At 72.1% G+C, this 55,117-nt stretch carries 58 protein-coding genes (1 of these 58 cut by a window edge); 20 read left to right on the top strand and 38 right to left on the bottom strand.

Going from position 1 to position 55,117, the window contains the following annotated elements:
- A protein-coding gene (locus ACGGAQ_RS30620) for an ABC transporter ATP-binding protein (RefSeq protein WP_393055196.1) crosses the window boundary here: on the top strand, window positions 1–79 show its end. Its footprint begins 1,352 nt before the window's first position; only the last 79 of its 1,431 coding nucleotides appear in the window; the start codon falls outside the window, past its left edge; the stop codon is at window positions 77–79.
- Window positions 76–876, top strand: coding sequence for an energy-coupling factor transporter transmembrane component T family protein (locus ACGGAQ_RS30615; protein WP_393055194.1), 801 nt, complete (start codon window positions 76–78; stop codon window positions 874–876). Before ACGGAQ_RS30620 ends, ACGGAQ_RS30615 begins: the two co-directional genes overlap by 4 nt.
- Window positions 877–1,003: 127 nt before the next feature.
- Here ACGGAQ_RS30615 and ACGGAQ_RS30610 read toward each other — a convergent pair whose 3' ends face one another.
- The gene (locus ACGGAQ_RS30610) at window positions 1,004–1,339 is read right to left on the bottom strand and encodes a hypothetical protein (protein WP_393055192.1); all 336 of its coding nucleotides are present in this window, start codon (window positions 1,337–1,339) and stop codon (window positions 1,004–1,006) included.
- 291 nt (window positions 1,340–1,630) lie between these two features.
- Between ACGGAQ_RS30610 and ACGGAQ_RS30605 the strand changes: the two genes are divergently transcribed.
- Together ACGGAQ_RS30605 and gndA are read left to right on the top strand one after the other, a co-directional pair.
- Window positions 1,631–1,927 carry an MTH1187 family thiamine-binding protein gene (locus tag ACGGAQ_RS30605; protein WP_354854679.1) on the top strand — a complete coding sequence of 99 codons (297 nt, stop codon included), beginning with the start codon at window positions 1,631–1,633 and terminating at the stop codon, window positions 1,925–1,927.
- A gap of 145 nt (window positions 1,928–2,072) precedes the next feature.
- Window positions 2,073–3,515: an NADP-dependent phosphogluconate dehydrogenase gene (gene gndA, locus ACGGAQ_RS30600; protein WP_393055190.1), complete on the top strand. Its 1,443-nt coding sequence runs from the start codon at window positions 2,073–2,075 to the stop codon at window positions 3,513–3,515.
- Between the two features lie 130 nt (window positions 3,516–3,645).
- Here the strand turns inward: gndA and ACGGAQ_RS30595 are convergent, their stop codons facing one another.
- The 5 genes from ACGGAQ_RS30595 to recO all read right to left on the bottom strand — a co-directional run bounded on the left by ACGGAQ_RS30595 (window position 3,646) and on the right by recO (window position 6,756).
- Window positions 3,646–4,407, bottom strand: a complete 762-nt coding sequence (locus tag ACGGAQ_RS30595; protein ID WP_355067066.1) for a pirin family protein — start codon at window positions 4,405–4,407, stop codon at window positions 3,646–3,648.
- Window positions 4,404–4,604 carry a thioredoxin reductase gene (locus ACGGAQ_RS30590; protein WP_354854685.1) on the bottom strand — a complete coding sequence of 67 codons (201 nt, stop codon included), beginning with the start codon at window positions 4,602–4,604 and terminating at the stop codon, window positions 4,404–4,406. The genes ACGGAQ_RS30595 and ACGGAQ_RS30590 overlap by 4 nt, the downstream gene beginning before the upstream one ends.
- 213 nt (window positions 4,605–4,817) lie before the next feature.
- The gene (locus tag ACGGAQ_RS30585; protein ID WP_121655421.1) at window positions 4,818–5,003 is read right to left on the bottom strand and encodes a hypothetical protein; all 186 of its coding nucleotides are present in this window, start codon (window positions 5,001–5,003) and stop codon (window positions 4,818–4,820) included.
- 68 nt (window positions 5,004–5,071) lie between these two features.
- Window positions 5,072–5,872 carry an isoprenyl transferase gene (locus tag ACGGAQ_RS30580; protein WP_354862036.1) on the bottom strand — a complete coding sequence of 267 codons (801 nt, stop codon included), beginning with the start codon at window positions 5,870–5,872 and terminating at the stop codon, window positions 5,072–5,074.
- Window positions 5,873–5,880: 8 nt separating this feature from the next.
- Window positions 5,881–6,756, bottom strand: a complete 876-nt coding sequence (gene recO / locus ACGGAQ_RS30575) for a DNA repair protein RecO (RefSeq protein ID WP_355067065.1) — start codon at window positions 6,754–6,756, stop codon at window positions 5,881–5,883.
- Between the two features lie 102 nt (window positions 6,757–6,858).
- Here recO and ACGGAQ_RS30570 point away from each other — a divergent pair, with 102 nt between their 5' ends.
- The gene (locus tag ACGGAQ_RS30570) at window positions 6,859–7,665 is read left to right on the top strand and encodes a DUF4097 domain-containing protein (protein ID WP_393055188.1); all 807 of its coding nucleotides are present in this window, start codon (window positions 6,859–6,861) and stop codon (window positions 7,663–7,665) included.
- Here ACGGAQ_RS30570 and ACGGAQ_RS30565 read toward each other — a convergent pair.
- The 8 genes from ACGGAQ_RS30565 to ACGGAQ_RS30530 form a co-directional block, all read right to left on the bottom strand.
- Window positions 7,652–8,788, bottom strand: coding sequence for an acyltransferase (locus ACGGAQ_RS30565; protein ID WP_393055186.1), 1,137 nt, complete (start codon window positions 8,786–8,788; stop codon window positions 7,652–7,654). The two genes, ACGGAQ_RS30570 and ACGGAQ_RS30565, sit on opposite strands and share 14 nt — an antisense overlap.
- Before the next feature lie 160 nt (window positions 8,789–8,948).
- Window positions 8,949–9,854, bottom strand: a complete 906-nt coding sequence (gene era, locus ACGGAQ_RS30560; RefSeq protein ID WP_354862025.1) for a GTPase Era — start codon at window positions 9,852–9,854, stop codon at window positions 8,949–8,951.
- On the bottom strand, window positions 9,851–10,237 hold the full coding sequence (locus ACGGAQ_RS30555) for a cytidine deaminase (RefSeq protein WP_234587216.1): 387 nt from the start codon (window positions 10,235–10,237) through the stop codon (window positions 9,851–9,853). Before ACGGAQ_RS30555 ends, era begins: the two co-directional genes overlap by 4 nt.
- Window positions 10,230–11,654 carry a hemolysin family protein gene (locus ACGGAQ_RS30550; protein WP_363689364.1) on the bottom strand — a complete coding sequence of 475 codons (1,425 nt, stop codon included), beginning with the start codon at window positions 11,652–11,654 and terminating at the stop codon, window positions 10,230–10,232. Before ACGGAQ_RS30550 ends, ACGGAQ_RS30555 begins: the two co-directional genes overlap by 8 nt.
- Window positions 11,630–12,103 (bottom strand): rRNA maturation RNase YbeY, encoded by a 474-nt coding sequence (ybeY, locus tag ACGGAQ_RS30545; RefSeq protein WP_393055184.1) that lies wholly within the window; start codon window positions 12,101–12,103, stop codon window positions 11,630–11,632. Before ybeY ends, ACGGAQ_RS30550 begins: the two co-directional genes overlap by 25 nt.
- Before the next feature lie 15 nt (window positions 12,104–12,118).
- Window positions 12,119–13,177 (bottom strand): PhoH family protein, encoded by a 1,059-nt coding sequence (locus tag ACGGAQ_RS30540; RefSeq protein WP_354862027.1) that lies wholly within the window; start codon window positions 13,175–13,177, stop codon window positions 12,119–12,121.
- A 131-nt stretch (window positions 13,178–13,308) separates the two neighbouring features.
- Window positions 13,309–14,694 (bottom strand): serine hydrolase domain-containing protein, encoded by a 1,386-nt coding sequence (locus tag ACGGAQ_RS30535; RefSeq protein WP_393055182.1) that lies wholly within the window; start codon window positions 14,692–14,694, stop codon window positions 13,309–13,311.
- A complete protein-coding gene (locus tag ACGGAQ_RS30530) occupies window positions 14,691–15,050 on the bottom strand; it encodes a histidine triad nucleotide-binding protein (protein ID WP_393055180.1) in 360 nt (119 codons plus the stop codon). The genes ACGGAQ_RS30535 and ACGGAQ_RS30530 overlap by 4 nt, the downstream gene beginning before the upstream one ends.
- A gap of 47 nt (window positions 15,051–15,097) precedes the next feature.
- On the opposite strand from ACGGAQ_RS30530, the gene ACGGAQ_RS30525 reads away from it, so the two are divergent.
- A complete protein-coding gene (locus ACGGAQ_RS30525) occupies window positions 15,098–15,859 on the top strand; it encodes an SDR family NAD(P)-dependent oxidoreductase (RefSeq protein ID WP_393055178.1) in 762 nt (253 codons plus the stop codon).
- A gap of 225 nt (window positions 15,860–16,084) precedes the next feature.
- On the opposite strand, the gene ACGGAQ_RS30520 is transcribed toward ACGGAQ_RS30525, so the two are convergent.
- From ACGGAQ_RS30520 to hrcA, 3 genes are all read right to left on the bottom strand, one after another.
- Window positions 16,085–16,819, bottom strand: a complete 735-nt coding sequence (locus tag ACGGAQ_RS30520) for a 16S rRNA (uracil(1498)-N(3))-methyltransferase (RefSeq protein ID WP_393055176.1) — start codon at window positions 16,817–16,819, stop codon at window positions 16,085–16,087.
- A 1-nt stretch (window position 16,820) separates the two neighbouring features.
- A complete protein-coding gene (gene dnaJ / locus ACGGAQ_RS30515; protein ID WP_172899204.1) occupies window positions 16,821–17,966 on the bottom strand; it encodes a molecular chaperone DnaJ in 1,146 nt (381 codons plus the stop codon).
- 73 nt (window positions 17,967–18,039) lie between these two features.
- On the bottom strand, window positions 18,040–19,062 hold the full coding sequence (gene hrcA, locus ACGGAQ_RS30510; protein WP_354862040.1) for a heat-inducible transcriptional repressor HrcA: 1,023 nt from the start codon (window positions 19,060–19,062) through the stop codon (window positions 18,040–18,042).
- A gap of 225 nt (window positions 19,063–19,287) precedes the next feature.
- Between hrcA and ACGGAQ_RS30505 the strand changes: the two genes are divergently transcribed.
- On the top strand, window positions 19,288–19,926 hold the full coding sequence (locus ACGGAQ_RS30505; RefSeq protein ID WP_393055174.1) for a DUF4870 domain-containing protein: 639 nt from the start codon (window positions 19,288–19,290) through the stop codon (window positions 19,924–19,926).
- A gap of 112 nt (window positions 19,927–20,038) precedes the next feature.
- Here the strand turns inward: ACGGAQ_RS30505 and hemW are convergent, their stop codons facing one another.
- Entirely contained in the window at window positions 20,039–21,262 is a 1,224-nt protein-coding gene (hemW, locus tag ACGGAQ_RS30500; RefSeq protein WP_393055226.1) for a radical SAM family heme chaperone HemW, read from the bottom strand.
- A gap of 19 nt (window positions 21,263–21,281) precedes the next feature.
- Between hemW and ACGGAQ_RS30495 the strand changes: the two genes are divergently transcribed.
- Complete coding sequence (locus ACGGAQ_RS30495; protein WP_393055172.1) at window positions 21,282–22,091, top strand: enoyl-CoA hydratase-related protein; 810 nt, start codon at window positions 21,282–21,284, stop codon at window positions 22,089–22,091.
- Between the two features lie 179 nt (window positions 22,092–22,270).
- Here ACGGAQ_RS30495 and ACGGAQ_RS30490 read toward each other — a convergent pair whose 3' ends face one another.
- The gene (locus tag ACGGAQ_RS30490) at window positions 22,271–23,035 is read right to left on the bottom strand and encodes an SDR family NAD(P)-dependent oxidoreductase (RefSeq protein ID WP_393055170.1); all 765 of its coding nucleotides are present in this window, start codon (window positions 23,033–23,035) and stop codon (window positions 22,271–22,273) included.
- A gap of 274 nt (window positions 23,036–23,309) precedes the next feature.
- On the opposite strand from ACGGAQ_RS30490, the gene ACGGAQ_RS30485 reads away from it, so the two are divergent.
- The 3 genes from ACGGAQ_RS30485 (at window position 23,310) to ACGGAQ_RS30475 (ending at window position 26,651) form a co-directional block, all read left to right on the top strand.
- Window positions 23,310–24,164 carry a hypothetical protein gene (locus ACGGAQ_RS30485; RefSeq protein WP_393055168.1) on the top strand — a complete coding sequence of 285 codons (855 nt, stop codon included), beginning with the start codon at window positions 23,310–23,312 and terminating at the stop codon, window positions 24,162–24,164.
- A 220-nt stretch (window positions 24,165–24,384) separates the two neighbouring features.
- A complete protein-coding gene (locus ACGGAQ_RS30480; protein ID WP_393055166.1) occupies window positions 24,385–25,287 on the top strand; it encodes a phytanoyl-CoA dioxygenase family protein in 903 nt (300 codons plus the stop codon).
- A 161-nt stretch (window positions 25,288–25,448) separates the two neighbouring features.
- Window positions 25,449–26,651 carry a low temperature requirement protein A gene (locus ACGGAQ_RS30475; RefSeq protein WP_393055164.1) on the top strand — a complete coding sequence of 401 codons (1,203 nt, stop codon included), beginning with the start codon at window positions 25,449–25,451 and terminating at the stop codon, window positions 26,649–26,651.
- Window positions 26,652–26,678: 27 nt separating this feature from the next.
- Here the strand turns inward: ACGGAQ_RS30475 and ACGGAQ_RS30470 are convergent, their stop codons facing one another.
- Both ACGGAQ_RS30470 and ACGGAQ_RS30465 read right to left on the bottom strand, forming a co-directional pair.
- Window positions 26,679–27,875: a low temperature requirement protein A gene (locus ACGGAQ_RS30470; protein WP_393055162.1), complete on the bottom strand. Its 1,197-nt coding sequence runs from the start codon at window positions 27,873–27,875 to the stop codon at window positions 26,679–26,681.
- Window positions 27,876–27,972: 97 nt separating this feature from the next.
- On the bottom strand, window positions 27,973–28,614 hold the full coding sequence (locus ACGGAQ_RS30465; RefSeq protein WP_393055160.1) for an MOSC domain-containing protein: 642 nt from the start codon (window positions 28,612–28,614) through the stop codon (window positions 27,973–27,975).
- 72 nt (window positions 28,615–28,686) lie between these two features.
- On the opposite strand from ACGGAQ_RS30465, the gene ACGGAQ_RS30460 reads away from it, so the two are divergent.
- The 3 genes from ACGGAQ_RS30460 to ACGGAQ_RS30450 are packed head-to-tail and all read left to right on the top strand — an operon-like array spanning window position 28,687 to window position 31,070.
- Complete coding sequence (locus ACGGAQ_RS30460; protein ID WP_393055158.1) at window positions 28,687–29,484, top strand: ABC transporter ATP-binding protein; 798 nt, start codon at window positions 28,687–28,689, stop codon at window positions 29,482–29,484.
- The gene (locus tag ACGGAQ_RS30455; RefSeq protein ID WP_393055156.1) at window positions 29,481–30,242 is read left to right on the top strand and encodes an ABC transporter permease; all 762 of its coding nucleotides are present in this window, start codon (window positions 29,481–29,483) and stop codon (window positions 30,240–30,242) included. Before ACGGAQ_RS30460 ends, ACGGAQ_RS30455 begins: the two co-directional genes overlap by 4 nt.
- Window positions 30,243–30,287: 45 nt before the next feature.
- Window positions 30,288–31,070, top strand: a complete 783-nt coding sequence (locus tag ACGGAQ_RS30450; RefSeq protein WP_393055154.1) for a MerR family transcriptional regulator — start codon at window positions 30,288–30,290, stop codon at window positions 31,068–31,070.
- 23 nt (window positions 31,071–31,093) lie between these two features.
- On the opposite strand, the gene ACGGAQ_RS30445 is transcribed toward ACGGAQ_RS30450, so the two are convergent.
- The 7 genes from ACGGAQ_RS30445 to ACGGAQ_RS30415 all read right to left on the bottom strand — a co-directional run bounded on the left by ACGGAQ_RS30445 (window position 31,094) and on the right by ACGGAQ_RS30415 (window position 38,259).
- Window positions 31,094–31,924 carry a carbohydrate ABC transporter permease gene (locus ACGGAQ_RS30445; protein ID WP_355135333.1) on the bottom strand — a complete coding sequence of 277 codons (831 nt, stop codon included), beginning with the start codon at window positions 31,922–31,924 and terminating at the stop codon, window positions 31,094–31,096.
- Complete coding sequence (locus tag ACGGAQ_RS30440) at window positions 31,921–32,907, bottom strand: carbohydrate ABC transporter permease (RefSeq protein ID WP_393055152.1); 987 nt, start codon at window positions 32,905–32,907, stop codon at window positions 31,921–31,923. The genes ACGGAQ_RS30445 and ACGGAQ_RS30440 overlap by 4 nt, the downstream gene beginning before the upstream one ends.
- Window positions 32,904–34,190: a sugar ABC transporter substrate-binding protein gene (locus tag ACGGAQ_RS30435; protein WP_393055150.1), complete on the bottom strand. Its 1,287-nt coding sequence runs from the start codon at window positions 34,188–34,190 to the stop codon at window positions 32,904–32,906. The genes ACGGAQ_RS30440 and ACGGAQ_RS30435 overlap by 4 nt, the downstream gene beginning before the upstream one ends.
- Before the next feature lie 223 nt (window positions 34,191–34,413).
- A complete protein-coding gene (locus ACGGAQ_RS30430; protein ID WP_007463995.1) occupies window positions 34,414–34,698 on the bottom strand; it encodes a GlsB/YeaQ/YmgE family stress response membrane protein in 285 nt (94 codons plus the stop codon).
- A 395-nt stretch (window positions 34,699–35,093) separates the two neighbouring features.
- Window positions 35,094–35,378, bottom strand: coding sequence for a GlsB/YeaQ/YmgE family stress response membrane protein (locus ACGGAQ_RS30425; RefSeq protein WP_393055148.1), 285 nt, complete (start codon window positions 35,376–35,378; stop codon window positions 35,094–35,096).
- A 352-nt stretch (window positions 35,379–35,730) separates the two neighbouring features.
- A complete protein-coding gene (gene lepA / locus ACGGAQ_RS30420; protein ID WP_393055146.1) occupies window positions 35,731–37,605 on the bottom strand; it encodes a translation elongation factor 4 in 1,875 nt (624 codons plus the stop codon).
- A 117-nt stretch (window positions 37,606–37,722) separates the two neighbouring features.
- On the bottom strand, window positions 37,723–38,259 hold the full coding sequence (locus ACGGAQ_RS30415; RefSeq protein ID WP_354857963.1) for a DUF4240 domain-containing protein: 537 nt from the start codon (window positions 38,257–38,259) through the stop codon (window positions 37,723–37,725).
- Between ACGGAQ_RS30415 and ACGGAQ_RS30410 the strand changes: the two genes are divergently transcribed.
- On the top strand, window positions 38,258–39,307 hold the full coding sequence (locus ACGGAQ_RS30410; protein WP_393055144.1) for a phosphotransferase: 1,050 nt from the start codon (window positions 38,258–38,260) through the stop codon (window positions 39,305–39,307). The genes ACGGAQ_RS30415 and ACGGAQ_RS30410 overlap by 2 nt on opposite strands.
- A gap of 184 nt (window positions 39,308–39,491) precedes the next feature.
- Window positions 39,492–39,758 carry a 30S ribosomal protein S20 gene (gene rpsT, locus ACGGAQ_RS30405; protein ID WP_007464006.1) on the top strand — a complete coding sequence of 89 codons (267 nt, stop codon included), beginning with the start codon at window positions 39,492–39,494 and terminating at the stop codon, window positions 39,756–39,758.
- A gap of 125 nt (window positions 39,759–39,883) precedes the next feature.
- Here rpsT and ACGGAQ_RS30400 read toward each other — a convergent pair whose 3' ends face one another.
- The 4 genes from ACGGAQ_RS30400 to ACGGAQ_RS30385 form a co-directional block, all read right to left on the bottom strand.
- A complete protein-coding gene (locus ACGGAQ_RS30400; RefSeq protein ID WP_393055142.1) occupies window positions 39,884–40,297 on the bottom strand; it encodes a hypothetical protein in 414 nt (137 codons plus the stop codon).
- Window positions 40,294–41,274: a DNA polymerase III subunit delta gene (gene holA / locus ACGGAQ_RS30395; RefSeq protein ID WP_393055224.1), complete on the bottom strand. Its 981-nt coding sequence runs from the start codon at window positions 41,272–41,274 to the stop codon at window positions 40,294–40,296. Before holA ends, ACGGAQ_RS30400 begins: the two co-directional genes overlap by 4 nt.
- 178 nt (window positions 41,275–41,452) lie before the next feature.
- Window positions 41,453–43,861 (bottom strand): ComEC/Rec2 family competence protein, encoded by a 2,409-nt coding sequence (locus ACGGAQ_RS30390; protein WP_393055140.1) that lies wholly within the window; start codon window positions 43,859–43,861, stop codon window positions 41,453–41,455.
- Complete coding sequence (locus tag ACGGAQ_RS30385) at window positions 43,858–44,661, bottom strand: helix-hairpin-helix domain-containing protein (RefSeq protein WP_393055138.1); 804 nt, start codon at window positions 44,659–44,661, stop codon at window positions 43,858–43,860. Before ACGGAQ_RS30385 ends, ACGGAQ_RS30390 begins: the two co-directional genes overlap by 4 nt.
- A 219-nt stretch (window positions 44,662–44,880) precedes the next feature.
- On the opposite strand from ACGGAQ_RS30385, the gene ACGGAQ_RS30380 reads away from it, so the two are divergent.
- Window positions 44,881–46,356: an arabinofuranosidase catalytic domain-containing protein gene (locus ACGGAQ_RS30380; RefSeq protein WP_393055136.1), complete on the top strand. Its 1,476-nt coding sequence runs from the start codon at window positions 44,881–44,883 to the stop codon at window positions 46,354–46,356.
- 66 nt (window positions 46,357–46,422) lie between these two features.
- On the opposite strand, the gene ACGGAQ_RS30375 is transcribed toward ACGGAQ_RS30380, so the two are convergent.
- The 5 genes from ACGGAQ_RS30375 to nadD form a co-directional block, all read right to left on the bottom strand.
- Window positions 46,423–47,196 (bottom strand): SDR family NAD(P)-dependent oxidoreductase, encoded by a 774-nt coding sequence (locus ACGGAQ_RS30375; RefSeq protein ID WP_393055134.1) that lies wholly within the window; start codon window positions 47,194–47,196, stop codon window positions 46,423–46,425.
- Window positions 47,197–47,200: 4 nt separating this feature from the next.
- Window positions 47,201–48,055, bottom strand: coding sequence for a DegV family protein (locus ACGGAQ_RS30370; protein WP_393055132.1), 855 nt, complete (start codon window positions 48,053–48,055; stop codon window positions 47,201–47,203).
- Window positions 48,056–48,127: 72 nt separating this feature from the next.
- Entirely contained in the window at window positions 48,128–48,757 is a 630-nt protein-coding gene (locus ACGGAQ_RS30365) for a histidine phosphatase family protein (protein ID WP_393055130.1), read from the bottom strand.
- Window positions 48,754–49,161 (bottom strand): ribosome silencing factor, encoded by a 408-nt coding sequence (gene rsfS, locus ACGGAQ_RS30360; protein ID WP_354857937.1) that lies wholly within the window; start codon window positions 49,159–49,161, stop codon window positions 48,754–48,756. The genes ACGGAQ_RS30365 and rsfS overlap by 4 nt, the downstream gene beginning before the upstream one ends.
- 110 nt (window positions 49,162–49,271) lie before the next feature.
- The gene (gene nadD / locus ACGGAQ_RS30355) at window positions 49,272–49,868 is read right to left on the bottom strand and encodes a nicotinate-nucleotide adenylyltransferase (RefSeq protein WP_203178711.1); all 597 of its coding nucleotides are present in this window, start codon (window positions 49,866–49,868) and stop codon (window positions 49,272–49,274) included.
- Window positions 49,869–49,991: 123 nt separating this feature from the next.
- Between nadD and ACGGAQ_RS30350 the strand changes: the two genes are divergently transcribed.
- Both ACGGAQ_RS30350 and ACGGAQ_RS30345 read left to right on the top strand, forming a co-directional pair.
- Entirely contained in the window at window positions 49,992–50,651 is a 660-nt protein-coding gene (locus ACGGAQ_RS30350) for a PadR family transcriptional regulator (RefSeq protein WP_393055127.1), read from the top strand.
- A 159-nt stretch (window positions 50,652–50,810) separates the two neighbouring features.
- Window positions 50,811–52,025, top strand: coding sequence for an FAD-dependent monooxygenase (locus tag ACGGAQ_RS30345; RefSeq protein ID WP_393055125.1), 1,215 nt, complete (start codon window positions 50,811–50,813; stop codon window positions 52,023–52,025).
- A gap of 92 nt (window positions 52,026–52,117) precedes the next feature.
- Here ACGGAQ_RS30345 and pepN read toward each other — a convergent pair whose 3' ends face one another.
- On the bottom strand, window positions 52,118–54,634 hold the full coding sequence (pepN, locus tag ACGGAQ_RS30340) for an aminopeptidase N (RefSeq protein WP_393055123.1): 2,517 nt from the start codon (window positions 54,632–54,634) through the stop codon (window positions 52,118–52,120).
- 68 nt (window positions 54,635–54,702) lie between these two features.
- Here pepN and ACGGAQ_RS30335 point away from each other — a divergent pair, with 68 nt between their 5' ends.
- Window positions 54,703–54,921: a DUF397 domain-containing protein gene (locus tag ACGGAQ_RS30335; RefSeq protein ID WP_007464035.1), complete on the top strand. Its 219-nt coding sequence runs from the start codon at window positions 54,703–54,705 to the stop codon at window positions 54,919–54,921.
- Window positions 54,922–55,117 lie beyond the last annotated feature (196 nt).

The raw sequence follows: 55,117 nt of genomic DNA, 5'->3' as shown, positions 1-55,117 counted from the left end.
CACCCACGACCTCGACTTCGTCGCCGCGCTCGCCGACCGCACGGTCACCCTCCAGCGGGCACCGGACGGCGCCCGGTGATCAGCATCGAGCCGGTGGCCGCTCCCGGTGCCCCGCTGGCCCGGCGCAACCCGGTGGCGAAGGTGGCCGCCGCGCTGATCTTCTCGTTCGTCCTGCTGGCGACGCTCGACCCGGTGGCGCCGGGAATCGCCATCGCGGTCGAACTGGCCGTCCTGCCGCTGTTCGGCGTCCGCTACCGGGTGCTGGCCCGGCGGGCCCTGCCCCTGCTGCTCAGCGCCACCGGCATCCTGGTCACCCTGGTGCTCTTCGCCGCCGACCAGTCCGGCCGGGTCCTGCTGGACGCCGGACCGGTGCTGGTGAGCACCGGCGTGCTGCGCACCGCTCTCGGCCTGGTGCTGCGGGTCTTCGCGGTGGCCCTGCCCGGCGTGATCGTCTTCGCCACCACCGACCCGACCGACCTGGCGGACGCCCTGATCCAGAATGCGAAGGCGCCGGCGCGGTTCGCCGTCGGGTCGCTGGCCGCGTTCCGGCTGGTGCCGCTGCTCGGTCAGGAATGGCAGATGATCAGCATGGCCCGGCGGGCCCGCGGCGTCGACGCCGGACGCAATCCGGTGGCGAAGCTGCGGCTGTTCACGTCCACGGCGTTCGCGCTGCTGGTCGGGGCGATCCGCCGGGGCACCCGGCTGGCCGTCGCCATGGACGCGCGCGGCTTCGACGGCGACACACCCCGTACCGTCGCCCGACGCCAGCGCTTCGGCCTCGCCGACGCTCTGCTGATCGCCGGGGCGGCCGCGCTGGCCGGAGCAGCCCTGACCACAAGCGTGCTCCTCGGCACCTTCCGCCCGCTGATCGGCTGAGCGGGCCGCGCGGCCCGCTCAGCCAGTCGACACGATCCGCACCACATCGGTGATGTGGTGGCCTCCTGCGCTGCGCAGACCACCACATCACCGACCTTGGTGCCACCGCCGCGACGGGTCGGGTCGGTCAGCTCCGGCGGAAGGCGTACCGGCGGGGCTGGCCGGCCCGTTGGCTGCGGCCGCCGCCCGAGCGGTTACCGCCGGCCTGCGGTGGCCCGGCCGTCGGTGCCGTCGGCCGCCCGGCGGTCTGCGGCAGATCGTCCACCGTCGGCGCGTCGACCGCCGCCGGCACGTCGACAGCCAGCGCCGGCTCGACCAACGCCGCCGGCAGCGCCGGCTCGATCGGTTCGACCGGGAGGTCGGGGCGGGTGGGTGGGAGCGGGCCGTGGCCGGCCGCCGGGTCGGTGCCCAGCGGCGTCGGCGCGGGCGTACGGGTCTTCTTCGGATTGCGCCTGGCGGGCATCCGGGCCTCCTTCGGTGCCGACCTTCCCGGCGGTCCCGCGCTCCGGCGGTCGGTCGGATCGGCTGGTGACCGTGGCAACGCGACGGTCGAGTGGGAAGGGACTGCTCACCGGGGATCGGGCCGGGTCAACACCGCCGAGCGGTGGACAAAGGCGCGCGACGCCCGGGAGCGCACGGACCGCGATCGCGGGGCGGCGGGCCGGCTCGGGAAGTGGGGCGTCAGTTGCGCATGCCCGAACCCTAACCACCGCCCGATGAGACACGCACCCGATTTTCCTGGCACGATCGGCGCATGCTGATCGCGTTCTCGATCACCCCGCTCGGTGCCGGCGACTCCGTGGGTGACCTGGTTGCCGAGGCGGTACGGGTGGTCCGCGAGTCCGGGTTGCCCAACCGGACCGATGCCATGTTCACCACCGTCGAAGGTGAGTGGGACGAGGTGATGGCGGTGGTGAAGCGGGCGGTCGACGTGGTGGCCGCGCAGGCGCCCCGGGTGAGCGTCGTCCTGAAGGCCGACGTCCGGCCCGGCGTCACCGACGCGCTCACCGCGAAGGTGGCGCGTGTGGAGGATCGACTGGCCCAGGGCTGAGCGTGGCTGCCGGTCGGGGTGTGGACGCCCCGGGCGAACGGGCCGCGACCAGGCGGTGACCCGCCGTGGGACGACTCGCCCACGATGCCGCGCGCCGCGATACGGTCGCAGCAGGATAGTTCGACGGCGAGAGGTGGCGGCACGAATGGCTGAGCAGGCGACGGCGCAGATCGGCGTGACCGGGCTGGCGGTGATGGGCCGGAACCTGGCCCGCAACCTGGCCCGCAACGGCTTTACCGTGGCGGTGCACAACCGGTCGCCGGAGCGCACCCGCAGCCTCGTCGCCGAGCACGGCGACGAGGGCACCTTCGTGCCCGGTGAGTCGATGGCCGACTTCGTGGCGTCGCTGGAACGGCCTCGCGCGGTGATCGTGATGGTCAAGGCCGGTGCGCCCACCGACGCCGTGATCGACGAGCTGGTGCCGCTGCTGGAGGAGGGCGACATCATCGTCGACTGCGGCAACGCCCACTTCGCCGACACCCGTCGCCGGGAGGAGTCGCTGCGCGCGCAGGGGCTGCACTTCAGCGGCACCGGCGTGTCCGGTGGTGAGGAGGGCGCGCTGCTCGGGCCGAGCATCATGCCGGGCGGTTCCGCCGAGTCGTACGCCAAGCTCGGGCCGATGTTCGAGAAGATCGCCGCCCACGTGGACGGCGTGCCGTGCTGCATGCACGTCGGGCCGGACGGCGCCGGGCACTTCGTCAAGATGGTGCACAACGGCATCGAGTACGCCGACATGCAGCTCATCGCCGAGGCGTACGACCTGCTCCGGTCCGGCCTGAACGCGACGCCGGCGGAGATCGCGGAGATCTTCCGCGACTGGAACAGCGGCGAGCTGGAGTCCTTCCTCATCGAGATCACCGCGGACGTGCTCGCGCACACCGACGCGGCGACCGGCCGCGCGTTCGTCGACGTCGTGCAGGACCGGGCCGAGCAGAAGGGCACCGGCCGGTGGACCGTGCAGAGCGCCCTCGACCTGGGCGTCCCGATCACCGGGATCGCCGAGGCGACGTTCGCCCGCTCGCTGTCCGGGCACGTCGACCAGCGCGAGGCCGCCCGCCGGGCGTTCCCGGACGCCGGTGAGAAGTGGCAGGTCGCCGACCGGGACGCGTTCATCGAGGACGTGCGCCGGGCACTGCTCGCTTCCAAGATCGTCGCGTACGCGCAGGGCTTCGACCAGATCCGGGCCGGCAGCCAGGAGTTCAACTGGGGCATCGACCTCGGTGGCACGGCGACCATCTGGCGGGGTGGCTGCATCATCCGCGCCCGCTTCCTGAACCGCATCCGCGAGGCGTACGACGAGCAGCCCGACCTGCCGACGCTGCTCGTGGCGCCGTACTTCGCCGAGGCGGTCGCGGCCGGCGTGCCGAGCTGGCGGCGGGTCGTGGCCGACGCGGCCCGGGCGGGGGTGCCGACGCCGGCGTTCTCGTCGTCGCTGGCGTACTTCGACGCGCTGCGCGCCGAGCGGCTGCCCGCCGCGCTGATCCAGGGCCTACGGGACAACTTCGGCGCGCACACGTACCAGCGCGTCGACCGCGAGGGCTCGTTCCACACCACCTGGGCCGGCGAGAAGACCGAGTCCCCGGCGTAGCCGCAACCGCGCCGCGCCCCGCACGATCGCGCTCGATCCATGATGTAGTGGCCTTCCGACGTCGGGAGGCCACTACATCCATGTTCGAGCGTGATCATGGGACCCGACGGCAGGTGCGCGCGGGCACCCGTCAGGCGACCGTGGCGTGCATCTCCCAGACGAGGATCTCGGCCGGCTCGTCGGCGGTCACCCGCCGGCCGCCGGTCATGGTGAGCCGGGCGGCGTCGCCGGTGCCGAGCGGGCCGCTGTCCTCCAGGGTCACCGTGCCGTTCGGCACGTACAGGTGCACGAAGGGCGCGTCCGGGAGGGTGACCTCGTCGCCGGGGCCGAGTCGGGCGGCGTGCAGGGTCGCGTACCGGTTGCGGATCCGAATCGCGGACGCGCCGTCGTAGCGGTCCATCCCGGACGCGATCGGCACCAGGCCGCCGCGCAGCAACTCGTCCTCGATCTCCAGCTGCTCGTAGCCGGGGTCGACGCCCTGCTCGTCGGGGAGCACCCACATCTGCACGAAGTGCACGGGGTCGCTGTGCGGCTCCTGGTTGTTGAGCCGCCAGGCGTCGTTCTTCTCCGAGTGCAGGATGCCGGTGCCGGCGCTCATCCGCTGCGCCAGGCCCGGGTAGATCACCCCGGAGTGGCCGGTGGAGTCCTGGTGCACGAGTGAGCCGCGCAGCACCCAGGTGACGATCTCCATGTCCTCGTGCGGGTGGGTCTCGAAGCCGGCGCCGGGCCGGACCACGTCGTCGTTGTTCACCAGCAGCAACCCGTGGTGGGTGTTGGCCGGGTCGTAGTGCCGGGAGAACGAGAAGGAGTGCTTGGAGTCCAACCAGGAGATCCGGGTGGCGAACCGGTCCTCGGCCCGACGCAGGTCGACCGACGGCGCGGGTGCGGTCACCAGGCACGCTGCCCGGCGTCGGGGGTCGACGGCGCCCAGGTCAGGGCCGGTTCACCGGTGACCAACTCGGCGATCTCACCGGTGCGCAGCTGCGGCGTGTGACCGAACTCCGCGCAGTGCTGCTCGGCGATCTCGGCGCAGATCTCGGCGACCTGTTCGCAGATCGGGTCGCCCAGATCCGCCGCGTTCAACGCCATGATCATCTTGTACCGGAGATCCCGCATATCTCCCCCAACCGCCATCATCCCGCCACCTTCGGACCCTACCCGGCTCCCATCCCCCACCACCTGCGAACGGTCGCAGGCCCCACGCCGACCAGTGCCGCCGCGCCACCAGCGCCCGAGCGGGTGGGCGGCGGACATGAAACGGCGCCGCCCGCGTTGGTGCGGGCGGCGCCGGAGAGTCGGGAACTACCAGAACCGGCGGCGCTTGGCCTTCTGCGGGCGGATCAGATCCGCGCCCCTGGTCAGCAGCCGGGTCGCCCCGGAGGGACCACGCCGGGCCTCCAGGGTGTGGCTGAGCCGGCGGGCGCCGGCCGCGGCCAGCGGCACCGCGATCGCCATCACCGCCCACTGGGCAATGCGCTTCTGGATCATGTGGGTTCACCTCCGTCAGTGGCTTCTGACGTTCCTGATACCCAGCGTGACGGGTGGGTAAGCCTCGTTCAGACCGTCGGGGCCACCGGGTTGGGCAGCGCCCCGCCGAACCGCCGGTCCCGCTGGGCGTACAGCTCGCACGCGTACCAGAGGTGGCGGCGGTCGAAGTCCGGCCAGAGCGTGTCCAGGAAGACCAACTCGGCGTACGCGGTCTGCCAGAGCAGGAAGTTGGAGATCCGCTCCTCGCCGGAGGGCCGCAGGAACAGGTCCACCTCCGGGATCTCCGGGTGGTACAGGTATTTCGCGACGGTCTTCTCGGTGACCTTCGACGGGTCCAGTCGACCGGCCGCCACGTCCCGGGCGATCGCCGCGGCGGCGTCGCCGATCTCGGCCTGCCCGCCGTAGTTCACACAGAACTGCAGGGTCAGCGTCGAGTTGCCCCGGGACATCTCCTCGGCGGTCTGCAACTCGGAGATGACGCTCTTCCACAACCGCCCCGGCCGCCCCGACCAGACCACCCGGACGCCGAGGTCGACCAGCTGGTCGCGGCGTCGACGGATCACGTCCCGGTTGAACCCCATCAGGAACCGGACCTCGTCGGGCGAGCGCCGCCAGTTCTCGGTGGAGAACGCGTACGCCGACAGGTAGGGGATGCCCATCTCGATCGCGCCCTCGATGGTGTCGAAGAGGCTGTGCTCCCCCGCCTCGTGGCCCTTGGTGCGGGGCAACCCGCGCTCCTTGGCCCACCTGCCGTTGCCGTCCATCACGACTGCCACGTGCTTCGGCACCGCCTCGCTCGGCAGCGCCGGCGGCCGGGCACCGGACGGGTGCGGCGTCGGTGGCGTCGGCTCCCGCCGGCCGGACCTCATCGATCGGATCACTCGGCTCTCTCCCTGCTCGTGCCGTCCGCACCGGCCTCGACGTCACCGCGCGGCCGGAGCATCGCAGCCCCACCGCCGCCCGGCGGCGGGACCGTGCCGGCGACCGAGGGGCCCCGGTCGACCAGCGGCAGCGAGCGTAGCGCGCGTTCCAGATGCCACTGGAGGTGCGCCGCGACCAGCCCGCTGCACTCCCGGCGTACACCGGTCTCGGTGGCATCGGCGACCACCCAGTCGCCGGTGGTCAGCGCGGACATCAGGTCGATGGTGGCCGGCGCGGGATGGGCCGCGCCGGGCGGCCGGCAGTCCGGGCAGACCGCGCCGCCGGCCGGCACGGAGAACGCGCGGTGCCGCCCGGGGGTGCCGCAGACCGCGCAGGCGATCAGCGCCGGCGCCCAGCCCGCGAGAGCCATCCCGCGCAGCAGGTACGCGTCCAGCACCAGCGTGGTCGCGTGTTCGCCCCGGGACAGCGCCTTCAGCGCCCCCACGGTGAGCTGGAACAGCCGCAGCGACGGCTCCCGCTCGACCGGGGTCAGCCGCTCGGCGGTCTCGGCGATCGCGCTGGCCGCCGTGTAGCGGGGATAGTCCCCGAGGAACCGCTTGCCGTACAGCTCGATGCCCTCGACCTGGCTGACCGTGTGCAGCGAGCTGCCGTGGTTGCCCTTGGGGTCGCCGGCGAGTTGGAGGTCGACGTGACCGAACGGCTCCAGCCGCGCGCCGAACTTGCTCATCGTGCGCCGGACACCCCGGGCGACCGCCCGCAGCCGGCCGTGCCGGCGGGTGAGCAGCGTGATGATCCGGTCGGACTCGCCGAGCTTCTGCACGCGCAGCACCACCGCGTCGTCGCGGTAGAGCTGTCGGCGGTACCCGGCCATCGGACCATTCTCCCTCGGGGTGTGAAATCAGGGTCGGTTCGGGGTGGACGCGCGGACGAACCCCGATGCGCCCGGCTCGTCACCGGCCGTAGCGTGCTCGACATGGCACTGCACGAGACCCCCGCCGCCCGTCGTCGCCGCGCCGCCGCGCCCGTCGCGTTGGGCCTGGCCACCGCCCTCATCCTGCTCGCCGGGTGCGACAACCTGTCCTTCCGCCGGCTCGACTACGACAACACCGAGGCGGTGAAGATCAGCACCATCCGGGTGCAGGGGGGCTCCGGAGACGTGATCGTCCGAGGCGACGGCACGGCGGGCGAGGCACGGATCAAGCGGGTCGTGCGCTACCAGGGCGGCGAACCCAAGGCCCGGTACGAGATCAAGGACAGCGAGCTGGTGCTGGACACCGACTGCGGCGACCGGTGCAGCGTCTCGTACGAGGTGACCGTCCCCGGGGGCGTGACCGTGCAGGGCGAGAGCGGCTCGGGCGACGTCGAGCTGACCAAGGTCGGCGCGGTGAAGCTGCGGCTGGGCTCGGGCGACGTGCGGATCAGCGACGTCGCCGGGGCGATCGACGTGGAGACCGGCTCCGGCAACATCGAGCTGAGCGAGGCCCGTTCGGCCGTACGACTGCGCGCCGGCTCCGGCGACATCACGGCTCGCCGCGTGGGCGGAACGACGGACGCCGAGGCCGGCTCCGGCAACGTCGTCGTCGAACTGGAGACCGCCGCCTCGGCGCGTCTACACGCCTCCAGCGGGGACGTCTCGCTGGTGGTGCCGGCCGGCAGTTACCGGGTCCGCTCCAACACCGGCTCCGGCGACGCCCGGATCACCGTCGCCGACGACCCGGCCGCCTCCCTGGTGCTCGACGGCTCGGCCGGCAGCGGCGACGTGTCGATCAGCCAGCGTTGATCTCGACGGTCGCCGCCGCACCGGACACCCGCTGCGCCGGTACGGCCGCCCGTCCGACGGCCTCGCCGACGTCGCGACGACCCGCCGGGCCACTGTCGGAGGGGGCCGGCGGGCCGGTCGGGCGCGACGGGCCGGCGGGAATCAGCTCCGGGCGGCGGCGGGCGGCGACGTCCTCGACCCAGCCGACGGCCAGGGTGACCAGACCGACAAGCGCGAAGACCAGCAGCACCCGGACAGCCAGCCCCACCGGGTCCTGGTGCGACCAGCCGACCACGTCGACAAGCGGGGTGAGCGCCACCACGAACGGCATGTGCCAGAGATAGATGGTGAGCGCCCGCCGGTTGAACACGGTCACCACCCGGTCGGCCAGCCGGCTGCGTTCCAGCCAGGCCACCCCGGCCGGCGCCCGACCCAGCACGACCAGGATGAACGCGGCCGACCAGAGCGCGTTGCCCAGGTGGTTGTCGTTGAGGTCGTACCCGCGCGGGCCGGGATGCGTGACGATCCAGGCCCCGCCGACGACCGCGAGGCCCAGCGACAGCGGGTACAGCACCCGGCCGGTGAGTCGACGCAGCATCCCGGCGTGGTGGGCGAAGCCGAGCAGCCACGCGCCGAAGTACAGGCCGAACTCGCGCACCACCGGCGGCGCCGGGTAGATCCCCACCTCGATCGTCACCAGCACCACGTACGGGGCGAGCAGGGTGGGCAGCGGGGCTCGCCGGAACAGCCAGAGCGCGACCGGCGAGGCGAGCACGAACCACAGGTAGTCCCGCAGGTACCAGATGATGCTCAGCGCCAGGGCGCCCCAGTTGTTCGCCGGCGGGTCGGTGATCGGGAACAGCCACAGCAGCACCCGGGGCGACAGCGACATCCCGGTGAGCAGCATGGCCGGCACGAAGACCGCAGCCAGCACCCACAGCGACGGCAACAGCCGGCGCAACCGGCGACCGACCGCCACCGGGCCGGACCGGGCGAGTGAGGCGGCCATCAGCGAGCCGGCCAGCGCGAACATCACCGACATGGCCGGGAAGACGAGGGTGAGGGTCGCCGAGCCGGTGACGTGGTAGACGACCACCCGGACAATGGCGAGGAAACGGAGCAGATCGAGGTATCTGTTGCGCATCAGCCTGCATCTGGATCGGGGACGCGGTGCTTCCCCCTACCCTTCGCGGCCCGCGCGCCAAACGACGCCGACCCCGGCCGATCGTGAAGCTGCCCATGAGGCCGACCGGAAACGATCAGGCCGGTCCGTACCCGCCGTCAGCAGGCCGGCCGGATGACGCTCAGAAGCCCAGCTTGCGCAACTGCCTCGGGTCGCGCTGCCAGTCCTTCGCGACCCGCACGTGCAGGTCGAGATAGACCCGGCTGCCCAGCAGCTCCTCGATCTGCCGGCGGGCGTTCGTGCCGACCTCCTTGAGCCGGCTCGCCTTGTGACCGAGGACGATGGCCTTCTGGCTGGGCCTTTCCACGTACAGGTCGGCGTAGATCTTCATGACCTGACCCTCGGGGATCATCTCCTCGACCACCACGGCGATGGAGTGTGGCAGCTCGTCGCGGACGCCCTCCAGGGCCGCCTCCCGGATCAGCTCCGCGACCATCACCTGCTCCGGGTCGTCGGTCAGCATGTCGTCCGGGTAGAGCTGGGGCGACGGCGGCAGGTATTTGGTCATCACGTCGACGAGCGTGTCCACCTGGTGCCCGGAGACGGCGCTCACCGGCACGATCTCGGCGAACTCGCCCAGCTCGCTGACCGCGAGCAGCTGCTCGGCCAGCCGGCGCTTGTCCACCAGGTCGGTCTTGGTGACCACCGCCAGCACGGTCGCCTTCAGCTCGGCCAGCTCGCCGGTGATGAACCGGTCGCCGCGCCCCACCGGCTCGTCCGCCGGGATGCACAGGCCGATCACGTCGACCTCGGTCCAGGTCGAGCGGACCAGGTCGTTGAGGCGCTCACCGAGCAGCGTACGGGGGCGGTGCAGACCCGGCGTGTCCACCAGAACCAGCTGCGACTCCGGACGGTGCAGTACCGCCCGGATGACGTGCCGGGTGGTCTGCGGCTTGTTCGAGGTGATCGCGATCTTGGTGCCGACGATGGCGTTCGTCAGGGTGGACTTGCCGGCGTTGGGCCGGCCCACGAAGCAGCCGAACCCGGCCCGGTACGGACGCGGCTCCGGATCCCGGACGGGGCTCACTGGGTCACCGTGCCGAGCACGGTGCCGTCCGGGGCGGCCACGTGGATCGGCGCGTCCACGGCGAGGTCGCGTACCGCGGCGTGCCCGGCGCCGTCCAGCGTCGACGCCTCGGTCACCACCACCGCCGCCTCCAACCGGCCCGCACCAGCGGCCACGGCGGAGGCCACCGCCAACTGCAGGGCCGTGAGGGTCAGCGAGGGCAGCGCGACGCTGGCCGCCGCGTACGTCCGGCCGTCGGAGTCCCGGACCGCAGCCCCCTCCACGGCACCGACCCGCCCGCGGGCGCCCCGGGCCAGGACGACGAGCTTGCCGTCCTCGGCGCTCAGCGGGCCCGGCGCGGTGGGGGTGGGCCGGGCGGCGGGCGCGGCGGGTGTCTCAGGCATCGGCGGCTTGCCTCTCCTCGTCTCGGTAATGATCCGGGTCGTCCCCGGGGCCGGCATGGTCGCCGCGCCCGGTGCTGTCCTGCTCGTCGCCCGACTCCACCCTGCTGACCAGGACGGTGTCGATCCGGTTGCGCCGGCCCGTGGTGCCCTCGGCGACCAGCCGGAGGCCGGCCACCTCGGCCTGCGCTCCGGGGATCGGCACCCGTCCCAGCGACTGGGCGAGCAGGCCACCGACCGTCTCCACCTCGTCGGTGGGCAGATCGGCGCCGAACATCTCGCCCAGGTTCTCCACCGGCAGGCGGGCGGTCACCCGCACCGAGGAGTCCGCGAGGCGTTCGACCGGCGGGCGTTCGACATCGTACTCGTCGGTGATCTCACCGACGATCTCCTCCAGGATGTCCTCGATGGTGACCAGACCACCGGTGCCGCCGTACTCGTCGACCACGATGACCAGGTGGTTGCGGGCCGCCTGCATCTCCGACAGCAGATCGTCGACCGGCTTGGACTCCGGGACGAAGGTGGCCGGGCGCATCAGCTCGGCCACCGGCAACTGCTCGGCGTCCGGGTCGCCGCCCCGCGACCGCCGGATCAGGTCCTTGAGGTAGAGCACCCCGAGCACGTCGTCGACGCTCTCCCCGATCACCGGGATGCGGGAGAAACCCGACCGCAGGAAGAGCACCAACGCCTGGGCGAGGGTCTTGCCCTCCTCGATCCACACCATCTCGGTACGCGGCACCATCACCTCGCGGGCGATGGTGTCGCCGAGCGCGAACACCGAATGGATCATCTGACGCTCGCCGTGCTCCACGACACCGCGCTGCTCGGCCAGGTCGACCAGCTCACGCAGCTCCACCTGGCTGGCGAACGGCCCCTCGCGGAAGCCGCGCCCCGGGGTGACCGCGTTGCCGATCAGGATGAGCAGCGACGCGAGGGGGTTGAGCGCGCGGCCCAGCCAGCGGACCAACGGCGCGACGGCCCGGCCCACCGCGTACGCGTGCTGCCGGCCGATGGTGCGCGGCGCCACACCGACCACCACGAAGCTGACCACGGTCATCGCGCCGGCGGTGACCAGCGCGGCACGCCAGCCGGCGCCGAAGCTGTCCACCGCGACCAACGCCACAAGCGTGGTGGCGGTCAGCTCGGCGAGCAGCCGCAGCAACAGCAGCAGATTGAGGTGCCGGACGACGTCCGAGGCCACGACCTGGAGGGTCCGGGCGCCGCGTACACCGTCCCGGGCCAGCTCGGCGGCCCTGGCCGGCGAGACCGCGGCGAGCGCCGCCTCGGTCATGGCGATCACACCGGCCAGCACCACCAGGCCCGCCGCGAAGACGATCAGTTGCAGGTCGGGAAGGCCGGCCGTGGGGCCGACCGCGAGTAACGGAGGAGTGGACATCACTGGGTGCGGGTCGACCGCCAGCTCGCCAGCAGTCGCGCCTGCAGAGCGAACATCTCGCGCTCCTCCTCCGGCTCGGCGTGGTCGTAGCCGAGCAGATGCAGCACCCCGTGCACGGTGAGCAGGTGCAGCTCGTCGGCTGAGGCGTGCCCGGCGGTCGCCGCCTGCTTGGCCGCGACCTCGGGGCAGAGCACGATGTCACCGAGCAGGGCCGGCTCGCCGCCGGCGGGGGCGCTCTCGCCCGGACCGTGGTCGACGCTTCCCTCGTCCATCGGGAAGGCGAGCACGTCGGTCGGGCCGTCCCCACCCATCCAGCGGTGGTTCAGCTCGGTCATGTAGTCGATGTCGACCAGCAGCACGGAGAGCTCGGCGAGGGGGTTGACCCCCATCTCGTCGAGGGCGTACCGGGCGACGGCGAGCACGGCGTCGGTGTCGACCTCGACACCGGACTCGTTGGCGATCTCGATGGACAACTGCTTTCCTCTGCTTTAGCGGCGGCGGCCGGACCGGCCGCCCTGGGCGGGTCGCCCGGGAACGGCGTGGACGCCCTGCGCCTGCTGGGTCTCCCGCTCGGCGTCCCAGCGGGCGTACGCGTCGACGATTTCCCCGACCAGCCGGTGGCGAACCACGTCGGAGCTGGACAACTGGGAGAAGTGCACGTCGTCGACGTTCTCCAGGATCTCCCGGACCACCCGCAGGCCGCTGCTCGTCCCGCCGGGAAGGTCCACCTGGGTGATGTCACCCGTCACGACGATCTTGGAGTTGAAGCCGAGGCGGGTGAGGAACATCTTCATCTGCTCGGGCGTCGTGTTCTGCGCCTCGTCCAGGATGATGAACGCGTCATTCAACGTCCTGCCCCGCATGTACGCCAGGGGCGCGACCTCGATCGTCCCGGCGGCCATCAGCTTCGGGATCGACTCCGGGTCGAGCATGTCGTGCAGCGCGTCGTAGAGCGGGCGCAGGTACGGGTCGATCTTCTCGTTGAGCGTGCCGGGCAGGAAGCCCAGCCGCTCCCCCGCCTCGACCGCCGGTCGGGTCAGGATGATGCGGTTGACCTGCTTGGCCTGGAGCGCCTGGACGGCCTTCGCCATCGCCAGGTAGGTCTTGCCGGTGCCGGCCGGGCCGATGCCGAAGACGATGGTGTTCGAGTCGATCGCGTCGACGTACCGCTTCTGCCCGAGCGTCTTGGGGCGGATGGTGCGCCCGCGACGGGAGAGGATGTCGAGGGTCAGGACCTCGGCGGGCCGCTCGGCGCTGCCCTGCTCGAGCATGCCGACGGTACGCCGGACGGCGTCAGTGGTCAGGGTCTCGCCTTTCTCGATGAGTTCGAGCAGCTCACTGAAGACCCGCTCGGCGAGGGCGTTGTCCGCGGGGGCGCCGGTGATCGTGATCTCGTTGCCTCGGACGTGCACGTCACTGGCGACCGAACGTTCGACGAGTCGCAGGATCTCGTCGCCCGCGCCGAGCAGATTGACCATGATCTTGGAGTCGGGCACGGTGATCCTGGTCTGCACCCGGGGCGGGCCGGGAGGTGGGGTGCCGGTCATAGGTCGGGCCGAAGGGCCCTGCGCACCTGCTCTCGATCTCGGCGCCGGCCCTGCTGGCACGGCGTGCGGACGTTACACCCATCGTATCGGGTCAACGCGGGCCGCATCGCACCCATTTCCGCTGGCCGCGATCAACTCCCGGCCCGGAAGTCGTACCCGTCGAAGGTCTCCTGGTGGCGGGTGAACCGGTAGGTCGCCCAGTGCATCCGGACCACCGTCTGAGCCTCGTCGCGGGTCAGCCGCAGCAGCTCGCCGACCTCCCGGCCGGAGACCGTCCGGAACACGTCCGGCCGGTCCGGCAGCGGCGCGAAGACCGCCGGCGGGCGGCCCGCCGCGTCCCCGGCCCCGCGCGCCCGCAGGGCGCCGTCGTGCCAGGAGAAGATGTACTCGAAACCCTCGCCCCACCAGCGGCCGAGCACCCCCCGCAGGGCCGCCGGAGCGGGTGCGCCGGGCGTCCACGGCTCGATGTCGGCGGGATCACGCTTGACCGCCTCGGTGAGCAGCCGGTGCGGCAGTTCGAGCAACTCGGCCGCCGTGCCGGACGAGCCGAGCACCGCGGCGCCCATCGCGCCGGCCGTCCCGTCACCACCCCGCCGGCCGTACACGCCGGCCAGGAAGCCGGGCATCGCCCCGTCGTGCCCCACGTGCACCACCCGCTCGCCCTGCGGGACGAGGATCAGGCCGAGCCCGAAGCCGGCGCCCCAGAGCGTCTCGTCGGTCGTGGTCAACGGCCAGCGCATCTCGTCCAGGGTGCCCGGGGCGAGCACCGCGCTGGCCGGGTCGAGCGCCGCCGGGTCGGCGAGGAACGCCGCCCAGCGGGCCATGTCGGTAGCGGTGCTCCAGAGCTGGGCGGCCGGGCCCACCGCGCCGAAGTCGGTCGGCGGCTCCGGGTGCGCCTCGTCTGAGTACGCGTCGACCAGGTAGCCGGTGGCAGCCGAGGGCCGAGGGGTCACGGTCGTATCGGTCAGCCCCAGCGGCGTCAGCACCCGCTCGGCGAGCACCTCCGCCCAGCTGCCCCCGCGCAGCCGGCCGACCAGCAGGCCGAGCACGGCGAGGCCCAGGTTGGAGTAATGGAAACGCCGGCCGGTGGGCAACACCCGCTCGGCGCGGTCCAGCCCGGCCACCAGCTGCTCGGCGTCCGGCGCGTTCAGGGTGTCCCAGACGTCACCGAACGGCTCGCGTTGCAGGCCGCCGGTGTGCGACAGCAGCCGGCGCACGGTCAGCTCGCCGTGTGCGGGAAGGTCCAGGTGCCGGCCCACCGGGTCGTCCAGGTCCAGCAGCCCGTCGTCGCGGCACTGGAGGGTGAGCACCGCCGTGAAGGTCTTGGTGACCGAGCCGATCCGGAACTGGGTGCCCGGACCCAACGGGCTGTCGGTGCCGGTGCCCCCGACGGTGCAGCTCCACAGCGGTCGGTCGGCGCGGTGCAGCGCCGCCGACACCGCCGGCACCCGGGCGTCGGCCTGCACCCGGCGGACCAGTCGGCCCAACCGGTCGTGCGCGTCCGGGCCGGACGTCACGCCAGGTCCCGGGCGAGCATCGGGCCGAGCGGCGCGCCACCGAGCAGGTGCGCGTGCGCGTGGAAGACCTCCTGCCCGCCGTACGCCCCGGTGTTGAACATCAGCCGGAACCCGTCGCCGAGCAGCCCCTCGTCCTCGGCCACCGCAGCGGCCGTGGCGAGCACCGCACCGGCCAGCGCCGGGTCACCCTCGGCGAGCGTGGCGACGTCGGCGTAGTGCTCCTTCGGAATGACCAGGACGTGCACCGGGGCCTTCGGGTCGATGTCGCGGAAGGCGAGCGTGGTGTCGGTCTCCCGGACCACGGTGGCCGGGATCTCCCCGGCGACGATGCGGCAGAACAGGCAGTCGGATCCCATCGGGGCAGTGTAAGGACGCAAGGCACGGCTGAGGCAGGATGGCCGGCATGACGGATCGGGCGGTACTGGTGACCGGTTCCTCGCGCGGCATCGGCCGCGCGGTGGTGGAGGCGTTCGCCGCCAGCGGCGACCGGGTGGCCATCCACCACCGCGACTCCGGCGACGCGGCCGAGAAGCTGCGCGCGGGGCTGCCCGGCTCGGGGCACGTGGTGGTCCGCGCCGACCTCACCGACCCGGACGCCGTCCGGGCCATGGTCGACCGGGCCGCCGAACTGCTCGGCGGGCTGGACGTGCTGGTCAACAACGCCGGGACGTACGGCGACCGGGACGATCCGCACCCGATCTTCGGCGCCTCCTACCAGGAGTGGCAGCAACGCTGGCGGCAGGTGCTCGAGACCAACCTGACCGGCGCCGGCAACGTCATCTGGTGCGCCGCCCAGCACATGCGTGAACGCGGTGGGCGGATCGTCAACGTCTCGTCCCGGGGCGCGTTCCGCGGCGAGCCGCACCAGCCGGCGTACGGGGCCAGCAAGGCGGGGCTCAACGCGCTGGGCCAGTCCCTCGCCGTGGCCCTCGCGCCGTACGGCATCACGGTCGCCACCGTCGCGCCGGGCTTCGTGGCGACCGACATGGTCACCGAGTACCTGAGCGGTGCGGAGGGCGCGGCGATCCGGGCGCAGAGCCCGTTCGACCGGGTGGCCCGGCCGGAGGAGATCGCCGCCGCGGTGCACTGGCTGGCGTCCCCCGAGGCCGAGTGGGCCTCCGGCACGATCGTCGACCTCAACGGCGCCTCCTACCTGCGCACCTGACCGCCCTGGCGCAGCTCGGAGTCGAGCACGGCCTCCGGTTCACTCACCGCGCCCTTTGCTCTGCTTCCATCACGGCAACACTGGAGGGCCGAAACTGTTGCCTCCGTTGAAGCAGAGCAAAGGACGCAGACGAGGTGGCCGGGACCGAACACGGCGGCCGAACGCGGCGAGCGGACGAACACGGCGAGCCGGCCGGCACGGCGGCCCTCCGCAGCGGAGGGTGAACTACCAGCGGCCGAGGCGGGTGGCGAGCACGCTGAGCGCGGCCACGCCGGCCGTGGAGGTCCGCAGCACCTCCGGCCCGAGGCGTACCGGCCGGCCGCCGGCCTCGCGGAAGGCGGTCAACTCGGCCGGGGCGACGCCGCCCTCGGGGCCGACGACCAGGACGATCTCGCCGATGGAGGGCAGGTCGGCGGTGGTGAGCCGCTCCTCGGCCTCCTCGTGCAGGACGAAACCGGCGGCGGCGCCGGCGATGCGGCGGACGACCGTCGCGGTGGACTCGTCCGGCGCGCCGGCCACCACCGGCAGCCAGGGCCGGCGGGCCTGCTTCGCCGCCTCGCGGGCGGTGGCGACCCACTTCTCGCGGGCGCGTACGCCCCGGTCGCCGCGCCACTGGGCCACCGAGCGCGACGCCGCCCAGGGCACGATCTCGTCCACCCCGACCTCGGTCATCGCCTGCACGGCCAGCTCGCCCCGGTCACCCTTGGCGATGCCCTGCACGGTGACGATTCGGGGTACGGGCGCGTCCGCGTACTCCCGGGAAGTGACGGTGACCTGCAGGCTGCCCCTGCCGACGGCCGTGACCACGGCGGCGGCCGTGCCACCCCGCCCGTCGGCGAGCAGCAGCTCCTCGCCGACGCGCAACCGTTGCACGGTGGCGGCGTGGTGCCCCTCGGGCCCGTCGAGGGTCAGCGCGTCGCCGATGGGCAGCGCGTCGACCAGGAAGAGCGGCGCGGACACGTCAGGCGTGGCCGTTGAACGCGTCGCGCATCCGGGAGAAGAAGCCGCCCTGCTTGGTCAGCTCGGCGACCTCCTCACCCCGGGTCTTGGCGAAGTCGCGCAGCATCTTCTCCTGGTCGGGATCGAGCTTGGTGGGCGTCCGGACGTCGAGGTGCACGTAGAGGTCGCCCCGACCGGTGCCGCGCAGGTGCGGCACACCCCGGGCGCGCAGCCGCAGCGTGCTGGCCGGCTGGGTGCCGGCCTTGACGTCGACGGTCTCCTCGCTGTCCAGCGTCTTGATGGTGAGCCGGGTGCCCAGCGCAGCGGCCGTCATCGGCACGGTGACCCGGCAGTGCAGGTCGTCGCCCTTGCGGGAGTAGACGTCGTGCGGCCTCTCGTGGATCTCCACGTAGAGGTCACCGGCGGTGCCGCCGCCCGGGCCGACCTCGCCCTGCTGGGCCAGCCGGATCCGCATACCGTCCTCGACACCGGCCGGGATCTTGACGGTGAGCGAGCGGCGGGTGCGCACCCGGCCGTCGCCGGCACAGGTGGGGCAGGGGTGCGGGATGGTCGTGCCGTAGCCCTGGCAGACGGTGCACGGCCGGGCGGAGACCACCTGGCCCAGGAAGGTGCGCTGCACCGACTGCACCTCGCCCCGACCGCCGCACGCCTCGCAGGTGGCCAGGTGGGTGCCGGCGGCCGTGCCGGCGCCCGAGCAGGTGGTGCAGAGCACCGCGGTGTCGACGGTGATCGGGGCCTCGACGCCGAACGCCGTCTCGTGCAGGTCGAGTTCGAGCCGCAGGATCGCGTCGGCGCCCGGCCGGGTCCGCGGCCGTGGGCCACGGGCGCCACCTGCCGCGCCGCCGAAGAACGCATCCATGATGTCCTGGAAGCCGACGAACGGGCCGGCCCCGCCCGGGCCACCCGGGCCGCCCGCGCCGCCGCCTCCCGGGGCGAGCGGGTCGCCACCCAGGTCGACGATCTGCCGCTTCCGGTCGTCCGAGAGGACCTCGTACGCGGCGTTGATGTCCTTGAACTTCTCCTGCGCCTCCGGGTCCGGATTGACGTCCGGGTGGAACTGGCGTGCCAGCTTGCGGTAGGCGCGCTTGATCTCGTCATCGGAGGCTTCCCGGCTGACACCGAGGATGCCGTAGTAGTCCCTGGCCACTGCGTTCCGTGTCCTCATGTTCGTCTCGCGTTACGCCGACCGGCGGCCGCAGCCGGCCGTCGGCCCTGACTGGTCAGTTCTGGGCCAGCAGCTCGCCCACGTAGCGTGCCACGGCGCGCACCGTGGCGATGGTGCCGGGGTAGTCCATGCGGGTGGGCCCCAACACGCCGAGGCCGCCCACGATGGTGGCCCCCGGGCCGTACCCGGTGCTGACCACCGAGGCGGCGCGCAGGTTGTCGAACTCGTTCTCGTCGCCGATCAGGACCCGGGTCGTGCTGGGCTCGGTCTCGCCGATGAGCTTGAGCAGCACGACCTCCTCCTCCAGCGCCTCCAGGATGGGTCGCAGCGAGCCCTGGAAGTCGAGCAGGCCGCCCCGGGTGAGGTTGGCGGTGCCGGCCAGGGCGATGCGTTCCTCGTGCCGCTCGACAAGCGTCTCCAGCAGGACGGTGGAGAGGGTGGTCATCGCCGGACGCAGCTCGGCCGGCGCCTCCTCGACCAGCGCCTGCACCAGCGGCGGAGTCTCGGACAGCCGGGCGCCGGCGAGCTTCTCGTTGACGAGCCGGCGCAGGTCGGTGACGTCGTCGGCGGGGACCGGGCCGGGCAGCTCCACCAGCCGCTGCTCGACCCGCCCGGTGTCGGCGATCATGACGAGCATCAGCCGGGTGGTGGAGATCGGCACCAGCTCCAGGTGCCGCACCGAGGAGCGGGCGAGGCTCGGGTACTGCACGACGGCCACCTGCCGGGTGAGCTGGGCGAGCAGGCGTACGGTGCGGTGCACCACGTCGTCGAGATCGACCGCGCCGACGAGGAAGCGCTCGATGGCCCGGCGTTCGGCCGGACTGAGCGGCTTGACCCGGGACAGCCGGTCGACGAAGAGTCGGTAGCCGCGGTCGGTGGGCACCCGGCCGGCACTGGTGTGCGGCTGCCGGATGTAGCCCTCCTCCTCCAGCACGGCCATGTCGTTGCGGACCGTCGCCGGGGAGACCCCGAGCTGGTGGCGCTCGACCAGCGCCTTGCTGCCGACCGGCTCCTGGGTGGAGACGTAGTCCTCGACGATGGCGCGGAGCACGGCGAGCTTGCGGTCGTCCAGACCCATCCTCCGCACCTCCTGTCGCACGTCGGCCGGCGGCCCACCCGGGCCGACGGCCGTCCTGGCACTCGACTGTAACGAGTGCCAGTCTACGTCGGCGCCCCCGCCGACGCGATGATCAACGACAGGCCGTGGGTGCGGCCCGTACCACTCCGCGCGGGCCGATCGGCCCACGCGGCCGGGCGATGTCGCTCTGGTGCGACGTTGCCGCCGACACCTACCGTGACAGTCATGACTGAACCACCTCGCCCTCCCGGCGCGGGAGACCCCGGCAGTTACCCGCCGGAGCCGACTCCCCCGGGCTCGCCCTCCGCGGCCGAGCCGCCCACCGCACCACTGTCCGGGGCACCCGACCCGGCCGGCTATCCCCCGGCCGGTGGCTATCCGCCGCCCACCGGTGACCAACCGCCGTCGGGCGGCTACCCTCCGCCAGGTGGTTACCCCCCGCCGGGCGGTTACCCCCCGGGCGGCCCGACTGGCGGCTATCCGACCGGCGGCGCCTTCGGCGGCCCCGGCGGCGGCTACGCCAACAACGAGGACAAGACCTGGGCGCTGGTCGCGCACTTCGGCGGCGCGGCCGGCATGATCATCAGTGGGGGCGTGCTCGGCTGGGTCGCCCCGCTGGTGGCGATGCTGGCCCGGGGCAACCAGTCCCCGACGGTCCGGGCGCACGCCGTCGCCGCGCTCAACTTCCAGCTCATCTGGTCGATCGTCGGCCTGGTCGGCTGGGTGCTCTCGTGCATCCTGATCGGCTTCATCGGCGTCGGGGCGGCCATCATCCTCGGTGCCGTGTTCGGCATCCTCGCCGGCATCAAGGCCAACGAGGGCAGCCTCTACCGCTACCCACTCTCGGCCAACCTCGTCAAGTGATCCGGGCCGGCCGCTCCCCCGGCCGGTCCGGCGCACCGCCCGGCCGGCCGGCCGGGCCGAGGGCTGACCGTCGACGGTCGGTCGCACCGCCGGCCGGAGCGGTGCGTCCGGGTCAGGGCAGCAGGTCGCGGACGACCGCGTCGGCGAGCAGCCGGCCGCGCAGGGTGAGCACCGCCCGGCCGGCGGCGTAGTCCCCGGCGGCCAGCAGGCCGTCGGCGAGGGCCCGCTCGGCGCCGGCCCGACCAGCCGCGTCGAGCACCGCCAGCGGCAGCCCGCTGGCGAGCCGCAGCCGGAGCATCACGTCCTCCATGTGGGCCTCGTCGACGGTGAGCACCTCGCGGGCCAGGCCGGGTGACGCGCCGGAGGCCAACCGCTGGGCGTACGTCGTGGGGTGCTTGACGTTCCACCAGCGCACCCCGCCGACGTGGCTGTGCGCCCCCGGGCCGAGCCCCCACCAGTCCGCGCCGGTCCAGTAGAGCAGGTTGTGCCGGCACCGGGCCGCGTCGGTGCGCGCCCAGTTGGACACCTCGTACCAGGACAGGCCGGCCGCGTCGAGGGCGGCCTCCGCTGCCAGGTAGCGGTCCGCGGCGACGTCGTCGCTGGGGTACGCCAGCTCCCCGCGCCGCATCCGGGCGGCGAGCCGGGTGCCGTCCTCGACGATCAGGGCGTACGCGCTGACGTGGTCCACCCCGGCGGCGACGACCTGCTCCAGCGTGGCGGCGAAGTCCTCGGCCCGCTCCCCCGGCGTGCCGTAGATCAGGTCCAGGTTGACGTGCTCGAACCCGGCGTCGCGTGCCTCCAGGGCGGCGGCGGTGGCCCGACCGGCGCTGTGTTTGCGGTCCAGGATCGCCAGCACCCCCGGGGAGGCGGACTGCATGCCCAGCGAGATCCGGGTGTAGCCGGCCGCCCGCAGTCGCCGCAACGACTCCGGGGTGACCGACTCCGGGTTGGCCTCGGTGGTCACCTCGACGTCGGCGGCGAGCCCCCAGGTGCGGTCGATGCCGTCGAGGATGCGGGCCAGGTCGTCGGCGGGGAGCAGGGTGGGGGTGCCGCCGCCGACGAAGACCGTGTCGACCCGGGACGGCGGGCTGTCACCGAGCACCCGGGCGGCGAGCGACAGCTCGGCCAGCACGGTGTCGGCGTACGCCTCGCGGCTGGCGCCCCCGCCCAGCTCGGCGGCCGTGTAGGTGTTGAAGTCGCAGTAGCCGCAGCGACTGGCGCAGAACGGGACGTGGACGTACACGCCGAAGCCGCGCGCGCCGACCGCCGAGGTGGCGGTGGCGGGCAGCGATCCGTCGACGGGGACGGTCTCACCATCTGGAAGGACGCCGGGCATGGCCACTAGTGTGCCCGGCATGACCTCTCCCGACGTCCTCGTGCGGGTCGCCACGGCCCGTGGGGTGACCACCCTCACCCTGGACAGCCCACACAACCGCAATGCGCTCTCCACCGCCCTGATGACCCAGTTGCTGGCCGGACTGGCCGACGCGGTGGCCGACGACGCGGTCCGGGTGATCGTGCTGGACCACACGGGCCCGGTCTTCTGCGCGGGCGCGGACCTGAAGGAGACCGCCGCGGCGTACGCCAGCGGAACGGTGCCGGCCGGGATGCTGGGCGACGTGCTGGCGGCGCTCTGGGACTGCCCGAAGCCGGTGCTCGCGCGGGTCGCCGGGCCGGCTCGGGCCGGCGGGCTGGGCCTGATCGCGGCCGCCGACCTGGCGGTCTGCGCCGACGAGGCGACGTTCGCCTTCACCGAGGTGCGGATCGGGGTGATCCCGGCGGTGATCTCGGCAACCGTGCTGCCCCGCCTGCACCCGCGTGCCGCCGCCGAGCTGTACCTGACCGGCGACACCTTCGACGGCCGACGGGCGGCCGAGATCGGCCTGGTCACGGCCGCCGTGCCGGCGGACGGGCTGGACGACGCGGTACAGCGCTACTGCGACTCGCTGGTGCGCGGCGCGCCCGGCGCGCTGGCCGGCGCGAAGGAGCTGCTGCGCCGACCGGGCACCACCGAGCTGCGGGCTGACCTGGAGCGGCTGTCCGCCCTCTCGACCGGTTACTTCCTCTCCGACGAGGGGCGCGAGGGGGTCACCGCGTTCCGGGAGAAGCGATTAACTCGATGGGTGGCCGCTCTGGACGGTGGTTCCGCTGATCATGCCGGGTAGGACCGGCGTTTGTCGGCCCTTTGCTCTGCTTCAACCGGCGCAACGGCCGCTGTCCGGATATCGGACACGTGGTGTTGCGTCCGGTGAAGCAGAGCAAAGGACACAGATGCGGCGTCGCCCCTCCCCCGGAAGGCGGGCTGGCGGGGCGTCGTCATCGTTCGGCGGCACCCCCAGAGGGGTCACCAGGCGGTCGCGCCGCCGTCGACGGGGTAGTTCGCGCCGGTGATGTACGACGCGCGGTCCGACGCGAGGAAGACCACCAGCTCGGCGACCTCCTCCGGGCGGGCGAAGCGCTTGAGGAGCGTCTTGGCCGTGATGGCGTCCCGGGCCGCCTGGTTGTCACCGAGGTCCCGCTCGCTGGCCGGGGTGAGGATCGGGCCGGGGCTGACGGCCACCGCACGGATGCCGTGGGGTGCGCCCTCGAGCGCGAGCTGCCGCGTCAGGCCGATGACGCCGGCGTTCGCCGCGGTGTGGCCCACCATCGGGGGGACCTGACCCGCGATCATGCCGGCCATCGAGGCGGCGTTGATGATGACGCCACCGCCGCGCTGAACCAGGTGCGGCCAGGCGAACTTCGACACGAAGTAGGGAATGTCGAGTTCCCCGGTGATGGTGTAGCGCCAGTCCTCGACCGAGAAGTCCGGCATCGGGCCGAAGCGCAGCGCGGCCGCGTTGTTGTAGACCACGTCGAGCCCCCCGTAGACGGCCGCGGCGTCCTCGACGAGCTTCCGGACCTGTTGCGGGTCGGTCAGGTCGACCGGCGCGATGCTCGTCATCTCCCCGCCGGCCGCCCGGACGAGGTCGACCGTCTCGTTGTTGCCGTCGATCTGGATGTCGGCCCCGACGACCTTCGCGCCCTCGCGGGCGAAGGTCAGCGCCGCGACGCGGCCCAGACCGCCGCCGGTGCCGGTGATGAGTACGACCTTGCCGTCCAGCGTGCCCATCGGACTCCTCCTTGCCTGGTCGGGGCCTGTTTCAGGCCCCGTAATTGACGTGTCAATCGGTCAAGCCCAGGACCGGTCAATCGCTTCCCGGCGTCCGGGGTCAGGTGACGTGGCAGACAACCCAGAGCCCGGCCAGCGCGGCAGGTGAGTTCGGCCCCGGAGCGGGAACGTCCCGATCGGTACGCGGCGGCAGCGCGGACCCCGAACCGGTCGGACGACCCGGACGACGCCACCGGGGACGTACGCTTGTCGAACTGTCGTTCAGGGGGTGTGGGTGCGAACTCGGGCAGCCGTGGCGGGTGGAGTGGTGCTCATCCTCGTCGCTGTGATCGCGATCTGGCTCGTCGTCCGGCAGGTCGGGGATCAACTGCGACTGCCGCGGGCGGGACGCACCTGCACGGTCCAGGCCGACGGCCGGGTCGCGCTGGACGTCGAGCAGATGGCCAACGCGGCGACCATCGCGGCGATCGGCGCCCAGCGCGGGATGCCGGAGCGGGCCGTGGTGATCGCGCTGGCCACCGCCTACCAGGAGTCGGGGCTGCGCAACCTCGCCCACGGCGACCGGGACTCGGTCGGCCTGTTCCAGCAGCGCCCGAGTCAGGGCTGGGGCACGTCGGCGCAGATCCGCGACTCCCGCTACGCGGCGAACAGGTTCTACGCGGCGCTGAAGAAGGTGCGCGGCTGGGAGAAGATGCGGGTCACCGATGCCGCCCAGCGGGTGCAGCGCTCGGCCTTCCCCGAGGCGTACGAGAAGTGGGCCGACGACTCCGAGGTGCTCAGCAAGGCACTGCTCGGCGATGTCACCGGCGCGGTGGCCTGCACGGTGGGGCGTACCCCGGTGATGCACGGCGCGGCGGCGACCGCCCAACTGACCCGCAACCTGGTGCTTGACTGGGGCGTGTCGAGCGCCGACCCGGCCAGCCAGACCGGGCTGGCGGTGACGGCGGACGACCAACGCGACGGTTGGCGGTACGCGCACTGGCTGGTCTCGCACGCCCAGGACCACGGGGTGAAGCGGGTCCGCTTCGGCGACCTGGAGTGGACCGCCCGCAACGGCACCTGGGGCCGGGTCACCGGCGAGCAGGGCCCCGCGGGTCAGGTGGTGGCCGAGGTCTTCGCCGAGGGCTGACGACCCGGATCTCTTAACCGGCAGTCACCGCACAATCGGGCACCGCACCGCATGATGCCCAATTCACCACAGAAATCTCACTGTCCGCAGCAGTACCGCTGCACATGGTCTGCTCCGGGTCCGCTCGCGCCGCACGCCCTCCCCGATGTCTGGACAGTCGCGTTACGATCGGCGGCCTGTGCCAGAAATGGTTTCACCTCATGGGGAGGGGTACGACGCGGTGTTCGATTACGGCGACCGGACCGGCTACGAACCGATCAGCGACACTGACCGCAAGGAGTTCCACGAGCAGGGTTTCCTCCTGCTGCGCAACGTCCTGACGGAGGACCACCGGGCGGCGCTGGAGGCGGCGGTCGACCGCGTCTACGCGGAGGAGCAGGCCAAGGGCAACACCAAGAAGGACGGTACGCTGCACCTGCTGGGCTTCCTGGAGCGTGACGAGCTCTTCGGCGAGCTGCTCACCCACCCGATCGCCTTCCCGTACATGTGGGGGCTGGCCGGCTGGAACATCTACACCCACCACAACCACCTGGACGTCACCCCGCCGGCCGCCGAGCCGGAGAAGCCGTACTGGGGCTGGCACCAGGACGGGTACCGGCAGAACTCCGACCCGGAGACGATGGACCCGAACCTGCCGCGGCCGATGTTCTCGCTGAAGGTCGCGTACGTGCTGTCCGACCTGTCGGAGACCGGCCGTGGCGCCACCAAGGTCATCCCGGGCAGCCACCTGTGGAACTCGCTGGACCGGCCCAAGGACCTCAGCGTGCACAACCCGGACCCGGAGGGCACGGTGGAGATCACCGCGAACCCGGGCGACGCGTTCATCTTCGACCGTCGGCAGTGGCACTCCCGCTCGACGAACCTGTCGACCATCACCCGCAAGATGCTCTTCGTGGGCTACACCTACCGCTGGATCCGGCCGCTCGACGAGCTGCACCCGGACCTGAACGGCGAGTGGTACCGCAACCGCACGCCCGTGCAGCGCCAGCTGATCGGTGAGGGCACCCACACCGCCAACTACTGGGGCATCAACTGGGACGGGTACGTCGACGACGAGATCCCGCTGCGCAAGGAGCTCAAGGAGCGCGGGCTGCTGGACCGCAGCATCCCCTGGCTGCGCTGATCACCTGCGTCGGAGAACGGCCCCCCGCCACCGTTGGCGGGGGGCCGTTCTCGTATCCGCTTCCGGGCCACCCGGTGCCGCGCTGTCGGTAGCGTGACGGATAGGCAGAGCCGGGGCGCAGCGCCGGCCCGGGGCGCGGGGTGGCGCAGGAGGCAGCCGCGATGACGTCCGCTCCGCTCCCCCTGATCCTCCGCCGGCGCGGCGAGCCGGAATATCCGACCTTCCTGGAACTCTTCTTCGACCTGGTCTACATCTTCCTGCTCTCCCGGCTGTCCACCAGCCTGGGCGAGAACCTCACCGTCCGGGGTGCGGCGCAGACCGCCGTCCTGCTGCTGGCCGCCTGGTGGGTCTGGGTGCTCACCGCGTGGCTCACCGACCTGTTCAACCCCCGGCTGCCGATCATCCAGGCGACCGTCCTGCTGGTCATGCTCGGCACCCTGCTGATGGCGATCGCGACACCGTACGCCTTCGGCCGGTACGGGTGGCTCTTCGTCGCCGCGTACTTCGGCATCCACCTGGTCCGTGACGCCGTCCTGATCCCCGGCACCCGGGTCAATCGTCCGATCCAGGCCCGGAGCATCCGGGTCTTCTTCTGGTTCGGCGTCACCGTGGCGCCCTGGGTGGCCGGGGTGTTCGTGGACGAGACGGCTCGACTGGTGCTCTGGTCGCTCGCGGTGGCGGTCGACCTCGGCTCGGCACGGTTCGGCTGGCCGACGCCGGGGCTGGGGCGTACCGAGCTCGCCAGCCAGATCTTCACCGGGCTGCACCTCTCCGAGCGGCACCGGGCGATCTTCATCGTCGCGCTCGGCGAGTTGATCCTGAGCACCGGCACGGGCCTGGCCGGCAGCCGGTTCACCGCCGGTCAGGTGACCGCCAGCGCCGTCGCGTTCGTCAGCGCGGTCCTGCTGTTCCAGCTCTACTTCCAGCGCGTCCAGCGGATCCTGGCCCCACCGAGCGTCACGACTGTGGAGCGGGTCCGCTCCGGCACCTCCACCTCGTACACCCATCTGGTGATGGTGGCCGGGGTGGTGGTGGTCTCGACCAGCACCTCGATGGTCATTGCTCGGCCGTCCGGTCACACCCCGGTGAATCTGATGGCTGCCATCCTCGGCGGACCGGTGCTGTTCCTGCTCGGCAGCGTGCTGTTCGATGCCGTGGTGACGGCCCGGATCCTCTGGTCCCGGGTGCTGGCGATCGCGCTGCTGGCGGTGGTGCTGCTGTGCGCGCTTGTCGCGCCCGGCGTGTTCCGGCTGCCGCCGTTGACCGTCCTGGTGGTGGCGAACCTGATCCTGCTGCTCACCCTGGTCGGGGAAGGACTGGCCGCACGGCGCGGACCGGTCGAGGCGACCACGCCGGCTCGGTGAGGGGTCGCCCCGCCGCCGCGCGGAGTCTCACCCCAGCTCCGGAGGCGCCGGCGTACGGGCGTGTCGTCGGGTGCTGACCAGGTTCGCCACGGCGATCAGGGCCAGCACGACCATGGCGAGCAGCGCGACCAGGACCGGTGGCAGCATGGGCGTGGCCGGCGCCAGGCACGCCAGCAGCACCACGCCGGCCAGCCGGGACCGCGAGATGCGTCCGAACACGGTGAAGTCGAGAAGGCCCCGACCGAGCAGGTACAACGCGGGGCCGCCGAGGATGACCGCGGCCCACGACGGCGGGGTCTCGCCCAACGGGCGACCCACCACGAGGTCGCTGGTGACCGCCGCGCCGGCGATGCCGGCCACCATGATCAGATGAGTGACCGCCGCGGACTGGGTGAGCAGCGCCGGGTCGGTCGACCGGGCGATCGCGTCGGTCAGCAGCTCCCCGGCGCGGTAGATGTAGATCCGCCACATCAGCACCACCGTGCTGAACACCACGAGCAGGGCCCAGGCTCTCACCAGCGTGTAATCGCTCCGGCTGAAGGTCGTCCCGGTCACGAAGATCGACACCCCGAGCGCGATGATGACGAACTGCCGGTAGCGCTCGGCCACCCGCGCGCCGACCAGCCGCCAGTCCCGCGGTCGTGAGCGGCCGATCCGGGGCAGCGGCCAGCCGAACACCGCCCCGACGTACTCGACGACGACCGCGAGCGCCCAGATCGGCAGCTGGCCCGAGCCGCCGACGAGCGCTCCGGCGATCCAGCCGACGCCGGCGACGGACTTCCAGGTCTGGATCCGGATGGTCGAACGCGGCAGAGGCCGGCCCTTCGACACGACAACCGCGTAGTAGGCGGTGGTGCTGAGGGGGATGACCACGAAGGTGATCGCGAAGAGCAGCGCGCGTTCGCCGAACGCGTCGGCCGCGACCGCCGCCAACAGCAGGCTGGCCGCCGCCACCCAGGTGAGATGCCCCTGCCCGGAGGGCCTGGTCAGGTCGATGGTGTCCGCGGTCCATACGGTCAGCGCCCAGATCATCGTGAACGCGAGCAGCAGCACCAGCGCCTTGGCGACGCCCGTCCAGGTCAGGTCGTTGGCCAGCGTGGTCGCCAAGGTGACCAGCGCGAAGACGTAGACGAGGTCGAAGAAGAGTTCCAGGAACGCCGGACGCTCCAGGCCCGGACCGGTGGGAGTCGCTGCCGTGGCGCCGCCGTCAGTTGCCATCGACATCGCGCTTCACCCGGCCCCCACCGCATGCCCTCAACAGGGACAATACGGGCAAGAGCTCGCCCGCAGCCCCGGCATCCGGTTCTTACCGGCCGCGCGGTCAGCCGCGGGAGGCCAGGCGGCGGCGGGCCTTCTCCCGGATCGGCTCCGGCAGGTCGTCCGCGTCGAGCAGGCGGGGCAGCAGCTCCGGCTCCAGGCTGGTCGCCCGGAACACCTCGCCGATGGTCACCCCGTGCGCGGGCCGCTCCACCACCTCGACCGGGTCGCCGGCACCCACCTCGCCCTCGCGCAGCACCCGCAGGTACGCCCCCGGGGAGGCCCGCACGGTGAAGCGCCGGATCAGGTCGGGCACACCCCAGAAGCCCGCGAACGTCGTGCAGGGAGTACGCGGCATCGTCACCTGGAGCACCGCCGTGCCCACCGCCCACTGTTCGCCGATGACCGCGCCGGTCACGTCGACGGCGTAGGTGGTCAGGTTCTCCCCGAAGCCGCCCGAGCGGACCGACCGGCCGATCTCGGCCGACCACCACGCGGCGTCCTCCTCGGCGTACGCGTAGACGGCCTTGTCCGGCCCGCCGTGCACGGCCCGCTCGCCGATGAAGTCACCAGCCAGGCCACCGGTGAGCACCGCCACGGGCCCGTCGACCGATCGCTTGTCGATGCCGCTGCGACCGCTCGCGTCGCCCGCCCACGCCGCCTCGGTCACGATGCCGAGGTTCACCGCTGCCACCCTGCCCGTCATGACGGACAGCCTAGGTGAATCCGCGGTACGGGCTTGACCTTGACGCTGCGTCAACCCCCCATGCTGGCTGCCATGAGCATCCCGCCAACAACCGGTCAGATCGAGCAGGCCGTGATACACGTGCAGGGCCTGGAGAAGTCGTTCACGCAATTGAAGGTGCTGCGCGGTGTGGACATCGACGTGGCGCGCGGCACCATCTTCGCCCTGCTCGGCTCCAACGGGGCAGGCAAGACCACGGTGGTGAAGATCCTGTCCACGCTGCTCAAAGCCGACGCGGGAACCGCCCGGGTCAACGGGTTCGACGTCGCGGCCCAGGCCGCCCAGGTGCGCGAGTCGATCAGTCTCACCGGGCAGTTCGCGGCGGTCGACGAGATCCTCACTGGACGGGAGAACCTCGTCCTGGTCGCCAGGCTCAGGCATCTCAAGGGCCCGGGCGCCATCGCGGACGACCTGCTGAGGCGCTTCTCGCTGACCGAGGCGGGCACCCGGAGGGTCGCGACGTACTCCGGTGGCATGCGCCGCCGGCTGGACATCGCGATGAGTCTCATCGGTAACCCGCCGGTGGTCTTCCTGGACGAGCCGACGACCGGGCTGGACCCGGAGGCACGCATCGAGGTGTGGCAGGCCGTCACGGAGCTGGCCAAGGGGGGTACGACCGTTCTGCTCACCACGCAGTACCTCGACGAGGCAGAGCACCTCGCCGACCGGATCGCGATCCTGCACGAGGGCCGGATCATCGTGAACGGCACCCTCGACGAGCTCAAGCAGCTCCTCCCACCCGCGAAGATCGAGTACGTCGAGAAGCAGCCGAGCCTGGAGGACGTCTTCCTCACCCTCGTCGGCGCCCGAGCGAACAAGGAACAACGATGAACAAGCACTTCGTCGGCGACACCGGCGTACTCCTGGGACGCTCGCTGCGCCACATCGCCCGCAGCCCGGACACCATCATCACCACCGCGATCATGCCGATCGCCTTCATGCTGCTGTTCGTCTACGTCTTCGGCGGGGCGATCGAGACCGGGACCGACTCGTACGTGAAGTATCTGCTGCCCGGCATCCTGATCATCACGATCGCCTCGGGCATCTCCTACACCGCCTTCCGGCTCTTCCTGGACATGAAGGGCGGCATCTTCGAACGGTTCCAGTCCATGCCGATCGCCCGCTCATCCGTGCTGTGGGCGCACGTCCTGACCTCGCTGGTCGCCAACCTGATCTCCCTCGTCGTCGTCATCGGCGTCGCCCTGATCATGGGCTTCCGGACGGGGGCGGGCGTGTCGGAGTGGCTGGCGGTCGCCAGCATCCTGGTCCTGTTCACCCTGGCGCTGACCTGGATCGCCGTGATTCCCGGCCTCAGCGCGAAGACGCTGGACGGCGCGAGCGCGTTCTCCTATCCGCTCATCTTCCTGCCGTTCGTCAGCTCCGCCTTCGTGCCCACCGAGTCCATGCCCGGCCCGGTGCGCGCCTTCGCCGAGCACCAGCCGGTGACCTCCATCGTCAACGCGATCCGGGACCTGTTCAGCCAACGGCCGGTCGGCACGGACATCTGGATCGCCCTGGCCTGGTGCGTCGGCATCCTCGTCCTCGCCTACCTGTTCGCCAACGTCACCTACCGACGCAAGATCTCCTGAGCCGGTGCCGACCGAGGCGGGACCACCTGCGGGCAGGATCAGAGCATGCTGACGATCGGCCAACTCGCGGCGTACGCCGGCGTCACGGTGCGGGCGGTGCGGCACTATCACCAGATCGGGTTGCTGCCCGAGCCGGAGCGGGACGCTTCCGGCTACCGGCGGTACGGCGCGACGGCGGTCGTGTCCCTCATCAAGATCCGCACCCTCGCCGACGCCGGCGTGCCGCTGTCGCAGATCAGTCGGATGCTCGAAGCCGACGCGTCAGCCTTCGCCGACGCCATCCGGACCATCGACAAACACCTGCGCGACGAGATCGAACGGCTGCAGACCAGCCGCCGACACATCGCGCAGCTCACCGCCGGGGACAGCCTGGCGCTCCCACCGGAGGTGGCCGCCTATCTCGACCGGCTCCGCGGCATCGGGGCGTCACAGCGGATGGTGGAGGCCGAACGGGACGGGTGGATCCTGGTGGCGGCGCGCTGGCCCGATCGCATCGTCGAGTGGATGCCCGGCAAGATCGCCCAGCTCGATGATCCGCAGGTCGTCCGGCTCTACCGGGTGCTCTCGGAGATCTTCGACGGTGACGAGGCCGACGATCCGCGTCTGGCCGAGGCCGCCGACATCATGGCCTGCCTGGCAGAGCAGGCGTACGCCGCCGGCGAGGTCCTGCACGCCGAGGTGGTCGACGACGACCTCCCGCACGATCTGATCGACGCGCTGGCCGTCGAGTCCGATCCGCGGGTGCGGCGGCTTCGGGAGCTGATGCGCGAGCGCGGCTGGTCCGGTTGGAACCGGATGGAGCGGCTGACGGAGCCGCCCCCCGACTGACCGCCGGGGTCGGGTCCGACCGGTCAGCCCTTGACGGCGCCGGCCACCAGGCCGGAGACCATCCGCCGCTGCACCAGCAGGAAGAAGATGATGACCGGCAGGGTGAACAGGGTGGAGGCGGCCATGACCGGCCCCCAGTTGGTGTCGTCGCGGCCGAAGAAGAACGTCATCGCCACCGGCAGCGTGTAGCGGCCCTGGTCGTTGATGAACGTCAACGCGAAGATCAGCTCGTTCCACGCGGTGATGAAGGAGAAGATGCTGGTGGCGACGAGGCCGGGCGCGACCAGCGGGAACAGCACCCGACGGAACGTCTGCGCCCGGCTCGCGCCGTCGATGGCCGCCGCCTCCTCCAGCTCCTTCGGCACGGCGGCGACGAAACCGCGCAGCATCCAGACCGCGAACGGCAGCGAGAAGCCGAGGTACGTGAGGATCAGGCTGGGCAGGGTGTTGTAGAGCCCGAGCCGCTGGATCATCAGGAACAGCGGGATGACCAACGCCTCCAGCGGGATCATCTGCACCACGAGCAGCATGATCAGGAAGCTGGTCCGCAGCTTGAAGCGGAACCGGGCCACCGCCGTCGCGGCGAGCAAAGCGACCAGACCGCTGAGCACCACCGTGGAGACGGCGACGATCGCGCTGTTGAGGAAGAAGTCCAGAAAGCTGACGCCGGGGATCAGGTTGCCGGTCAGGATCTCCCGGTAGTGCGCCAGCGTCGGGTGGGCCGGCACCGGCTGCGGGGTGGACGAGAAGATCTCGCTGCTCGGCTTCAACGAGGTCGAGATCATCCAGTAGACCGGGAACGCCGCGAAGAGCGCGACCAGCAGCCCGGCGGCGTTGAGGGCCACCTTCTTCACGACTCGTCCTCCTGCCTGAGCACCATCCGTACGTAGAAGCCGGTCACCACGAGCAGGATCAGCGTGAGGATGACCGCGATGGCCGCGCCGAGCCCGTACTTCGGTGGCGGAGAAAAGGCTTCGGCGTACGAGTAGATGGAGAGCATGAACGTCGGCCGGTCCTGGGTGCCGCCGGCCAGGACGAACTGCTGGGTGAAGACCTTGAAGTCCCAGATGGTGGAGAGCACGATCAGGATCCCGAAGACCGGGCGCAGCAGCGGGAACGTGATCTTCCAGAAGACCCGCCACGGGCTGGCGCCGTCGACCCGGGCCGCCTCGTGCAACTCACTCGGCACGCTCTTCAGGCCGGCGAGCACGCTCACCGCGATGAACGGGAACGAGTGCCACACGACCACCAGGGTGAGGATGGCGAAGAAGAGCAGCGGCGAGTTGAACCAGCCGTAGCCGGTCCAGTCACTGCGGCCGAACACGGCGTTGGAGAACCCGTCCGGCAGTTCGTTGAACAACCAGGTGACCAGGCCGCTGGTGTCGTCGAAGATCCACTTCCAGACGATCGTGCCGGTGAGCGCCGGGGTGGCCCAGGCGAGCATCACGCAACTGGCGACGAAGGTGGCCATCTTGCGGCCGAGCCGGTTGAGCAGCAGCCCGACCAGGGTGCCGAGCACCATCGTGAGCAGCACGTTCGCCAGCGCGAACAGCACCGTGTTGCGGAGCACCGTCAGAAAGAACGGATCGGAGAGGATCTCGGTGTAGTTGCCGAACCCCACCCACGGCCACTCCCGGTCGCCGCGCAGTTGCCGGACGCTGTTCAGCCGGTAGAAGGACATCGCCACCACCTGGCCGAGCGGCCAGAGCAGCAGCACCCCGATGATGACGAGTGCGGGCAGGAGCAGCAGGTACGGCAGGCGGTCCACCGGGCGACGCCGCCGCGCGGGGGTCTCCCGCGCGGCGGACGCCTCCGGCACCTCGGTCAGCGTGGTCACTTGGCGTTGAGGATGCTTTCCATCTCGGCGGCCGCGTCGGCGGTGGCCTTCTCGACCGTCTTCTGACCCTTCATGACCGAGCTGTTCATCGCCTGGGTCACCGTCTTCGTCCGGCTGACCTCCACCCACTTCGGGGTGAGCGGCGTGAGCTTGGTGTTCTGCATGGTGGTGGCGAAGGCCGCCATCACCTTGTCGTTGGCGTACGTGTCACCGGCGACCAGATCCTTGTAGACCGGGAAGAAGCCGAGGCTGCTCGCGAAGCTCTGCGAGTTCTTCTTGTTCAGCAGCACCGTCAGGTAGTCCCAGGCCAGATCCTGGCGCTCGCTGTCCTTCCAGATCGCCACGTCCGAACCGCCCGCGAAGCCGGGCGCGGCCTTGCCGTCCGGGCCGGGGATCGGGAACGTACCCCAGACCTTCTCGATCTCGGGGTTGTCCTTCTTGATGGCGGCCTGCTGCCAGCTACCGGCGAACGCCATGGCGGCCTTGCCGGTGGCGAACTGGGTGCGCGCGTCGATCTCGTTCCAACCGGCGGCGGCCGGCGGGGCCACCTTGTGGACGGTCACGAGGTCGGTCCAGTACTTGACGGCCCGCTGCGCCTCCGGCGTCGTGTAGCCGGACTTCCAGGCGCCGCCCTGGTTGGTCGCGATCTCCGCGCCAGCGCCCCAGAGGAAGGAGTAGAAGGGCAGCTCGGAGTTGCCCGGCAGCGCGATGCCGTAGGTACCCGGCTTCTTCGCCTGCACGGTCTTGGCCACGGTGACCAGGTCGTCCCAGGTCTTCGGCGGCTGGACGCCCGCCTCGGCGAACCAGTCGGTGCGGTAGTAGATCGCCCGCACACCCGCGTACCAGGGGACGCCGTACTGCTTGCCGTCGAGCTGCGCGTTGCGGACCAGGTCGGGCAGCAGGTCCTTGCCGTCGGCCCAGCCGCCCATCCGGCCGCTGACGTCGGCGAGCGCCTCCTGCGCGGCCCAGCCCTGGGTCTCGGTGTTGCCCAGCTCGGTGATGTCCGGTCCTTCACCACCGGCGAGCGCGGCCTGGAACTTCTTGGGCGCCTCCAGCCAGGGGATGTACTGCACGACCACATCGGTGTCGGGGTGCTTCTGGCGGAACTCCGTCTCGACGCCGTCGAGGAACTTGTTCTGCGCGTCGCCGCCCTCGCCCATCATCCAGACCGTGAGCTTGCTGTCGTCGCCCGCCTTGTCGTCGGAGCCTCCGCAGCCGGTCAGCACCATCGCGGCCGAGGCCACCACGGCGGTGACCGGGGCCAGCCGCTTCCACCTGTTCACGCCACTTCTCCCCTCGCGCCGCCTGGAACTTACCTTCTCCGCCGCACCTTAGTACGAAGAAATCCTTTACGACAGTGGGCGGGCAGGCCGAAGCGTCGCGACCGTACCGCAGGGAACCGACCCGACGGGCCATGGCATCGGGCCGAATCCGGGTACTTCACCACGAAAGAGCGCCCGACCAGTGGTCGGGCGCTCTTTTCCGTGGTGCGGTGATGCCAGGTTGTTACCGGGTGACGCTGCGGCGGCGACCCACGCCGGCCACCAGCGCGACCGCGATCGCGGCCACCACGACCTGCACCAGCAGCTCCGTCCAGTCGATACCGGCGGTCTCGGTCGCGATACCCATCGCCCGCGCCAGCACCGTGCCCAGCAGAGCCGCACCGATACCGATCAGCAGGTGCAGCCACATCGGCATGTTCTGCCGACCCGGAACAACCAGGCGGCCGAGCGCCCCGACGATGAGACCAACAACGATGGCAGTGATGATGCCCCACACGGTGAGCTCCACGGTCGCCCTCCTTCTAAGAATGTCTGACACACAATGTGTGCTTCCTGTCGTGACGACTAAGTTCCCGACCCACGGAAAAACCAAACCGACTTCACGGCTCAGACGATCACGACTTGGTGAACACCGGCACGTTCCACCGGCCCACGCGGGCGACGCGGGCCGGGACACCGCGATCGACTGGGCTTGGCCGGGGGTGCGCTGGGTGCGCACGAGCATGATCGACTCCACTGCGCCGATGTGGCGGTGTCTGGCGAACCGAATGCCGCCACATCGGCGCAGTGGAGTCGATCACTGCGGAGGCCAACCGGACCGCGCGGCGGCGAACGCCGAGGGGCGCCCGGCCTGTCGGCCGGGCGCCCCTTTCGAAGTGGTTCGGTGTTACGGGTGTGCTGGTGTTATCGGGTGACGCGGCGGCGGCCACCCACGCCGGCCACCAGCGCGACCGCGATCGCGGCCAGCACGACCTGGACCAGCAGCTCGCCCCAGTCAACGCCGTCCGTCTCGGTCGCGATGCCGATGGCCCGCGCCAGCACGGTGCCCAACAGGGCCGCGCCGATACCGATGAGCATGTGCAGCCAGATCGGCATGTTCTGCCGGCCCGGGACAACCAGGCGGCCGAGCGCCCCGACGATGAGACCAACAACGATGGCAGTGATGATGCCCCACACGGTGAGCTCCACGGTCGCCCTCCTTCTAAGAATGTCCGACACACAATGTGTGCTTCCTGTCGTGACGACTAAGTTCCCGACCCACCGAAAATCCAAACCGACTCAACCGCAGAGAAGTTGTCGGCGTCGATGCCGAACGGCTGCGTCGATTGGGGTGGGAGCGCGTCCATACAGGTCAGGCAACATGTTGCCCAGGGCGACGACCCCGCCCCCACAGCCAAAAAAATCTCCACCCAACCAGCCCCAGGCCCAGGCCCACGCCGGTGATCAAGAGGTTTGCGTCAGGATCAGGGCTTCCGCTGACGCAAACCTCTTGATCAACACCGGGTGACCGGGTGGGACCAGGGGTGGGGGTGGGGTGGGGTTACTTTTTGGGGGCCTTAGCGTCGCCGGAGTCGGAGGACAGGGCGGCGATGAAGGCTTCCTGCGGCACCTCGACGCGGCCGACCATCTTCATCCGCTTCTTGCCTTCCTTCTGCTTCTCCAGCAGCTTGCGCTTACGGCTGATGTCACCGCCGTAGCACTTGGCGAGGACGTCCTTGCGGATCGCGCGGATGGTCTCCCGGGCGATGACCCGGCTGCCGATGGCCGCCTGGATCGGCACCTCGAACTGCTGGCGCGGAATGAGGGTGCGCAGCTTGGCGGCGATCGTGACGCCGTAGTTGTACGCCTTGTCCTTGTGCACGATGGCGCTGAACGCGTCCACCGGCTCGCCATGCAGCAGGATGTCCACCTTCACAAGGTCGGACGCCTGCTCGCCGGACGGCTCGTAGTCGAGTGAGGCGTAGCCCTTGGTCCGGCTCTTCAACTGGTCGAAGAAGTCGTAGATGATCTCGGCGAGGGGCAGCGTGTAGCGCAGCTCCACCCGGTCGGCGGAGAGGTAGTCCATCCCGAGCAGGCTGCCGCGCCGGCCCTGGCAGAGCTCCATCACCGCGCCCACGTAGTCGTTGGGCGTCAGCACGGTGGCCCGCACCACCGGCTCGTACACCTCGGCGATCTTGCCGGTGGGGTATTCGCTGGGGTTGGTGACGACGATCTCGGCACCGTCGTCGGTGATCGCCCGGTACACCACGTTGGGCGCGGTGGAGATCAGGTCGAGGTTGTACTCGCGCTCCAGCCGCTCCCGGATGATCTCCAGGTGGAGCAGGCCGAGGAAGCCGCAGCGGAAGCCGAACCCGAGCGCGCCGGAGGTCTCCGGCTCGTAGTCCAGGGCGGCGTCGTTGAGCTTGAGCTTGTCCAGGGCCTCACGCAGGTTCGGGTAGTCGGACCCGTCGATCGGGTAGAGGCCGGAGTAGACCATCGGCTTCGGGTCCTTGTAGCCACCCAGCGGCTCGGCCGCCGGCCGGGCGTTGATGGTGACCGTGTCACCGACCCGGGACTGCCGGACGTCCTTCACACCGGTGATCAGGTAGCCGACCTCGCCGACGCCGAGCGCCTCGGCCTTCACCATCTCCGGTGAGATGACACCGATCTCCAGCAGCTCGTGCACCGCCCCGGTGGACATCATCTTGATCCGGTCGCGGGCGCTGATCCGGCCGTCGATGACCCGGACGTACGTGACGACGCCGCGGTAGACGTCGTACACCGAGTCGAAGATCATCGCCCGGGCGGGCGCATCGGCGTCGCCGACCGGCGGGATGAACTGCCGGACGATCTCGTCGAGCAGGTGCGGCACGCCCTCGCCGGTCTTGCCGGAGACCCGGATGCAGTCGGCGGGGTCCCCGCCGATGAGGTGGGCCAACTCCTCGGCGTACTTCTCCGGCTGGGCCGCCGGCAGGTCGATCTTGTTGAGCACCGGGATGATGCGCAGGTCGTTCTCGAGCGCCAGGTAGAGGTTGGCCAGGGTCTGCGCCTCGATGCCCTGCGCGGCGTCGACAAGCAGCACGGCGCCCTCGCAGGCGGCCAGCGACCGGGACACCTCGTAGGTGAAGTCGACGTGCCCCGGGGTGTCGATCATGTTGAGCACCGCGTGCTCGCCCGCCCGCTCGCCCTCGCGGATGGTCCACGGCATCCGGACGGCCTGGCTCTTGATGGTGATGCCGCGCTCGCGCTCGATGTCCATCCGGTCCAGGTACTGCGCGCGCATCTGCCGCGGGTCGACCACGCCGGTGAGCTGCAACATCCGGTCGGCCAGGGTCGACTTCCCGTGGTCGATGTGGGCGATGATGCCGAAGTTCCGGATGCGACCGGGGTCGGTGGCACCAGGGGCGTTCGCGCCGGGATCGAGCTTCGGTGGCACAGCGGTCCGTTCTGGTCGGCTGACGTGAACAGGCCGGCGCGCCGCCGACCCCCTCCATGTTCCCACGCCGCCGGGGTACGCCCGCTGCGCGGGCGACGGATCGGCCCCGGCGACCTCTCACTCCATGGGCGGCTCGACGAACAGCGCGGCCAGCCGGGGCAGGCGGCGGCGGGCCTCCTCCTCGTCGTCGAAGTCCCAGAAGTCGTTGAGATCGGGCGTCCGCACCGGCTCCCGGTCCTCCGGCAGCTCCGACGCCGTGGCCTTGCGGTACGCGTCCCAGGGCACGGTGAGCATCTGCTCGGCGGAGAACTCCTCTCCGCTGAGCGAGGCGGCCCGCACCTGGGGCAGTTCGGCAAGCGAGTCGGGGTCGCTGACCGCGCGGGCGAAGACCGCCCGCCCCTGGGTCATCAGCCAGCCCCGGAAGTGCTCGAAGCCGTCCGCGGAGGCTCCGCCGTTGATCAGGTACGCCGCGCCCCACAGGTCCGCCTTGTGCGAGGCCGCCAGCACCCTCCGCTGGTGGTGGGCGTACCCCACGATGTCCTCCGGGTCGCGCTCGGCGAGCAGGGCGACGGCACGCGCGGCGACCGGCCCGGGCTCTCCCCCGCCCCCGGCGCGGGCCTGGTCGATCAGCTGCCAGAAGTCCTCGGTCCTCATGGCTTGGCAGTCTGGCAGTGTCGCCGCGCGCCGCGCACGTACCCCGGGGCAGCATGGTGGGGTGTCCTCCCCGCCGCTGCCCCCGGTGCCGTACCACGCGGGTGCGCTGCGCCCGTCGTGGCCGGCCCTGCCGGCGGCGCTGCGGGCCGCGATCGCCGGGCGCCTCGGCGCGCCGGTGGTCACCGCCCGGGTCGCCGCCGCCGGCTTCACCCGGGGGTTCGCCGCCGTGCTCGACACCGCCGACGGTGGTCGGGCCTTCGTCAAGGCGGCACCCGCCGTCGAGCAACCGCGCCTTGTGCAGGGGTACGCGCGGGAGGCCGCGATCCTCGACCGGCTGCCGGCCGGCCTACCGGCGCCCCGCCTGCGGTGGACGCTGGACGAGGCTGGCTGGTTCGCGCTCTGCACCGACGCGGTCGACGGCCACACCCCGCGCCTGCCCTGGACGCGGACCGAGCTGGACGCCACGCTCGCCGCGTACGCCGAGGTCGCCGCCGCCCTGGCCGCCCCGCCGGCCGGGCTGACCGCGCTCGGCCTGCCCCAGCTCGCCGAGCTGGCCCGCTCGGACATCCTGTGGTGGGAGGAGGTGGCCGCCGGCCGGGAGCCGCTCCCGGCGCTGCCCGCCGCCGCCCGCGGCCGGCTGCCCGAGCTGGTGGAGCTGGAGTCCCGCCTCCCCCGGTACGCGGACGGCGCGACCGGCATGATCCACGGCGACCTGCGGGTGGACAACGTGCTCATCGACGGTGACGGTCGGGCCTGGTTCTGCGACTGGACCTGGGCCTGTTCCGGGCCGGCCTGGTTCGACCTCGTGAGCCTGCTGCTCACCGCGTACGCCAGCGGCCTGGACACCGACCGACTCTTCGCCGGACACCCGGCGTCGGCGGGCGCTCCCCCGGACGCGCTGGACGCCACCCTGGCCGCGCTGGCCGGCTACTACCTCACCGGAGCGGACGCGACACCGGCGACGGCCTCACCGCACCGGTCGGCGCACCAGCGGTGGAGCGGCGAACAGGCCCTCGACTGGCTCGCCCGCCGGCAGGGCTGGCGGTGACGCGGGGCCGGTCTGCCGGGGGCGTAGTCTGGTGGTCGTCGGGCCGGGATGGGCCGCGCGTTGACCGAGCCGTTTTGGCTCGTCCCGGGCGACCTGGTAACCTGGCTCTTCGCGCAGCGATGACGCATGTTCGTCATCACGCGCATAAGCTGACCAACCCGAGCTATCAAGACGAGGCTGTCGCGTGGCGAACATCAAGTCCCAGATCAAGCGCAACCGGCAGAACGAGAAGGCCCGGCTGCGCAACAAGTCGGTCAAGTCGTCGCTGAAGACCGCCGTCCGGAAGTTCAACGAGGCTGCCGAGGCCGGTGACGTCGAGAAGGCCACCGCTCTCATGCTGGACGCCTCTCGCAAGCTGGACAAGGCCGTCAGCAAGGGCGTGATCCACTCCAACCAGGCCGCGAACCGCAAGTCCGCGATCGCGAAGCGCGTGGTGGCACTCTCCGCCTGACGACTCCGTCAGACTGATTCGGAAAGCCCCGGACCCCCGGTCCGGGGCTTCCGTGTGTCCACGGACGGGTCGACGTGCCAGCGTGGCGTCGGCGACCGGACGGCGTGCCCGTGTCGCGGCCGCGGTCAGTCCAGTGGGTCGGTGCGGCGGGTGGGCCGCACCGGGTCGGCCGTGACCACCACCCCGGTCACGCTGTTCGAGACCCGGGCCCGGCCGACGACCGGCTCCATCTGCCGACGGAAACGGTCCCGCTCCTGCTCGGGCACGAGCGCGGCGGAACGGACCACCACGGCGGCCACCATGTCGTTGAGCTTGACCATCGCTGCCACCACCACGGGCAGCACCAGCACCGCCCACCAGGTCACCAACTCCGCGAGGGCGAGCAGCACCGCCAGGGCGATGGCGCCTTCGAAGAAGAGGAAGCAGAGCACCCCGCCGGGGTTGACGAACCGCAGGCCGAGGAGCCGGGCGTAGAGCGGCCGGTACCGTTCCTCGTCGGCGGGCATGGTCGCCCACGCCGTACGGTTCGGCCCCGTCACCGGCCGCTGCCCTGCCGGGCGGCCGCCACCGAGAAGACCGCGCGCTCCAGGGCGTACGCCCGGTCGTCCGAGCCGCCCTTGACGGCCGCGTTGCACTCGGCTGCGACCTGCATGGCCCGGACCAGCCCCTCCGGCGTCCAGCCGCGCCCCTGCCGCTGCGCCCGCTCGATCTTCCAGGCCGGCATTCCGAGACTGCTGGCGAGCTGGTACGGGTTGCCCCGCCCGGCCGACGCCACCCGGGCCACCGTACGCACCCCGTCGGCCAGGGCGTCGGCGATGGGCACCGGGTCGACACCGACGTGCAGGGCCCAGCGCAGCGCCTCCAGGGCGGCCGGCACATCGCCGACCATTGTGGCATCCGCCACCGTGAAGCCGGTCACCTCGACCCGGCCCCGGTAGTAGCGGGCCACCGTCTCGGCGCTGATCCGCCCATCGGTGTCGGCGATGAGCTGGGAGCAGGCGGCGGCCAGCTCGCGCAGGTCGTTGCCGACCGCCGCGATCAGCGCCTCGGCGGCGTCGTCGGCGCACCTGCCGCCGGCCCGGCGGATCTCGTCGCGGACGAAGGCGACCCGCTCGCGGTGCCCCTTGAGCTTGGCCGCCGAGATCACCGTCGCGCCTGCCGACCGCAGCCCGTCGGCGAACGCCTTGCCCTTGGCGCCGCCCAGGTGCAGCACCAGCAGCTGGACGTCCGGGTCGGGATTCTTCGCGTACGCCAGCAGCGCGGCGACCAGGTCCTTTCGGGCGTCCTGACCGGAGCGCAGGATGAGCAGCCGCCGCCCACCGAACAGCGATGGGCTGAGCATCTCGGCGATCTCACCGACGGTGAGCGCACCTGCCTGGTACTCGCGAACGTCCACCTCGCTCTCGACGCTGCGGACCCGCTCGACAGCTTCGGTCACGGCGCGCGTGGCGAGCAGTTCCTCGTCGCCGAGGACGAGCAGAATGGGGGCGAGGCTGGCGGGGGTCACGTCGCCCATATTCGCACGGCCCATGGCGGGTACGGGCCTGCTCATTCGCCGCCCGGTCGGTGCGGCCCGCACTAAGCGCAAATCCAGACATTTATCTCGGTTCGCCATCTAATCCGCAAGACGGTCGCCATTTCCTCCATAACGCTGCAATTTCCACGGCAGAGCCGGCCTACCCCGCGGTCGACCCTCACGGTGGTCGTCCGGGTTGCACCCCTCGGCGGGCCACCGCCAGTCCGTGGCCGGTCCGGATCGCCGCCAGGTCACCATCGGTGTCGGTCCGCAGGACCCGGGCACCGTCTCTGCTGAGCCGGGCCAGAAGCGCCGGGCTCGGGTGCCCGTAGGTGTTGCCCGCGCCGACCGGCACCAACGCGACGGCCGGCCGTACGGCGGCCAGGAAGCCGTCGTCCTGATACGCCGACCCGTGGTGGGCGACCTTCAGCACGTCCGCCCTCAGCTGTCCCGACGCCGTCCGGGCCAGCACGGCGTGCTGCTCCTCGGTCTCGGCGTCGCCGGGCAGCAGGATCTGCACGCCGGCGACCGTGGCGCGCAGCATCAACGAATTGTTGTTCGGATCGGATCTGGTGCCGGCCAGCGGGTACGGCGGACCGAGCAGGAGCAGGTCGACACCGCCGACCCGATGCAGCGCCCCGGCGGTGGTGCCGAGCAGCGTGGCCCGGCCGCTCGTCGCCGCCGCGCGGACCGCGTCCCGGCCGCTCGCCGGATCCGTCGATGGCGGGGTCAGCACGGCGCTCACCCGCCGGCCCCGGAAAACGCCGGCCACCCCGGCCACGTGGTCGGCGTGGAAGTGGCTGACCACGAACAGCGGCACCTCCCGGATGCCGAGCCGTCGCAGGCACGCGTCCACCGCGCCCGGGTCCGGGCCGGCGTCGACCACCACCGCCCGGCCGGGGGCGACGGGCAGCACCAGGGCGTCACCCTGCCCCACCGCACAGGCCACCACCACCCAACCGGGCGGCGGCCAGCCGGTGGCGATCAGTCGGACTCCGAGGGCGCCGAGCAGCGCGGCGACGGCGACGACCGCCACCACTCGGCGCACCAGGGGTCGACGCGCGGCGACCAGCAGCGCGACGGTCAGCCCGGCCAGCAGCAGGGCACCCCACGCGCCGCCCGGCCAGGGCAGGGTGCCGGCCGGGAGGCGAGCGCCCTGGCGGGCGATGACGACCAGCCACCAGGCCGGCCAGCTCGCCAGCCACGCGACGAACCCGGCCCCGGCGGGCCAGACCGGCGACAGCACGGCGGCCGTCACGCCCAGCACCGTCGCGGGGGCGATGGCCGGCACCGCCAGCAGGTTGGCCGGCACGGCCACCAGGCTGACCGTGCCGGAGATGGCGGCGACGACCGGCCCGCAGGCCACCTGGGCGGCCGCCGGCACCGCCAACGCCTCGGCCAGCCCGGCCGGGACACCCCGGCGGCGCAGCCCGTCCCGCCAGCGGGGCGCGAGCAGCAGCAGCCCCCCGGTGGCCAGCACGGACAGCGCGAACCCGGCGTCGCCGGCCAGCTCGGGGTCGACCAGCACCAGCACCGTGACGGCGGCGGCCAGCGCGGGCAGCGCGGCCCGCGGTCGACCGGCGGCCAGCGCGACGAGCCCGATCGCGCCCATCGTGGCGGCCCGGACGACGCTCGGCGACGGACGGACCAGGATGACGAACCCCACCAACGCCACCCCGCAGAGCAGGCCGGCGAGCCACGGGCCGGCGCGCGCCCAGCGGGCCAACAGCAGCACCGCGCCCAACACGATCGCGACGTTGCTGCCGGACACGGCATTGAGGTGTGTCATTCCGGTCGCCCGGAAGTCCTCCTCGACGGCGGACGGCAGGCGGCTCGTGTCCCCCACCACCAAACCCGGCAGCAGGCCACCCGGGTCGTCGGGGAGCGGCGCGCAGGCCCGTTGCAGACCCGCGCGCAGGGTGCCGGCAGCGCGCTGCGCCCACGACGGCGTACCGCGCCGCACGGGTGGACCGGCGGTGGCGAGGACCGCCGCGGTGAGGTCACCGCCGCGCGGAAGGCCCAGCCGCCCCTCGGCGGTCAGCCGCTGCCCCGGCAACAGCCCTCGCCAGGCCGGGTCGGTGGCGAGGACCAGCACCCGTACCGACGCCCGGAGCCGTTCGCCGTCGGGACCGGTCAGCCGGATCAGCTCGCCCGACACCAGCAGCATGCCGGGACGCCCGGCGGAACGGATCGGGCGCGGATCGTCACGGACGACGAGGTCGGCGGTGACCGGAGCGCGCTGCTCGGCCAGGACGCGGATCGGCGGCGCGTCCCGGACAGCCAGGCGGCCGGCGGTTGCCGCCGCGCCACAGAGCACGCCGAGGCCGACCGCGACGGCGATCCAGCCGTGCCGACGGGCGGGAGCCCGGGGGTGGCCGAGTCGGCCGAGCAGGTGCAGGGCGCTCAACGCCGACAGCACGGCCGCCGTCCCGCCCACCAGCAGGAGCGGGCGGACGTCGACGTGCAGGCCGGTGAGCGCGGTGAGCCAGGCGGCCACGGCCAGCCCGGCGAGCCGGAGATCCGGCGGCGAGGTCCGGGGTTGGGTGAGGTCCGGGTGGCTCGACGGGGTGGGATGAGCGCCGCTCACACCGTCACCAGATCCTTGAGCTGTTCGTAGCGCGCGTCACCGATCCCGTCGACCTGGCGCAGGTCACCGACGCCCTTGAACCCGCCGTGCTGATCCCGGTAGGCGAGGATCCGCTGGGCGAGCACCGGCCCCACCCCGGGCAGCGCGTCGAGCTGGGCCAGCGTCGCTGTGTTGAGGTTCAGCGGCCCGCCCGCGGCCGGCACCCCACCGGCCGCCGGGTCGGCGGCGCCGGCCGGTGCGGGTGGTGGCGTCACCCCGACCACGATCAGCTCGCCGTCGGTGACCTTGCGGGCGGGGTTGAGCAGCGCCACGTCGACCCCGGGCAGCGGGCCACCGGCCGCCTGCACGGCGTCGGCGAGCCGGGCCCCGGCCGGCAAGCGCACCAGCCCGGGTCTGCGTACCTTGCCCGCGACCGCCACCACCAGCTCGCCTGGCGCCGACGCGCTCCCCTGCTCCGTCGGGAGGGCCGATGCGGCCTCGCTGGCCGACGGGGCGACCGGTTCCGCGTGCGGCCGGGACCGCCAGGCCCAACCAGCGGCGGCCAGGACGACCACGAGGGCGACGACCGCCAATGCCCGTACGCCGCGCCGTCCCGGATCGAACGCCCCGGGGCCGGGCAGCCGTGCCGCACCGCTGTCAGGATCGGCGGCCACGTCCGCCGCCGGGTTGGTCACCGGCGCTCCGGCCCGCAGTGGCGGCGCACCGAACGGAAGCGCCCCCACAAGTGGCGCCGCGCCACCCGTCGGGGCCGTCAACCGGCGCAGACGCTGGCGTACCTCTGTCTCCTCGTCCTGCGACACACCGCGACGCTAGGGCGACCGACGGCATGGTGGGGCGCTCCGGCCTCGACCTGTGGACCACGGACGCCACTGTGGACAACCCCCTGATCATGCTCGCGTCTGCTACGGGGGCCAAGGGCCACCGACCGCCGGAAGTAGCGCGCATTCATGGATGACTATTAATGTCGGAGGTATGACGTGTGACGTCACCCCCACCACCACCGACACGAAGAGGAATCCATGGACGTGAAGAGAAGGCTGAGCCGTTCGCTGGCCGCCGCGGGGACCCTGCTGGTCCTCGTCGCCGGGGCCGGCGCCTACGTGGTCTCCGAGACGCCCGGCGTCGCCCGGGCCGCCGGCACCGGCCCGTGCGACATCTACGCCTCCGGCGGCACGCCGTGCGTGGCCGCGCACAGCACCACCCGAGCCCTGTACGGGGCGTACAACGGCCCGCTCTACCAGGTCCGCCGCTCGTCGGACAACACCACCCGCGACGTCGGCGTGCTGAGCGCCGGTGGCGTCGCCAACGCCGCCACGCAGGACACGTTCTGCGCCAACACGAGCTGCGTGATCACGGTCATCTACGACCAGTCCGGCCGCAACAACCGCCTGACCCAGGCGCCCCCGGGCGGCTTCACCGGCCCCGCCGCCGGCGGGTACGACAACCTCGCCGACGCGAAGGCGGCACCGGTCACCATCGGCGGTCAGAAGGCGTACGGGGTCTACATCGCCCCCGGCACCGGCTACCGCAACAACAACACCAACGGCGTCGCGACCGGCGACCAGCCCGAGGGCATCTACGCGGTCGTCGACGGCACGCACTACAACCAGTGGTGCTGTTTCGACTACGGCAATGCGCAGACCAACGTCCAGGCCGACGAACGCGCCATCATGGAGACCGTCTACTTCGGCGCCAACAAGCAGTGGGGCTACGGAGCAGGGGCGGGCCCCTGGATCATGGCCGACCTTGAGTGGGGGCTGTTCTCCGGGGTGAACGCGGGCTACAACAACATCGCGTCCATCAACCACCGCTTCGTGACCGCCATGGTCAAGGGCGAGCCGAACCACTGGGCGATCCGGGGCGGGAACGCGCAGTCGGGCGGCCTGACCACCTACTTCGACGGTCGACGCCCCAACGGCTACAACCCCATGAAGAAGGAGGGGGCCATCCTGCTCGGTATCGGCGGCGACAACAGCATCACCGGCCGGGGCACATTCTTCGAGGGTGTGTTGACGTCCGGCTACCCGTCGGCCGCCACCGAGGACGCCGTGCAGGCCAACATCGCCGCTGCCGCCTACACCCCCGCCACCGGCGGCAACCCGCAGCAGAACGTCCAGGTCGTGGGCGCGCAGTCCGGCCGCTGCCTCGACGTACCGAACGGCACGACCACAAACGGCACCCAGGTGCAGCTCTGGGACTGCAGCGGCGGCACGCCACAACGCTGGACCTACACCGCCGGAAAGCAGATCCAGGTGTACGGCAACAAGTGCCTCGACGCCAACGGCCAGGGCACCACCAACGGCACCCAGGTCATCATCTGGGACTGCAACGGACAGCAGAACCAGCAGTGGAACGTCAACGCGAACGGCTCCATCACCGGCGTCCAGTCCGGGCTCTGCCTCGACGCCAACGGCGCCGCCACCGCCAACGGCACGAAGGTCATCCTCTGGGCCTGCAACGGGCAGCAGAACCAGCAGTGGGCCCTGCGTAGCTGATCAGGCCGCCGGTCGCGCCGTCTCCGGGTCGTCACCACGAGCCGGAGGCGGCACGCCCGCGTCGGGTCAGCGGGCCTCCGGGTCGAGGCCGAGCACGGCTCGTCCGCCGTCGACCGGCAGCGTCACCCCGTTGACGAAGCTCGCCGCCGGCGACAGCAGGTACGCGACAGCCTCCGCCACCTCGTCCGCGCGCCCGATCCGGCCCACCGGATGCAGCCGGGTCAGTTCGGCGTCGATCCACTCGGCCCGGGACGGCTCCTGCGCGGCGAGGAACTCGGCGTGCCGCTCGGTGGCGATCGAGCCGAGCGCGACGGCGTTGGCGCGGATACCGTGCCGCCCGTACTCGACGGCCAGCGCCCGGGTCAGCCCCTCCACGGCGGCCTTCGCCGTGGCGTACGGCAGGGCGCCCGACACCGGCCGGCGGGCCTGGTGCGACGAGACGTTCACGATGGCCCCGCCCGTGCCGGCGGCCAGGAAGCGGCGGACCGCCACCGCCGCGCCCACCACTGCGGGGCGCAGGTTCAGCCCGATCAGGTCCAGGACGGTGTCGGCCGACGCCGAGTGCAGCGCCGCGTCCCGGAATACCGCCGCGTTGTTCACCCACCCGGTGAGACGGCCGGCGCGCTCGGCCACCTCGGCGGCGTGCTCGGCCACCCGCTCGTCGCCGGCGTCGCCGAGCACCGGCAGCAGGCGGTCGGCGGCGGGGTGTCCGGCCAGCCACTCCACCGCCTCGGGGTCGCGCTCCACGACGACGACGGTGACGCCGGTCGTCACCAGCCGTTGCACCACGGCTCGGCCGACGCCACGGCCGCCGCCGGTCACCACGCACGCGGTGGCCACCGGCTCAGCCGTCCGATCGCCGGTGCACGACCACGCACGCCAGCCCCGGCCCGGCGTGCGCGGCGACCACCGCGCCGGCCTCGGAGACGTACGTGTCGTGCAGCCGCGCACCGAGCCGCTCGGTGAGCGCGGCGAGCAGCGCCTCGGCACGGTGCGGTGCGGCCAGGTGGTGTACGCCGAGGTCCACGTCGTCGTCGCCGGCCGCCTCGACGGCCAGGTCGACGAGACGGGCCACTCCCCGGCTGGCGGTGCGCACCTTCTCGCGCAGCACGATCGCCCCGTCCGGCATGTGCATGATCGGCTTGACCGACAGGGCCGTGCCGAACAGCGCCTCGGCCGCGTTGATCCGGCCACCCCGGCGGAGGAACTCCAACGTGTCGACGTAGAACCAGACGGTGGTCCGGGCGACGGAGGCGAGCGCCGCGTCGCGTACACCGGCGAGGTCTGCCCCGGCCTCGGCGGCCGCGGCGGCCGCGATGGCCGGGAAGCCGAGCCCCATGCCGGCGGAGCGGCTGTCGACAACCTCGACCCGACCGTCGAAGTCGACGGCGGCCAGCCGGGCCGCCTCGACGGTGCCGGACAGGCCGGCGGACAGGTGGACCGAGACGACGCCGTCGGCGCCGTCGTCCAGGAGGCGGCGGTACGTCCGGGCGAACTGCTCGGGGGCCGGGCGGGAGGTGCTGGCCGAGACCCGGCGCTCGCGCAACGCCCTGGTGGCGTCGGCGGGCTGGGTCTCCACCCCCTCCAGACCCTCCGCGCCGTTGAGCACGACGGTCAGCGGAACGACGGTCAGCCGGTGCCGCCGCACCAGCTCGGGCGGAAGGTAGGCGGTGGAGTCGGTGACGACCGCGACGGGCATGCCCGGCACGCTAGCCGATCACGACGGGATACGCCGAGGCGCGAGCGCGCCGGCCGCGGGCGGGGACGGCGCTCAGACCGCGTCGACGACGGCCGGGGCGGAGACCAGGCCGACGTTGTGCCCCCGCAGCTGCCAGCCTCGAACGTCGTCGTGCCGCAGCTCGGACCAGTGGCAGTTGGCCAGCGAGCCGATGGTGCGCAGCACGCCGGAGGGCCAGCCGAGCAAGTGGCCGACGCCCTGGCGGGAGCCACCGCCGTGGGTCGCGATGACCACGGTCCCGCCGGGGGCCACGTCGGCCGCCGCCAGGAACGCCGCGGCGACCCGCTCGCCGAGGGCGTCCAGCGGCTCCAGGTCCGCCCCCGGGTCGGGGTCGCCAGCCCGCCAGCGGGCGTACTCGGCGGGGAAACGCTCGGCGACCTCGGTGAGGTGCAGGCCCTGCCACTGGCCGAAGTGCCGCTCGCGCAACCGGACGTCGGTGCGGACCGGCAGCCCGGTCAGCGCGGCCAACGCCGCCGCGGTCTCCGCGGCGCGGCTCAGGTCGCTGGACACGATGGCGTCGGGACGCAGCGACGCGAGCAGCGGCGCGGCGGCGCGGGCCTGCTCGCGGCCCAGCTCGTTGAGGGGTACGTCGGTCTGCCCCTGGACGCGGTTGGCGGCGTTCCAGTCGGTGTTGCCGTGCCGCCAGACGATCAGCCGGGTCATTCGGCTGCGGCGGTCCCGCCGGCGTCGGCCTCGACCAGGTCGCGGTCGACGAACGGGATGGTGGGGCAGTCCTTCCAGAGGCGGTCGAGCCCGTAGAACTCGCGCTCCTCGGTGTGCTGGACGTGCACCACGATGTCGACGTAGTCGAGCAGCACCCAGCGGCCGCCCCGCTCACCCTCGCGCCGGATCGGCTTGGCCTTCTCCGGAAGCTCCAGCAGGCGCTCCTCGATGGCGTCGACGATGGCGAGCACCTGACGCTCGTTGGGGGCGGCGGCGAGCAGGAACGCGTCGGTGATGGCGAGCTGGTCGCCGACGTCGATGATCGCGATGTCCTGCGCCTTCTTGTCGGCGGCGGCCTGGGCGGCTGCCATTGCCAGCTCGTGCGCGCGTTCGGAAACTGTCACCGTTCTCCTTCGATCAGGCGTGCGATCCACCAAGCGTCTCACACCCGGCGAGGTCACGACCCGTCAGTTCTGGTCGATTAGGCGTACAGAACGGTGGATACCGGACGTGATCAGGGCTGATAGAGGCGTCGCTTGGCGATGTACTGCACCACACCGTCGGGCACCAGATACCAGACCGGTTCGCCCCGGGCGACCCGGGCGCGGCAGTCGGTCGACGAGATGGACATCGCGGGCACCTGGATCAGGCTGACCGTGTCCGCCGGAAGGTGCTCGTCGGTCAGCGGGAAGCCGGGGCGGGTCACCCCGATGAAGTGGGCCAGCTCGAAGATCTCGTCCAGGTCCTTCCAGGACAGGATGCGTTGCAGCGCGTCCGCTCCGGTGATGAAGAAGAGTTGCACCTTGGGGCCGTACTCGGCCTGGAGGTCGCGCAGCGTGTCGACGGTGTAGGTCGGCCCGCTGCGGTCGATGTCGACCCGGCTGACCTGGAAGCGGGGGTTGGAGGCGGTGGCGATGACAGTCATGAGGTACCGGTCCTCGGCGGGGCTGACCGGTTCGTCAGCCTTCTGCCACGGCTGCCCGGTCGGGACGAACACCACCTCGTCCAGGCCGAACCGGTCCGCCACCTCACTGGCCGCGACGAGGTGCCCGTGGTGGATCGGGTCGAAGGTGCCGCCCATGATCCCGATCCGCCGGATATCTTCCTCCACCCCGTGATCGTAGGCCGGGCGTCGGGGCAGGCCGCTGCGGCCCGGCGCGCGAGGGGGTCGCCAGGCGACCGACCCCGTGCATATACTCGCCTACGAGTAATTGCCGGCGAGTAAGGGGACGTCATGCCGAAGCGGCGCAAGGTCGGCAACCTGCTCGCACTGGCCGTGCTCTCCGCCCTCGTCCAGCGGCCCATGCACCCCTACGAGATGGCCAGCACCCTGCGCGCCTGGGGCAAGGACCAGGACATGGAGATCAAGTGGGGCTCCTTCTACACGGTCATCCGCAACCTGGACAAACACCAGTTGATCGCCGCGGTGGAGAGCGTCCGCGAGGGCCGGCGCCCGGAACGCACCGTCTATCGGATCACCGAGGCGGGCCGGGCCGAACTGGTCGACTGGGCACGAGAACTGGTCGCCACGCCGATGCCGGAGCATCCCCGCTTCCGGGCCGGTCTGTCCGTCCTCGCCGCCCTGCATCCCGACGAGGCCACCGACCTGCTCCGGCAGCGACTCGACCGGCTGGACGACGCGCTCCGCCGGGACCGCGAGACGCTCGACGCCCACCTGCGGGAGATCCCCCGGCTGTTCCTGGTGGAGTCGGAGTACGACCTGGCCATGCGAGCCGCGGAGGCGACCTGGCTGCGGGCCCTGCTCGCCGAGCTGACCTCGGGCAGCTACCCGGGGCTGGACACGTGGCGGGCCTTCCACGAGACCGGCGAGATGCCGGCCGAGCTGATCGAACTGGCCGAGAGGACCAGCAGCGACCCCGACAACGCCGACTGAGAAGACAGCTCCGGCGGGGTGCGCCAACACCCCGCCGGAGCCCTACCTCGAACCGACACCTGAGCAGGCACCCGGCCCGAAGCGGCAACCATGAGGATAACCGGGTTCCCTCCCAGGTCGGTTCGCACGCACGCACCCGACGACACCCAGGGAGAGAGCATGACCACGGTACGAACCGCGATCGTCATCGGCGGCGGCATCGCCGGCCCGGTGACGGCGCTCGCGCTACACCGCGCCGGCATCACCGCCACCGTTCACGAGGCGTACCCGGCCACCGCCGCCGGGGTGGGCGGCATCGGCGGCACCCTCGCGCTCGCGCCCAACGGCGTGGCGGCCCTGCGGGCGGTCGGCGCGGACGAGGCGGTGACGGCGATCGCCACCCCGATCGACCGGACCGTCATGGCCGTCGGCCGTCGGCGCATCGACCTGCCCACCTTGGCCGGAGTGCCGCCGCTGCGCGTGGTGCACCGGGCCGAGCTGCACCGGGTCTTGCACGACCGGGCGGTCGACGAGGGCGTCGCCTTCGCGTACGGCCGGCGGCTGGTCGCCGTCGAGCAGACCGACAGCGGCGTGACCGCGCGCTTCGAGGACGGCAGCACGGCCACCGCCGACGTCCTGGTCGGCGCGGATGGCATCCGGTCCACGGTCCGTGGCCTCATCGACCCGGCCGCGCCCGGCCCCCGGTTCACCGGGCTGCTCGGCTTCGAGGCGGTCGCCCGGCACGAGGTGGACGCCGAGGCGGGCACGATGACGTTCGCGTTCGGGCGACGCGGCTACTACCTGTACTGGCCGGAGCCCGGCGGCGGCACCCGTTGGGGGGCCAACCTGCCGCAGCAGCGGCCGATGAGCCTCGTCGAGGCCCGGGCGGTGCCGGCAGAGCAGTGGCTGGACACGTTGCGCACCACCTACGGCGACGACGACCCGGGCGGGGAGCTGGTGGCCACCAGCAGCGCCGACGAACTCCAGGTCGTCGGATCGTTGCAGATCATGCCGCCCGTGCCGCACTGGCACCGGGGCCGGATGGTGCTGGTCGGCGACGCGGCGCACGCGCCGTCGAACAGCTCCGGGCAGGGCGCCTCGCTCGCCATCGAGAGCGGGGTGCAGCTCGCCCGCTGCCTGCGGGACCTGCCCGACGTGGCGTCGGCGTTCGACGCGTACGTGCGGCTGCGCCGCACCCGGGTCGAGAAGGTCGCCGCCCGCGCGGCGCGGATCAACCACACCAAGGCCCCGGGGCCGGTCGCGCGGACGCTGATGCCGCTGCTGATGCCGCTGCTCGTGCGCACGGCGATGGACCCGGAACGGACCATCGCCCACGAGCAGCGCCACGTCATCGACTTCGACGCCCCGGTGACGGCGGAGCCCGCGCTGCGCTGACCGCAGGGCGCGGGGTGGCCAGGCCGCCCCGCGCCCTGCCGGCACCGAATCGTCTCGGCGGCCCGGCCGCAGGCTGCCGCCGGGACCCCGCCTCAGGCTGAGGCGGCGGCCACCGCCGTCCGGGCGACGAGCGCGCGCCGCAGGTCGTCGTCCGCGTCGGTGACCACCCGGCGCAGACCCGGGGTCAGGTCGTCGCGGGCCAGCAGCGCCGCGGCCGCCTCCCGGGTCGGCTGCGCCACGGCGTAGTGGGGAAACGCCAGCTTCGCCACCCGGTCGGCCGTCCACGCGGTACGCCGACGCGCGGCGGCCGGCATCTCCGTGAAGTACCGCTCGACGTACGCGGCGGTCAGGTCGGCCTGCTCGGGCTGCCAGAACCCCTCGGCCGTCGCCTCCAGCAGCCGGTTGGACAGCTCGGTGTCGCGCACGATGATCTCCCATGCCGCCTGCTTCGCGGCCGGGTCGGGCAGAGCGGCCCGGCAGCGGGCGGCCCGTTCCGCGCCGGTGGAGCTGACGTCGGCGGCCGCCTCGGTGGCGATCTCCGCCTCCCCGGCCGCGCCCAGCACCACGAGCCGGCGCAGCACCGCCCACCGCAGCTCGGCGTCGACCTTCAGCCCCGCTGGTACGTCCCGGCCGGCGAGCCAACCGACGAGCAGGTCCGTGTCGGTGGTGGCGGCGATCCAGCCGCGCGCGGCGGCGAGCTGCAACGACTCCCCCGCCGGGGCGCCGTCCAGCAACTGTCGGCAGGCCAGGGCGACCCGGGCCAGCGCCGCCGAACGGGCCAGCGGGTCGAGGTAGCGGTCCACCAGGGACCGGCTGAGGGTCAGCACGTCCTCCGCGACGATCACCTCGGTCTCGGCCGGCAGCGCCGCGACCATCAGGTCGACCAGGCCGGCGACCGGCCGCTCCCCGTCGGTCACCGCGTCCAGGGCCTCGCCCCAGAGCACCGCCCGGGTGAGCGGGTCGGCCAGGCCCGGCAGGACCAGCGCGACGGCGTCCGCCGACGCCGGGTCGAGACGCACCTTGGCGAAGGTGAGGTCGCCGTCGTTGAGCAGCAGCACCTGAGCCGCCGGCTCGCCGGCCAACTCGCCGAGCACGGTCCGACCGCCGTCGACGGCCGGGTCGAGATCCACCTCGTCGCGCCGCACCGCGCCGTCCGCCGCGTACCGGCCCACGCCGATGCGGTGCGGACGCAGCACCGGATGCGACTCGGGCGCGGTCTGCACCACGGCGACCTCGGTGTAGCGGCCGTCCGCGTCGACGGCGACCTCGGCGCGCAGCGTGTTGACCTGCGGCTGGCGCAGCCACAGCTCGGCCCAACCGGACAGGTCCCGGCCGCTGGCCGTGCTCAGGCTGGCCAGCAGGTCGGCGAGGGTGGCGTTGCCGAAGCGGTGCGCGGCGAAGTGCGCGTTCAGGCCGGCGAGGAACGCCTCGTCGCCGAGCCACGCCACGAGCTGCCGCAGCACGGAGGCGCCCTTGGCGTACGAGATGCCGTCGAAGTTGAGCAGGCCCTCGTCGGCGTCGGCCACCTCCGGCGGGGCGACCGGATGGGTGGAGGGGCGCTGGTCGGCCGCGTACCCCCAGGCCTTGCGGCGCATGGCGAACGTGGTCCAGGACTGGTCGAAGCGGGTCGCCTCGGCGGTGACCCGGGTGCCCAGGTACTCGGCGAAGGACTCGTTGAGCCACAGGTCGTCCCACCAGCGCATGGTGACCAGGTCACCGAACCACATGTGGGCCATCTCGTGGGCGATGGTGGTGGCCCGGAGCTCGCGCTCGGTGTCGGTGACCGCCGAGCGGAACACGTAGTCGTCGCGGAAGGTGACGATGCCCGGATTTTCCATCGCGCCGGCGTTGAACTCGGGGACGAACGCCTGGTCGTACTTGCCGAACGGGTAGCGCTCGGTGAAGAGCTGGTGGAACCGGTCCAGGCACTGCCGGGTGACGGTGAAGATCTCCTCGGCGTCGGCGTCGAGGTGCTCGGCGAGCGACCGTCGACAGTAGAGGCCCAGCGGAATGCCGTCGTGCTCGGACCGGCGGACGTGGTACGGCCCCGCGATGAGCGAGAAGAAGTACGTCGCCAGCGGCGCGGTCGGGGCGAACTCCCAGCGCCCCGGGGCCGGGGTGGCGACCACCTCGGCGTTGCCGGAGACCGTCCACTGCGGCGGCGCGGTGACCGTGAGGGTGAACGGGGCCTTGAGGTCGGGCTGGTCGAACGCGGCGAAAATGCGCTGGGCGTTGTCGAGGAACGACATCGCGTAGAGATAGGTCTCGCCGTCCGCCGGGTCGACGAAGCGGTGCAGCCCCTCCCCGGCGTTGGAGTACGCCATCTCCGCCTCGACGAACAGGGTGTTCGTCTCGGCGAGGTCGCCCAGCGGCAGCCGGTTGTCGGTCAACGTGCCGGGGTCGACGTCGCGGTCGTTGAGGCGTACCGCGAGGAGGTTGGCGGGCTTGACCTCGGCGAAGGTCGCGGTGCCGGGGGTCGCCCGGAACCGGATCTCGACGCGGGAACGGAACAGGTCCCCGTCGCCGGTCAGGTCGAGGTCCACCTGATAGGACTCGACAGTAATCGCCGCGCCACGCGCGGTCGCCTCTACACGGGTCAGGCTCGGCATCCGCTTATCCTGCCCGATGGGGATCGGCACGCGGTCCCCAGACGGCCCCCGCACTGGAGGAAAGAACCATGGCGCAGCACCCCAAGGGCGATTTCGACCTCTCCCGGGCCGTCTGGCAACGGGCCGAGGGGGACACCTCGGAGAGCGCCGTCGAGGTCGCGTTCGTCGACGATCTGATCGGGATGCGCAACTCCGCCGAGCCGGAGGGCCCCGTGCTCGTCTTCACCCAGGCCGAGTGGGACGCGTTCGTCGCGGGCGCGCAGGACGGCGAGTTCGACCTGGACTGATCGCCCGGCGGTGGGGGGGGGGGGGGGGGGGCCCCCCCCCCCCCCCCCCCCCGCCCCCCCCCCCCCCCCCCCCCGCCCCCCCCCCCCCCCCCCCCCCCCCCCCGCCTCTGCCGCCTCGGTCGTCACACCTGTGCCGGGGGCTCCGTGTGCGTGGTCACGGCGATACGATTCCACACGTTGATTGTGGCGATCGCGA

It is taken from the genome of Micromonospora sp. NPDC047557 (genome assembly GCF_043205095.1).
Lineage (GTDB): Bacteria > Actinomycetota > Actinomycetes > Mycobacteriales > Micromonosporaceae > Micromonospora.
This window is presented reverse-complemented; position numbering and strand designations above follow the sequence as displayed.

Coding starts and splice junctions, on each gene's coding strand:
- hrcA (WP_354862040.1), bottom strand. CDS start 19,062: ATGGGTCTGGACGACCGCAAGCTCGCCGTGCTCCGCGCCATCGTCGAG.
- ACGGAQ_RS30525 (WP_393055178.1), top strand. CDS start 15,098: ATGACGGATCGGGCGGTACTGGTGACCGGTTCCTCGCGCGGCATCGGC.
- gndA (WP_393055190.1), top strand. CDS start 2,073: ATGGCTGAGCAGGCGACGGCGCAGATCGGCGTGACCGGGCTGGCGGTG.
- ACGGAQ_RS30590 (WP_354854685.1), bottom strand. CDS start 4,604: ATGGCGTTGAACGCGGCGGATCTGGGCGACCCGATCTGCGAACAGGTC.
- holA (WP_393055224.1), bottom strand. CDS start 41,274: ATGGGCGACGTGACCCCCGCCAGCCTCGCCCCCATTCTGCTCGTCCTC.
- ACGGAQ_RS30470 (WP_393055162.1), bottom strand. CDS start 27,875: ATGTCGATGGCAACTGACGGCGGCGCCACGGCAGCGACTCCCACCGGT.
- ACGGAQ_RS30460 (WP_393055158.1), top strand. CDS start 28,687: ATGAGCATCCCGCCAACAACCGGTCAGATCGAGCAGGCCGTGATACAC.
- ACGGAQ_RS30450 (WP_393055154.1), top strand. CDS start 30,288: ATGCTGACGATCGGCCAACTCGCGGCGTACGCCGGCGTCACGGTGCGG.
- ACGGAQ_RS30605 (WP_354854679.1), top strand. CDS start 1,631: ATGCTGATCGCGTTCTCGATCACCCCGCTCGGTGCCGGCGACTCCGTG.
- ACGGAQ_RS30370 (WP_393055132.1), bottom strand. CDS start 48,055: ATGCCCGTCGCGGTCGTCACCGACTCCACCGCCTACCTTCCGCCCGAG.
- ACGGAQ_RS30465 (WP_393055160.1), bottom strand. CDS start 28,614: ATGACGGGCAGGGTGGCAGCGGTGAACCTCGGCATCGTGACCGAGGCG.
- ACGGAQ_RS30475 (WP_393055164.1), top strand. CDS start 25,449: ATGACGTCCGCTCCGCTCCCCCTGATCCTCCGCCGGCGCGGCGAGCCG.
- ACGGAQ_RS30415 (WP_354857963.1), bottom strand. CDS start 38,259: ATGAGGACCGAGGACTTCTGGCAGCTGATCGACCAGGCCCGCGCCGGG.
- ACGGAQ_RS30565 (WP_393055186.1), bottom strand. CDS start 8,788: ATGCGCAACAGATACCTCGATCTGCTCCGTTTCCTCGCCATTGTCCGG.
- ACGGAQ_RS30345 (WP_393055125.1), top strand. CDS start 50,811: ATGACCACGGTACGAACCGCGATCGTCATCGGCGGCGGCATCGCCGGC.
- ACGGAQ_RS30495 (WP_393055172.1), top strand. CDS start 21,282: ATGACCTCTCCCGACGTCCTCGTGCGGGTCGCCACGGCCCGTGGGGTG.
- ACGGAQ_RS30555 (WP_234587216.1), bottom strand. CDS start 10,237: ATGCCTGAGACACCCGCCGCGCCCGCCGCCCGGCCCACCCCCACCGCG.
- ACGGAQ_RS30365 (WP_393055130.1), bottom strand. CDS start 48,757: ATGACCCGGCTGATCGTCTGGCGGCACGGCAACACCGACTGGAACGCC.
- ACGGAQ_RS30350 (WP_393055127.1), top strand. CDS start 49,992: ATGCCGAAGCGGCGCAAGGTCGGCAACCTGCTCGCACTGGCCGTGCTC.
- ACGGAQ_RS30410 (WP_393055144.1), top strand. CDS start 38,258: ATGGCTTGGCAGTCTGGCAGTGTCGCCGCGCGCCGCGCACGTACCCCG.
- ACGGAQ_RS30570 (WP_393055188.1), top strand. CDS start 6,859: ATGGCACTGCACGAGACCCCCGCCGCCCGTCGTCGCCGCGCCGCCGCG.
- ACGGAQ_RS30335 (WP_007464035.1), top strand. CDS start 54,703: ATGGCGCAGCACCCCAAGGGCGATTTCGACCTCTCCCGGGCCGTCTGG.
- pepN (WP_393055123.1), bottom strand. CDS start 54,634: ATGCCGAGCCTGACCCGTGTAGAGGCGACCGCGCGTGGCGCGGCGATT.
- recO (WP_355067065.1), bottom strand. CDS start 6,756: ATGGCCGGGTACCGCCGACAGCTCTACCGCGACGACGCGGTGGTGCTG.
- ACGGAQ_RS30540 (WP_354862027.1), bottom strand. CDS start 13,177: ATGACCGGCACCCCACCTCCCGGCCCGCCCCGGGTGCAGACCAGGATC.
- ACGGAQ_RS30380 (WP_393055136.1), top strand. CDS start 44,881: ATGGACGTGAAGAGAAGGCTGAGCCGTTCGCTGGCCGCCGCGGGGACC.
- hemW (WP_393055226.1), bottom strand. CDS start 21,262: ATGCCCGGCGTCCTTCCAGATGGTGAGACCGTCCCCGTCGACGGATCG.
- ACGGAQ_RS30530 (WP_393055180.1), bottom strand. CDS start 15,050: ATGGGATCCGACTGCCTGTTCTGCCGCATCGTCGCCGGGGAGATCCCG.
- ACGGAQ_RS30505 (WP_393055174.1), top strand. CDS start 19,288: ATGACTGAACCACCTCGCCCTCCCGGCGCGGGAGACCCCGGCAGTTAC.
- ACGGAQ_RS30585 (WP_121655421.1), bottom strand. CDS start 5,003: ATGATCCAGAAGCGCATTGCCCAGTGGGCGGTGATGGCGATCGCGGTG.
- ACGGAQ_RS30490 (WP_393055170.1), bottom strand. CDS start 23,035: ATGGGCACGCTGGACGGCAAGGTCGTACTCATCACCGGCACCGGCGGC.
- ACGGAQ_RS30610 (WP_393055192.1), bottom strand. CDS start 1,339: ATGCCCGCCAGGCGCAATCCGAAGAAGACCCGTACGCCCGCGCCGACG.
- ACGGAQ_RS30455 (WP_393055156.1), top strand. CDS start 29,481: ATGAACAAGCACTTCGTCGGCGACACCGGCGTACTCCTGGGACGCTCG.
- ACGGAQ_RS30580 (WP_354862036.1), bottom strand. CDS start 5,872: ATGAGGTCCGGCCGGCGGGAGCCGACGCCACCGACGCCGCACCCGTCC.